The sequence below is a fragment of the Kitasatospora sp. NPDC093102 genome, from assembly GCF_040683915.1.
Lineage (GTDB): Bacteria > Actinomycetota > Actinomycetes > Streptomycetales > Streptomycetaceae > Kitasatospora.
On sequence record NZ_JBFBFA010000039.1, the window covers coordinates 1 to 57671 of the forward strand.

Annotated in this window: 46 protein-coding genes and 1 rRNA gene (1 of these 47 running past the window's edge); 35 read left to right on the plus strand and 12 right to left on the minus strand. The window is 73.8% G+C overall.

All coding sequences use genetic code 11. The features are described from left to right. The 9 genes from rrf to AB0O11_RS31415 form a co-directional block, all read left to right on the plus strand. Window positions 1–86: ribosomal RNA gene (gene rrf / locus AB0O11_RS31375) — 5S ribosomal RNA — on the plus strand; the annotation flags it as partial. 199 nt (window positions 87–285) lie between these two features. Then, window positions 286–1695, plus strand: a complete 1410-nt coding sequence (locus AB0O11_RS31380) for a histidine kinase (protein WP_363393767.1) — start codon at window positions 286–288, stop codon at window positions 1693–1695. Continuing rightward, window positions 1647–2312: a response regulator transcription factor gene (locus AB0O11_RS31385; RefSeq protein ID WP_363393769.1), complete on the plus strand. Its 666-nt coding sequence runs from the start codon at window positions 1647–1649 to the stop codon at window positions 2310–2312. Before AB0O11_RS31380 ends, AB0O11_RS31385 begins: the two co-directional genes overlap by 49 nt. 221 nt (window positions 2313–2533) lie before the next feature. Continuing rightward, on the plus strand, window positions 2534–4087 hold the full coding sequence (locus AB0O11_RS31390) for a DUF2637 domain-containing protein (protein WP_363393771.1): 1554 nt from the start codon (window positions 2534–2536) through the stop codon (window positions 4085–4087). A gap of 110 nt (window positions 4088–4197) precedes the next feature. Beyond that, the gene (locus AB0O11_RS31395) at window positions 4198–5487 is read left to right on the plus strand and encodes an aldolase (RefSeq protein WP_363393773.1); all 1290 of its coding nucleotides are present in this window, start codon (window positions 4198–4200) and stop codon (window positions 5485–5487) included. Between the two features lie 169 nt (window positions 5488–5656). Continuing rightward, on the plus strand, window positions 5657–6313 hold the full coding sequence (locus tag AB0O11_RS31400; protein ID WP_363393775.1) for a YigZ family protein: 657 nt from the start codon (window positions 5657–5659) through the stop codon (window positions 6311–6313). Between the two features lie 425 nt (window positions 6314–6738). Next, entirely contained in the window at window positions 6739–8523 is a 1785-nt protein-coding gene (locus tag AB0O11_RS31405) for a hypothetical protein (RefSeq protein ID WP_363393777.1), read from the plus strand. A gap of 114 nt (window positions 8524–8637) precedes the next feature. Beyond that, entirely contained in the window at window positions 8638–10413 is a 1776-nt protein-coding gene (locus tag AB0O11_RS31410) for a restriction endonuclease (protein WP_363393779.1), read from the plus strand. Window positions 10414–10700: 287 nt separating this feature from the next. Further along, the gene (locus AB0O11_RS31415; protein ID WP_363393781.1) at window positions 10701–11462 is read left to right on the plus strand and encodes a ZIP family metal transporter; all 762 of its coding nucleotides are present in this window, start codon (window positions 10701–10703) and stop codon (window positions 11460–11462) included. A 101-nt stretch (window positions 11463–11563) separates the two neighbouring features. Here AB0O11_RS31415 and AB0O11_RS31420 read toward each other — a convergent pair whose 3' ends face one another. Continuing rightward, complete coding sequence (locus AB0O11_RS31420) at window positions 11564–12469, minus strand: LysR family transcriptional regulator (protein WP_363393783.1); 906 nt, start codon at window positions 12467–12469, stop codon at window positions 11564–11566. Between the two features lie 151 nt (window positions 12470–12620). Here AB0O11_RS31420 and AB0O11_RS31425 point away from each other — a divergent pair, with 151 nt between their 5' ends. Then, window positions 12621–13562, plus strand: a complete 942-nt coding sequence (locus tag AB0O11_RS31425) for an EamA family transporter (RefSeq protein WP_363393859.1) — start codon at window positions 12621–12623, stop codon at window positions 13560–13562. Here the strand turns inward: AB0O11_RS31425 and AB0O11_RS31430 are convergent. After that, window positions 13477–13998, minus strand: a complete 522-nt coding sequence (locus AB0O11_RS31430) for a MarR family transcriptional regulator (RefSeq protein WP_363393785.1) — start codon at window positions 13996–13998, stop codon at window positions 13477–13479. The genes AB0O11_RS31425 and AB0O11_RS31430 overlap by 86 nt on opposite strands. 166 nt (window positions 13999–14164) lie before the next feature. Here AB0O11_RS31430 and AB0O11_RS31435 point away from each other — a divergent pair, with 166 nt between their 5' ends. Beyond that, window positions 14165–14497 carry a DUF2218 domain-containing protein gene (locus AB0O11_RS31435; protein WP_224283994.1) on the plus strand — a complete coding sequence of 111 codons (333 nt, stop codon included), beginning with the start codon at window positions 14165–14167 and terminating at the stop codon, window positions 14495–14497. Here the strand turns inward: AB0O11_RS31435 and AB0O11_RS31440 are convergent. Together AB0O11_RS31440 and gabT are read right to left on the minus strand one after the other, a co-directional pair. Next, window positions 14470–15120, minus strand: a complete 651-nt coding sequence (locus tag AB0O11_RS31440) for a phosphatase PAP2 family protein (protein ID WP_363393787.1) — start codon at window positions 15118–15120, stop codon at window positions 14470–14472. The genes AB0O11_RS31435 and AB0O11_RS31440 overlap by 28 nt on opposite strands. 492 nt (window positions 15121–15612) lie before the next feature. Then, window positions 15613–16953: a 4-aminobutyrate--2-oxoglutarate transaminase gene (gene gabT, locus AB0O11_RS31445; protein ID WP_363393789.1), complete on the minus strand. Its 1341-nt coding sequence runs from the start codon at window positions 16951–16953 to the stop codon at window positions 15613–15615. Between the two features lie 242 nt (window positions 16954–17195). Here gabT and AB0O11_RS31450 point away from each other — a divergent pair, with 242 nt between their 5' ends. The 3 genes from AB0O11_RS31450 (at window position 17196) to AB0O11_RS31460 (ending at window position 22714) form a co-directional block, all read left to right on the plus strand. Next, window positions 17196–19286 carry an ATP-binding protein gene (locus AB0O11_RS31450; protein WP_363393791.1) on the plus strand — a complete coding sequence of 697 codons (2091 nt, stop codon included), beginning with the start codon at window positions 17196–17198 and terminating at the stop codon, window positions 19284–19286. Window positions 19287–19439: 153 nt separating this feature from the next. Then, window positions 19440–21008: a PucR family transcriptional regulator gene (locus tag AB0O11_RS31455; protein ID WP_224282949.1), complete on the plus strand. Its 1569-nt coding sequence runs from the start codon at window positions 19440–19442 to the stop codon at window positions 21006–21008. A gap of 263 nt (window positions 21009–21271) precedes the next feature. Continuing rightward, window positions 21272–22714 carry an aldehyde dehydrogenase family protein gene (locus tag AB0O11_RS31460; RefSeq protein WP_224282950.1) on the plus strand — a complete coding sequence of 481 codons (1443 nt, stop codon included), beginning with the start codon at window positions 21272–21274 and terminating at the stop codon, window positions 22712–22714. An 88-nt stretch (window positions 22715–22802) separates the two neighbouring features. Here AB0O11_RS31460 and AB0O11_RS31465 read toward each other — a convergent pair whose 3' ends face one another. After that, entirely contained in the window at window positions 22803–23471 is a 669-nt protein-coding gene (locus tag AB0O11_RS31465; RefSeq protein WP_363393793.1) for an NAD(P)H-binding protein, read from the minus strand. 83 nt (window positions 23472–23554) lie between these two features. Here AB0O11_RS31465 and dxr point away from each other — a divergent pair, with 83 nt between their 5' ends. From dxr to AB0O11_RS31490, 5 genes are all read left to right on the plus strand, one after another. Continuing rightward, window positions 23555–24784: a 1-deoxy-D-xylulose-5-phosphate reductoisomerase gene (gene dxr / locus AB0O11_RS31470; RefSeq protein ID WP_363393795.1), complete on the plus strand. Its 1230-nt coding sequence runs from the start codon at window positions 23555–23557 to the stop codon at window positions 24782–24784. Between the two features lie 115 nt (window positions 24785–24899). Beyond that, window positions 24900–26204 (plus strand): site-2 protease family protein, encoded by a 1305-nt coding sequence (locus tag AB0O11_RS31475; protein ID WP_363393797.1) that lies wholly within the window; start codon window positions 24900–24902, stop codon window positions 26202–26204. A gap of 144 nt (window positions 26205–26348) precedes the next feature. Then, window positions 26349–27509 carry a flavodoxin-dependent (E)-4-hydroxy-3-methylbut-2-enyl-diphosphate synthase gene (gene ispG, locus AB0O11_RS31480; RefSeq protein ID WP_363393799.1) on the plus strand — a complete coding sequence of 387 codons (1161 nt, stop codon included), beginning with the start codon at window positions 26349–26351 and terminating at the stop codon, window positions 27507–27509. Window positions 27510–27678: 169 nt separating this feature from the next. Next, complete coding sequence (locus tag AB0O11_RS31485; protein ID WP_363393861.1) at window positions 27679–28554, plus strand: GNAT family N-acetyltransferase; 876 nt, start codon at window positions 27679–27681, stop codon at window positions 28552–28554. A gap of 78 nt (window positions 28555–28632) precedes the next feature. After that, window positions 28633–29181 carry a GNAT family N-acetyltransferase gene (locus AB0O11_RS31490; protein WP_363393801.1) on the plus strand — a complete coding sequence of 183 codons (549 nt, stop codon included), beginning with the start codon at window positions 28633–28635 and terminating at the stop codon, window positions 29179–29181. Between the two features lie 25 nt (window positions 29182–29206). Here AB0O11_RS31490 and AB0O11_RS31495 read toward each other — a convergent pair whose 3' ends face one another. Together AB0O11_RS31495 and AB0O11_RS31500 are read right to left on the minus strand one after the other, a co-directional pair. Beyond that, window positions 29207–30157 (minus strand): aminoglycoside phosphotransferase family protein, encoded by a 951-nt coding sequence (locus AB0O11_RS31495; protein WP_363393803.1) that lies wholly within the window; start codon window positions 30155–30157, stop codon window positions 29207–29209. Window positions 30158–30272: 115 nt separating this feature from the next. Beyond that, window positions 30273–31199, minus strand: a complete 927-nt coding sequence (locus AB0O11_RS31500; protein WP_363393863.1) for a ferritin-like domain-containing protein — start codon at window positions 31197–31199, stop codon at window positions 30273–30275. Window positions 31200–31481: 282 nt separating this feature from the next. Here AB0O11_RS31500 and rimP point away from each other — a divergent pair, with 282 nt between their 5' ends. The 10 genes from rimP (at window position 31482) to AB0O11_RS31550 (ending at window position 44785) form a co-directional block, all read left to right on the plus strand. Next, window positions 31482–32021 (plus strand): ribosome maturation factor RimP, encoded by a 540-nt coding sequence (rimP, locus tag AB0O11_RS31505; protein WP_363393805.1) that lies wholly within the window; start codon window positions 31482–31484, stop codon window positions 32019–32021. A 55-nt stretch (window positions 32022–32076) separates the two neighbouring features. Further along, entirely contained in the window at window positions 32077–33078 is a 1002-nt protein-coding gene (gene nusA, locus AB0O11_RS31510; protein ID WP_363393807.1) for a transcription termination factor NusA, read from the plus strand. Between the two features lie 76 nt (window positions 33079–33154). Further along, a complete protein-coding gene (locus tag AB0O11_RS31515; protein WP_363393809.1) occupies window positions 33155–33448 on the plus strand; it encodes a YlxR family protein in 294 nt (97 codons plus the stop codon). A gap of 229 nt (window positions 33449–33677) precedes the next feature. Then, entirely contained in the window at window positions 33678–36800 is a 3123-nt protein-coding gene (gene infB / locus AB0O11_RS31520) for a translation initiation factor IF-2 (RefSeq protein WP_363393811.1), read from the plus strand. Between the two features lie 152 nt (window positions 36801–36952). Next, window positions 36953–37249: a DUF503 domain-containing protein gene (locus AB0O11_RS31525; RefSeq protein WP_224284125.1), complete on the plus strand. Its 297-nt coding sequence runs from the start codon at window positions 36953–36955 to the stop codon at window positions 37247–37249. A 153-nt stretch (window positions 37250–37402) separates the two neighbouring features. Continuing rightward, window positions 37403–37843: a 30S ribosome-binding factor RbfA gene (gene rbfA, locus AB0O11_RS31530; protein WP_363393814.1), complete on the plus strand. Its 441-nt coding sequence runs from the start codon at window positions 37403–37405 to the stop codon at window positions 37841–37843. 2 nt (window positions 37844–37845) lie between these two features. After that, window positions 37846–38949 carry a DHH family phosphoesterase gene (locus AB0O11_RS31535; protein WP_363393816.1) on the plus strand — a complete coding sequence of 368 codons (1104 nt, stop codon included), beginning with the start codon at window positions 37846–37848 and terminating at the stop codon, window positions 38947–38949. 35 nt (window positions 38950–38984) lie between these two features. Then, a complete protein-coding gene (gene truB, locus AB0O11_RS31540) occupies window positions 38985–39914 on the plus strand; it encodes a tRNA pseudouridine(55) synthase TruB (RefSeq protein ID WP_363393818.1) in 930 nt (309 codons plus the stop codon). A 192-nt stretch (window positions 39915–40106) separates the two neighbouring features. Next, window positions 40107–43742 (plus strand): serine protease, encoded by a 3636-nt coding sequence (locus tag AB0O11_RS31545; RefSeq protein WP_363393820.1) that lies wholly within the window; start codon window positions 40107–40109, stop codon window positions 43740–43742. A gap of 65 nt (window positions 43743–43807) precedes the next feature. Further along, window positions 43808–44785: a bifunctional riboflavin kinase/FAD synthetase gene (locus tag AB0O11_RS31550; protein ID WP_363393822.1), complete on the plus strand. Its 978-nt coding sequence runs from the start codon at window positions 43808–43810 to the stop codon at window positions 44783–44785. A gap of 51 nt (window positions 44786–44836) precedes the next feature. On the opposite strand, the gene AB0O11_RS31555 is transcribed toward AB0O11_RS31550, so the two are convergent. The 3 genes from AB0O11_RS31555 to eccE form a co-directional block, all read right to left on the minus strand. Next, window positions 44837–46957: a MinD/ParA family protein gene (locus AB0O11_RS31555; RefSeq protein ID WP_363393824.1), complete on the minus strand. Its 2121-nt coding sequence runs from the start codon at window positions 46955–46957 to the stop codon at window positions 44837–44839. A gap of 131 nt (window positions 46958–47088) precedes the next feature. After that, window positions 47089–47856, minus strand: coding sequence for a hypothetical protein (locus AB0O11_RS31560; RefSeq protein WP_363393826.1), 768 nt, complete (start codon window positions 47854–47856; stop codon window positions 47089–47091). Continuing rightward, the gene (eccE, locus tag AB0O11_RS31565; protein WP_363393828.1) at window positions 47856–49172 is read right to left on the minus strand and encodes a type VII secretion protein EccE; all 1317 of its coding nucleotides are present in this window, start codon (window positions 49170–49172) and stop codon (window positions 47856–47858) included. Before eccE ends, AB0O11_RS31560 begins: the two co-directional genes overlap by 1 nt. Before the next feature lie 303 nt (window positions 49173–49475). Between eccE and AB0O11_RS31570 the strand changes: the two genes are divergently transcribed. The 6 genes from AB0O11_RS31570 (at window position 49476) to AB0O11_RS31595 (ending at window position 55392) form a co-directional block, all read left to right on the plus strand. Next, window positions 49476–51161: a type VII secretion protein EccB gene (locus AB0O11_RS31570; protein WP_363393830.1), complete on the plus strand. Its 1686-nt coding sequence runs from the start codon at window positions 49476–49478 to the stop codon at window positions 51159–51161. Window positions 51162–51343: 182 nt separating this feature from the next. Further along, window positions 51344–51649, plus strand: a complete 306-nt coding sequence (locus AB0O11_RS31575; protein WP_363393832.1) for a WXG100 family type VII secretion target — start codon at window positions 51344–51346, stop codon at window positions 51647–51649. Between the two features lie 120 nt (window positions 51650–51769). Continuing rightward, the gene (locus AB0O11_RS31580; protein WP_224277457.1) at window positions 51770–52060 is read left to right on the plus strand and encodes a WXG100 family type VII secretion target; all 291 of its coding nucleotides are present in this window, start codon (window positions 51770–51772) and stop codon (window positions 52058–52060) included. A 98-nt stretch (window positions 52061–52158) separates the two neighbouring features. Then, window positions 52159–53433, plus strand: coding sequence for a type VII secretion-associated serine protease mycosin (gene mycP / locus AB0O11_RS31585; protein WP_363393834.1), 1275 nt, complete (start codon window positions 52159–52161; stop codon window positions 53431–53433). Between the two features lie 111 nt (window positions 53434–53544). Continuing rightward, window positions 53545–54084 (plus strand): SigE family RNA polymerase sigma factor, encoded by a 540-nt coding sequence (locus AB0O11_RS31590; protein ID WP_363393836.1) that lies wholly within the window; start codon window positions 53545–53547, stop codon window positions 54082–54084. 66 nt (window positions 54085–54150) lie between these two features. Next, window positions 54151–55392 carry a hypothetical protein gene (locus AB0O11_RS31595; RefSeq protein WP_363393838.1) on the plus strand — a complete coding sequence of 414 codons (1242 nt, stop codon included), beginning with the start codon at window positions 54151–54153 and terminating at the stop codon, window positions 55390–55392. A gap of 69 nt (window positions 55393–55461) precedes the next feature. Here AB0O11_RS31595 and AB0O11_RS31600 read toward each other — a convergent pair whose 3' ends face one another. Next, window positions 55462–56865, minus strand: a complete 1404-nt coding sequence (locus AB0O11_RS31600; RefSeq protein ID WP_363393840.1) for an APC family permease — start codon at window positions 56863–56865, stop codon at window positions 55462–55464. 469 nt (window positions 56866–57334) lie between these two features. Continuing rightward, window positions 57335–57671: the 3' end of a type VII secretion protein EccCa gene (gene eccCa / locus AB0O11_RS31605; protein WP_363393842.1), read on the minus strand. 3608 nt of this gene lie beyond the right edge of the window; 337 of the gene's 3945 nt are visible here — the last part of the coding sequence; its start codon lies off the right edge, out of view; the stop codon is at window positions 57335–57337.

Sequence of the window (57671 nt, forward strand, 5' to 3'; positions counted from 1 at the left end):
GTTACATTCCGAACCCGGAAGCTAAGCCTTACAGCGCCGATGGTACTGCAGGGGGGACCCTGTGGGAGAGTAGGACGCCGCCGAACAATTATTCTGAAGAACCCCTGATCCATTCGGATCGGGGGTTCTTCGCATTTCCGGATCATCTCACCGGGCGGTGTCGCTTTGTCCACCAGCAGGTGGTCCTAGGTCTACCCCGGAATTGGGGTGCCATGGCCAGTGCCGGTGGCGGGTGGTTCGTGAACACTGATGGAGGACGATCGGTACCGGCATCAGGAGCTTCCCGTGACAACAGTGAGTCGTACGAGCGGCACGTCCGTACGTGCGCAGGCCCGGGCTGCCTTCGCGGCCGGCGGTGAGGGCCTGACACGACTGGTCCTGGTGCTGCTGGCCGCAGTGCCGGGGTTCGTCCTGCCGGTGGCGGCAGCTGTTCTCTCCGGGGTGATCGCGGCACAGATCCTCCAGAACTACTCTCCGGGGATCCTCGCTGCGCTCCTGGTGGCGGTGTCCGCCGGTTCCTTCGTGGCCGCCTTCCTCGTTCACAGCGTCGCCGACCGCACCCGCGGTCAGCTGGAGCGCTGGTTCGGCATACGGCTGCCGGCCACCTACGAGCCTCGTCCGGAGCTGGAGTTGGACGGTCGCGGGCACTGGTGGACGGGTTACACCTACCACCGCTCGCGGACGGTGGCGAAGTACGCGCAGGTGCTCCACTGGGGCCTGCGGGACCGGACCACCCGTGCCGAGCTGCTCTGGATGGTGGTGAACCCGTTCCTCGCGGTGGCCCTGGTCGGCCCGGTGGCCGTGCTGCTCGGGCTGGGAGCCGCCTACATCCTGTCGGGGCCGGTTCCCGCGTCCGGCTTCGGTCCGCTGAGTGGCCGGATGGCGTCCATCCTGCTGAGCATCGTGCTCGGGGCCGCGATGATCGTCGTCGGGATACTCGTGGCGCCGTTCGCGGTGCGGCTGTACGCGGAGGCGGCCCGCCGGGTGCTGGACCAGGACGGCCGGGCGACGCACGCCCAGCTGACCAGGCGGGTAGCCGAGTTGACCGAGACACGGGCGGACGCGGTGGGCAACCAGGCGGCCGAGCTGCGGCGGATCGAGCGGGACCTGCACGACGGCGCCCAGGCACGACTGGTCGCGATCGGGATGACGCTGGGCACCATCGAGCACCTGATGGACACCGACCAGGAGGCCGCGCGCGAGCTCCTTGCCGAGGCCCGACAGTCCTCGGCCCGGGCGCTCCAGGAGCTGCGGGACCTGGTGCGCGGAATCCACCCGCCGGTGCTCGCCGAGCGTGGGCTGGGCGACGCCGTCCGGGCCTTGGCGCTGGACAGCGCGCTGTCGACCGAGGTGTGCGTGAGCCTGCCGGACCGGCCGCCGGCCCCGGTGGAGGCCGCCGTGTACTTCAGCATCTGCGAGTTGCTGGCCAACGCGGCCAAGCACTCGGGGGCGGACCAGGTATGGGTGGACATCCTCTACCGGGCCGGCTTCCTGCGGGTCACGGTGACGGACGACGGCGTGGGGGTGGCGGACCCCGCACGGGGGACCGGACTGCGCGGGATCGAGAAGCGATTGGGTACCTTCGACGGTGTCCTCTCCATCGACAGCACGTCGGGCGGACCCACCACCATCACCTTGGAGCTGCCGTGCGAGTTGTCCTCGCCGAGGATCTCTACCTCCTTCGCGAAGGCCTGATCCGGCTGTTGGAAGCGCACGGCTTCACCATCGCGGCGGCGGTGGAGACCGGTCCCGAGCTGTTGGAGGCGCTGCTGACCCACCGCCCGGACGTGGCCGTGGTCGACGTCCGGCTGCCCCCGACACTCACCGACGAGGGCTTGCAGGCCGCGCTCAAGGCACGGCGGGAGATCCAGGGCCTGCCGGTGCTGGTGCTGTCGCAGCACGTCCAGCAGCTCTACGCACGGGAGTTGCTGGCCGACGGCACCGGGGGGATCGGCTACCTGCTGAAGGACCGGGTGTTCAACGCCGGGCAGTTCATCGACGCGGTCCGCCGGGTGGCGGCAGGCGGCACGGCGATGGACCCGGACGTGATCGCCAAGCTGATGCAGACCACCTCGCGCCGGCCCGGTCCGCTGCTGCGGCTGTCCCCGCGCGAACGCGAGGTGCTGGAACTGATGGCCGAGGGCTGTTCCAACTCGGCGATCGCCGCCCGCCTCTTGGTGAGCGACGGTGCGGTGGCCAAGCACATCGCCAACATCTTCAGCAAGCTCGAACTCGCCCCCGACGAGGACGCCAACCGCCGGGTGCTGGCCGTACTGGCCTACCTCAACGGCACGGCGGGGCAGACCCGCTGACGATCCGGTCCGGCCTCCGGCGCAGCTCCGCACGGTGCCGGGGCCGGTGTCGGGCAGCTCACCGTGACACTCCAGGCTGTGGGAACGCTTAAACACGTGTACGAGTAAACTCCGGTGGGCCGAGCCCGGAGGTTGCCCAGCCGTCCGGCGGCCCGACCAGCGGGACCCGGCAGCCGTGGCAGCGTACGGCAGCAGCCGACATCCAGGGGTTGATAGACGTAATGGCACGCCCAACGCTCACCAAGGCCCATCGGGGCCTGCTCGGCCTGGTCGCGGCCGGTGCCTGCATCATCTCGGGCATCGGCTTCGCGGGCTCGTACAACGCGGTGCGCGAGCTGGCCGAGGAGAAGGGCTTCGGCGCCTTCTCCTATGCTTTCCCGATCGGCGTGGACGCCGGCATCGTCGTGCTCCTCGCGCTCGACCTGGTGCTGACCTGGCTGCGAATACCCTTCCCGATGCTGCGGCAGACCGCATGGCTGCTGACCGTCGCCACCATCGCCTTCAACGCGGCAGCCTCCTGGGGCGACCCGCTGGGCATGGGGATGCACGCCGTCATCCCGGTGCTCTTCGTGGTCGTGGTCGAGGCCTCGCGGCACGCGGTCGGCCGGATCGCCGCGATCACGGCGGACCGCCACATGGAGTCGGTCCGGGTGATGCGCTGGATCCTCTCGCCGGTGCCGACCTTCCGGCTCTGGCGGCGGATGAAGCTCTGGGAGCTCCGCTCCTACGACGAGGTCATCCGACTCGAGCAGAACCGCCTGGTCTACCGGGCGCAGCTGCGCTTCCGCTACGGCCGTGGCTGGCGCCGCTCGGCGCCGATCCAGGCGCTGCTGCCGCTCAAGCTCGCCAAGTTCGGCGTGCCGCTGGACCCGGCGCTGCTCGACCGGCTGGATGACGAGGGCCGTGAGGTCGAGGCCGAGAAGACGCTGACGGAGCAGGAGGTGCAGGGGATCGGCGCCCAGGAGAACCGTGCCGCCGCGGCCATCGCCCCGGCCGTTGAGGCCCACTCCCCGCAGCCCGAGCAGCTCCAGCAGGTACCGCAGCTCCAGCAGGTACCGCAGCCCCAGCAGGTGCCGCAGCCGCAACAGGCACCGCAGGTACAGCAGACCCAGCCCGAACAGGCTCAGCCCGAACAGGCTCCGGCGCAGGTGCCCGCGGCCGTCGCCCCGATGTCCGCCGAGGTCGCCGCACCGATGCTCGCGAAGCTGGCCGCCGTCAGGCTGCGGGCCGCCCAGGAACCGGACGAGGCGGCCGACGCAGTCCCGCAGCCGCGTGGCGAGGAGCTGAACGTCTGGACCGAGCGCCCGGTCCGCACCACCGGCCACCCGGCCGACGCCGCCCCCGGCGGCCGGGTGCCCGGGCAGGCCTCGCCCTGGTTCAAGCCCCCGCGCCCGGTTGCCGAGGAGCCCGTCCCCGTCGCCGCGCCCGCGGCCGGTCCGCAGGCCCAGCAGGCGACCGGGCCTCAGTACCAGCCCGAGCAGCCCGAGCAGCCCGCCGAGCCCGAGCAGTCGGTCCCGGCCGAGCAGCCCGTGCACGCCGAGCAGCCCGGGTTCCCTCCGGCGCCCGCTCGCCTCGACCCGGACGTCGCCTACGAGGCGCTCGTCTCGTACATGGACGTCCACGGCCACCAGCCCGATCCCCAGCGCCTCGCCGACTGGCTGACCAGGGAGTTCGGTGTCACCGGCAAGGGCCCGGACGGTTCGGTCCACCCCAAGGAGGTCGCCGAGCTCTTTCCGGAGCTGCGCGACCGCTACGTCGCCGCCGGGAGGGACTGACCGCAGCCGCCGCCGTCCAGGGCTCGGTCGGCCATTGACGCCCGATCCCGTCGGAGCTACCTTCGCCTCAACAAATTGTTGAAGCGCTGGTTCGGCATGGAGGAGTGCGGATGACGCGGGTCGGGGTCGACGGAAGCGGGCCGACGGACGGGCCCTCCTTCTCCACCGCGGCCCGCGCCGCCGTGGAGGCGCTGCTCGCCCCGGTGGACGCCGATCTGGCGCGCCGTTACCCGGGGGAGCCCGGGACCAGGCAGCCGGTGCACACCGTCTACGTCCCGGCCGACGCCTTCGGCGCCGACACCGTGCGGGAGTGGGGCCGCCAGGCCCTGGAGGCCTTCGACCGCCATGCCGCCACCCCCGCCGAGCTGGCCCGCGCCCTCGGTGTGGCCGACGACGAGCTGCTCGCAGACGTGCACGCCCGGGTCCGGGCCAAGCTGGAGCGCGAGCCGGTCGAGGACCTGCGGATCGACTTCGAGGACGGCTACGGCCCCCGCCCCGACGCCGAGGAGGACGCGGCCGCCGTCCGCGCCGCCGAACTGGTCGCCGCGGCGGTGGCCGAGGGCTGCGCCCCGCCGTACCTCGGCATCCGGATCACGTGCATGGAGGCCTCTGTCCGGGCCCGCGGCATCCGCACCCTGGAGCTCTTCCTGGCCACCCTGCTGGCGAACGGCGGGCTGCCGGACGGCCTGCTCCTGACGCTGCCCAAGGTGACCTACGCCGAGCAGGTCACCGCGTTGGTCCGGCTGCTGGAGGACTTCGAGCGCCGGGCCGGACTGCCCGCCGGCCGGATCGGCTTCGAGATCCAGATCGAGACCACCCAGGCGATCCTCGGTCCGGACGGCAGGGCCACCGTCGCCCGGATGATCGAGGCCGCCGAGGGACGCGCCACCGGCCTGCACTACGGGACCTTCGACTACAGCGCCGCCTGCGGTGTCAGCGCGGCCCACCAGAGCATGGACCACCCGGTCGCCGACCACGCCAAGGCGGTCATGCAGGTGGCGGCCGCCGGTACCGGGGTACGGCTCTCCGACGGCTCGACCAACGTCGTCCCGACCGGCTCCACCGAGCAGGTGCACGCCGCCTGGAAGCTCCACCACGGCCTGGTCCGCCGCTCGCTGGCCCGCGCCTACTACCAGGGCTGGGACATGCACCCGGCGCACCTGCCGACCCGCTACGCCGCCGTCTACTCCTTCTACCGCGAGGGCCTGGCGGCCTCCGCCGCCCGGCTGGCCGCGTACGTCGCCAGAACGGGCGGCGACGTGATGGACGAGCCGGCCACCGCCCGGGCGCTGAGCGGCTACCTGCTGCGGGGACTGGACTGCGGCGCCGTCGACCTCGCCGAGGTCAGCGCGCTGACCGGCCTGGACCGTGAGCGGCTGAACGCCCTGGCCGGCCGCTGACCCACCGCCGGCCGGCCGTCGAACCGGCTGCCGAACCCGGTGGCTGAACCGGCTGTCGAACCGGCGGCTGATCCCTCCCGCCGCGCGCCAACTAGGCTGGCGGTGCCGCCCCGGTGCCCCGGGGGCGTGCGCTGTCAGCCTTCGTCGTCCTCGGGAGGACCCCCGCACCATGTCCGCCACGCCGGAGCCCACCGCCAGGCCGTACCTCACCATCCGGCGGGCCGGCAGCCACGAGATCGAGATCAAGAAGTCCCGGTTCATCTGCCACCTCGCCCGGGTCGCCGACGAGGAGGAGGCGCAGGCCTTCATCGCCGGCATCCGCAAGCAGTACTGGGACGCCCGGCACAACTGCACCGCCTTCGTAGTCGGAGACGAGCAGCGCCGTGAGCGCTCCAGCGACGACGGCGAACCCGGTGGCACGGCCGGGGTGCCGATGCTGGAGGTGCTGCGCCGGCGCGGGCTGACCGACACCGTCGCCGTGGTCACCCGGTACTTCGGCGGGATCAAGCTCGGTGCGGGCGGCCTGGTGCGGGCGTACGGGAACGCGGTGTCGGAGGCCGTGGACGAGATCGGCCTGCTGGAGCGCCGGCCGGTCGCGCTGCTCGCGGTGACGGTGGACCACGTCCGGGCGGGGCGGGTGGAGAACGACCTGCGGGCGGCCGGGTACGCGGTGACCGACCTGGCCTACGGGGCGGCCGGGGTGCGGATCGAGGTGGGCGTGCCGGAGCCGGACGCGGCGGACTTCCACACCTGGCTGGCCGAGGCGACCGGCGGTACCGCGGTGGCGGCCCCGGCCGGCCGCACCTACGTCGAGGTGCCGGTCTGACCACGGGGGCAGGCGGCACCTCGTGGGTCCCGCGGGTCGGAGGAACGGCCGGACGGCCCGTGACCGGCCGCTTCCCGTGACCCAGGAACTGCGCCACGCGGAAGGCCGCTTGAGCATATTCACCCGAACGTAGTGTCGTAGCCCGGAGTTGGAACTTCCGCTCCGGGCCGTGGCGTTTCCTGGGCAAGGCTCCGGCAGAACCGGACGAAACCATCGATGGAGGACACAGGACCCCACCCCCGCACCACGGAGGTATGCGCATGACCTCAGACCGTTCGACCTCGAATCCCCAGCCCGCGACGAACCCGACCTCGAACCGCCTGACCACCCACCACCCGATCGCGAACCGTTCCGCCCCGAACCGCGTCCGTCCGCACACCGGTGCCGACCTACCGGCTCCCCGCGGTCCCGCGACGCCCTACCGGATGACGGTCACCACGGCCCGCACGCACGCCGAGGCCGTCGCCCTGGCCGACGAGCAGCTGGCCTCCTGGCTGAAGCAGGAGGGCTTCGAGGAGCCCCCTCCGGACTCCCGCACCCCCGTCGGGCAGAGCGCCGAACCGGCTCCCACCGCCGAGCGCCTCCGACTGGGCGAGCGCGTCCTGCTCGACCGCGACCAGGGCCCGCTGCGCGGCGGACCGGGCACCGGCCGCTACGACCGCCGCCGCCTGCGCACCCCGGCCCCGCACGGCACCCAGCAGCTCACCCTCACCGTGGCCACCGCTTCGGACGGCCCCACCTGGGTCCGGCTGGAGGCTGAGACCCACAGCACCGGCAGCGGCGTGCGCACCCCGTGCCGGGTACCGGTGCCCGAACTCGCCCGCTCGCTCCTCCCGCTGCTCGACGCCACCGACGGCCCGGCGGCCGTCCACTCCGCACCCCGGGTGATCACGGCCGACGAGGTCGACACCCTGATCGACGAGCTGTGCGACCCCGAACGCAGGCTGCCCACCGTGGTGGCCAGCGTCCCGGTGAACCTCCCGGTCGACCGCTGGGTGCAGGACGTGGTGGCCCCGCTCTGCCAGCAGCTGCCCGGCCTCGCCACCGCCTACGTGCTGGACCCCGGAGCCCGCACCGGGTTCAACGTCGCGCTGGAGTACCACACCGTCTACGGCGGAGCGGTGCGCACCTACCTGCCCGAGGTCGACCCGGCCTCCCGGCAGGACAGCGCCCGGCATCCGGTGCTCGCCCGGGGCCGAATAGAGCAGGACCTGCGCCGCGCCGCCGGACTGCTCGCCCGCGAGCCGCGCCGCCTGGCCGCGGACCAGCCGCTGCCACCGCCGCTGGCGGCCGTCCCGGTGCTGCGCGTCCCGCCGCCCCTGCTCCGCCAGACGGTGCAGCAGGCCACCGAGCAGGCGACTGAGCACGTCGTCGAGCGGGCGGCTGAGCGCGTCGTCGAGCAGGCCGCCGAACGGACCATCGGCCGGGCTGCCCCGTACCAGGGCGCCGACCTGGCCGCGCTCGCCCGGGAGGAGCAGCAGGACCGCGCGGAACAGCAGGCCAGGGCCGACGAGCTGGAACGGGTCCGGCACACCCTGCGGCTGGAGCGCCGTGAACACCGCGAGCGGGGCCAGGGCCGGGAGGGCCGCGACGGCCGGGACATCCGGGAGGGCCGTCTCCGCTCAGGCGCCCGCGCCCTGACCGGACGTCACTGCGTCACACCGGGCAGCGGCCCGGCCGTCGGCCCGCACTCCGTCGCCCAGCCCCCCGGTCGCCGTGGCACGCCCGAGACCTTCACCGAACTCATGGCCAGACTGGGCGAGTTCCCGCTGGTGACCTTCACCGGTGACCAGAAGAACGCGCTCGCCCTGGACGAGCTCCAGTGCGCCGGCGCCGGCTGGGCCCGGCTCGCCTGGGACGGACTGACCGCCCTTCAGGAGTACGCCGAGGCAGCCGTGCGTGGTGCGGCCGGCGGGGACTTCAAGCAGTGGTGCGAGCGCACCCCTGAGGGCTGCCGACGCTTTCCGCCCCGCAAGGCGGTCCGAGGGGAGTCCCGGACGGTGTTCAGCCACACCAAGTGGAAGCGCGAGCGGATGCTGCCGGTGCCGGAATGCGTCGACTCCTCCCGGCGCGCGTTCATGGGCGCGCACCTGCGGATCGGTGGTGGTCGCACCGCGCCCCGGCTGCACTACCTGGACGACTGCTCCGGCAGTGGCCGGATCTACGTCGGCTACATCGGTCTGCACCTGACCAACACTCGGACCAACTGAGCGGCTTGGCTGACCGCTGGGCCCGTTCGGGGGACAATGTCCGGCAGGGGCGGGCCCGCGGGTTCGCCGGTCGCCCCGGGCAGGCGCCGGACGAGCATGGGGGAACGACGACCGATGCAGTACTCAGCAGACGGCCAGTCCGACGGAACCGCCACCGTCCAGTTCCCCCGACCGGGCTTCCTCGCCTCGGTCTTCCGCGACCTCGGCGCCGAGGACGAGCAGGATCCGGACGCCGCCGTCACCGGCCGCTCCAGCGGCGGCAAGGCCGGTGACGGCCCGTCCGGCAGCGACCGGTCCGACGACGTTCCGACCGGTAACGACCCGTCCGACCCGGGCCCCGACGGCGCCGGGCCCGCCCGCCGCGAGGCCGCCGGCCCCGGGCCCGCCGACCGGGGAGCCGGTCACCCCGGCCCCGGTGGGGCCGACCCGGACGAGGCCGTGGCGGCGCACGCCCGGGCCGCCGCCCTGACCCACCACCGCACGCTCGCCGTGCAGTCCGAGCACGACCGGCTGGCCGACCTGCTGCGACGGGCCGCGCTGCCCGTCTCGGCCATGGACTTCGAGAGCCAGCTGCGGCACTACCAGCCCCGCCCCTACCCGGCCGACGGCCCCGGTGCCGCCGACGAGCCCGAGCCCCGCTGGGAGGATTTCGCGCCCGCCGAGCCGCCCGCGGCCGACCCGGAGAGCGCCCCGTCCCGCCGGCTGCTCGACTCCGGCTACCAGCGCGAGCTGGCCCAGGCCCGGCTCACCCACCAGCGCGCCCTGCGCGAGTGGCGCACCCGCCGGGCCGGGGCCGGCAGCCCGGCCGTCGACGAGTCCCGGCGCGCCCACGAGGCGGCCGAGGAGGCCAGGGCCCGCGCCGTGCGCGAGTACAACGAGAGCCTGGAAGAGTGCCGGCGGGCCTACCGGCTGGCCGAGCCGGCCGCCGTGGAGTCGCTGCTGGAACGGGCGCTGGCCGCCGCCGAGACCGCCACCCAGGACCTGCCCGCCCCCTGCCGGGCGGTCTTCCGCCCGCTCACCCGCACCGCCGTGCTGGACCTCGACCTGCCGCCGCTCGAACTGGTGCCCTCGCTCACCGGCTACCGGCTCGCCCCGGACGGCGACATCCTCCCGGTGCCGCGCCCGCCCGCGGACCGGGCCACCGATTACCTGCGGCTGGTCGCCCGGCTCGCCCTGCGCGCCCTCCAGGCCGCCGACGCCGTCGACACCGACGAGATACTCGCCGGCGTCGTCCTCAACGGCTGGCTGCGCGATCCCGCCACGGCCGAGCCGCTCTGCCTGGTCAGCGTGGACGCCGACCGCGACGCCCTGGCCCGCACCCGCTTGCTGCCGCCGGGCACCCCGTACGAGGAGCGCGACGACGAGGGCGTCTACGCCGACGCCGAGCAGGACGAGGCCCTGGTGCGGCTGCGCCAGCTCGGTGCCGCCGTCACCCCGGACCCGTACGACCGGGTCGGTGTCCAGCCGGCCGCCCAGGCCGGGGCCACCGTGCCGGCCGCCTCCGACCTGTCCGCCAACGAGTTCGCCCAGCTGGTGCGGGACCTGCTGACCCGGGGCGGGATCGCGCAGTGGAGCGTCCGGCTGCGCGGCCCGGCCGGACTGGTCGCCACCGGTGACGGCGCACCCGGTACCGCGCTGCCCGGCCGCTGGGTGGTCTGGGCCTCCCGGGACACCGGGCCGATCGGCGCCGAGCAGATCGAGACCCTGGCCGAGGCGGTCGGGGAGGAGTCCGCCGAGCGCGGCCTGCGGCTGACCACCGGCCGGTTCACCGAGGAGGTGCTGGACCTCACCGCGGAGGAGAGCCATCGGCACATCCACCTGATCGACGGCGACGGCGTCCGCGAACTCGCCCACACCCACCTGGGCCTGCCGCTCGCCACCGGCGGCTGACCGCCCTCGACCCGGCAGACCGCGCCGGCCGCCCGCCCCGGTGGGCAGCCTCACCCCGACGGCCCGTCCGGAGGGCGCCCCTGCACCCCCGGGCCGAGGCTGGGGGAACGGCTCCCCGGCCGGGCCCCCGGCACCCCGGGTGATCACCGCCGAGCGGGCGTCCGGTACGGTCGGCGGTCGGCCCGGCCACGGGCGGATCCCAGGGGGAGAGGAATGCGCAGAGCGCTCGGCGGACCATCCGGCGTAGGCCCCGGCCACCCGGCCGGACCCGGGACGGAGCCGGCCCGATGACCGCGGTCCTGGTCGCCGCCGCGGCGTTCCTGATGACCCTGGTCGGCGGTTTCGTCGCCCAGCGCACCCGCGACCGCCGCCACCTGGTGCTGGGCTTCGCCGCCGGACTGATGCTCGGCGTGGTCGCCTTCGACCTGCTGCCCGAGGCGATCCACCAGGCGCCGGGCGAGGTGCACGGCGTGCCGCAGGCGCTGCTGATGTTCGCGGCCGGCTTCCTCACCATCCACGTGGTCGAGCGCGCGGTCGCCATCCACCGCGGCCACGAGGGCGAATATGCCGCGCACTCCCACGGCCACCACGGGCACGCCCACTCCGCCGGGCGTCAGGGCATCGGGCTGACCGCCGCGCTGGCCCTGGTCGGGCACAGCGTGATGGACGGCTTTGCGATCGGCGCCGCCTTCCAGGCGGGCACCACGGTCGGCACGGTGGTGGCCATCGCGGTGGTCGCGCACGACTTCGCCGACGGCTTCAACACGTACACGATCACCCGGCTGTACGGGAACGACCGGCGGCGGGCGGTGGCCCTGCTCGCCGCGGACGCGCTGGCCCCGGTGTCCGGCGCGGCGATCACCCTGGCGTTCACCATCCCGGGGCACCTGCTCGGCCTCTACCTGGGCTTCTTCTCCGGCTTCCTGCTCTACCTGGCGACCTCCGACATCCTCCCCGAGGCGCACAGCCCGCACCCTTCGCGCAGCACCCTGCTCTGCACTGTGGCAGGGGTCGGCTTCATGTGGCTGGTGATCGGCTTCGCCGGCTGAGGCCCGAACAGGTCCGGGGCCGGCCCGTCAGCCGTCGATCCGGACGCCGCGGTCCGCGAGGGGGCGGAGGCCGTGGCCCTCAGGACCGGCGGGCGAGGCCCTCAGACCGGAAGCCGCCCCCAGCACTCCCGCATCGAGGCCAGCGCCTCGGTGATGGCCGGCCGCCGGGAGGCCTGCGAGCGCCAGAGCGCGAACACCCGGCGGCTCGGCTCCGGCGTCACCCGGCGGACCGCCACCCCGGGCGGCAGCGGGCCCCGCCCGAGCCTCGGAACCAGACCCATCCCCAGACCGGCCGCGACCAGCGCGATCTGCGTCTCGAACTCCCCGACCTGGTAGCGCACGTCCGGCTCCTCACCGGCCTCGCGCAGGGTGCGGACCAGCCAGTCATGACAGATGTTGCCGGGCGGCACGCTGATCCAGCGCTGCCCGCACAGCCGCTCCACCGGCACGGGGTCGAGCGCGGCCAGCCCGTCGTCGGCGGGCAGCAGCAGGTCCACCGGGTCCGTCCCGAGGTCCATCCGGGAGACCCCCTCCTGCACCGGCAGCGGCACGGTCGGCCAGTCCTGCACCAGCGCCAGGTCCACCTCGCCCCGGGCCACCAGCTCGGCCGCGGGGTACGGGTCGCGCTCCAGCAGCCGGACGTCAAGTTCCGGGCAGCGCCGCCGGAGGTCGGCCAGCGCCCCGGGCATCAGTCCGCGGGCACCGGACGGGAACGCGGCCACCAGCAACCGTCCGACGGCCTGACCGCGCTGCTCCTCCAGCCGCACCTCGGCCCGCTCCACCAGCCCCAGTACGGTCTGCGCGGTGACGGCCAGCTCGCGGGCCGCGTCGGTCAGCACCACGCCCCGGCCCTGCCGCTCCAGCAGCACCGTCCGGGTCTCCCGCTCCAGCTTGGCGATCTGCTGCGAGACCGCGGAGGGCGTGAAGCCGAGCGCGGACGCCGCTCCGCCGACCGAGCCGTGCACCGCCACCGCGTGCAGCGCCCGCAGGCGCCCCAGATCCATCATGCAGCGATCCTAAAGCGTCTCCTTCAGTATTCATCGCTGGTGCTACACGGTCCGGCGCCATCATGCTCGACCCATGACCGCGACAACCGCCGCCGCCCCGAGCGGCCAGAACAGCACGGGCAGCACGAGTGGCAACGGCGGCCGGGGCGGCATGAGCCCGCGCCACATCGCCCTGGCCGTCCTGGTGGCCGCCATCTGGGGCCTCAACTTCGTCCTGATCCACGTCGGCCTCGACAGCTTCCCGCCGCTGCTCTTCTGCGCCCTGCGGTTCGCCGTCGTCGCGGTGCCGGCGATCTTCTTCGTCGGTCCGCCCAGGGTGGCCTGGCGCTGGGTGGTGGCGGTCGGCGTGGTCCTCGGGGTGGTCAAGTTCGGGCTGCTCTTCCTCGGCATGCACGCCGGGATGCCGGCCGGGCTCTCCTCCCTGGTACTCCAGGGGCAGGCCGGTTTCACCGCGCTGTTCGCCGCCGTGCTGCTGCGCGAACGCCCCGGTGGGCTGCGGATGGCGGGCCTGGCGGTCGCCTTCGCCGGCATCGCGCTGGCCGCCTGGGACCAGGGCGTCGGCGGACCGCTCGGGGCCTTCGCCCTGGTGGTCCTGGCCGCCGTCGCCTGGGGTCTGGCCAACGTGCTGACCCGCAGGGCCGCGCCGCCGGACGCGCTGCGCTGGATGGTCTGGGTCAGCGCCGTCCCGCCGCTGCCGCTGCTGGGCCTGTCCCTGCTGGTCGAGGGACCGGAGGCGGACCTGCGCGCACTGCGCGACGTCACCCCGGCCGGACTGGGGGCGATCGGCTACGTCGGGCTGGTCTCCACCCTGCTCGGCTTCGTTGCCTGGAGCTTCCTGCTGCGCAGCTACGACGCGACCGCTGTCGCGCCCTACTCGCTGCTCGTGCCGGTGTTCGGGATGTCCTCGGCCTGGCTGCTGCTCGGCGAGCGGATCAGCCCGACGGCCGCCGCGGCCGCGCTGCTGGTGATCGCCGGGATCGGGATCACCGCGCTGCGCCCGGGGGCCGTCAGCGGTGCGGCGGCCCGGCTGAGAGGAAGCGGGCCTCGGCCGAGCGCAGCACCCGCAGCAGCACCTCCTCGTCGGCGGGGCTGACCTCGCCGAAGTACTCCTGGGCCACCTCGTCCCGGACCTGCCCGATCCGTTCCACCGCCGCCCGCCCGGCCTCGGTCAGCAGGATCCGCACCGCCCGCCGGTCGGCCGGGTCGGGACTGCGCTCGACCAGGCCGGCCTCCTCCAGCGCGTCGACCACGGTGGTCGCCGAGCGCGGGGCGATGTGCAGCTTGTCGGCGAGGTCGCTCAGCCGCATCGCGCGGTCCGGCGTCTCGCAGCCGGGCACGTGGGCGAGCATGCGCAGCGCCCGGGCCTGGCCGGGGGTGATGCCGTACGGCTCCAGCCGCCAGCCGGTCTGACGCCGGATCCGCTTGATCGCCCTGGTCATCGCGTCGGCCAGTTCGGCGGCGGTGCCCGGGGTGCCGGGCCCGGGGCCAGGGGAGGGGGCCGCCGGTTCGTCGGTCGGCGTGGTGGTCATCGGCGGTCTCCTCGGCTGGCGTCCGCCCCAGGGTAGCCGTCGGTCCGGGGCCCGCGGCCGACGGCGGAGGGCGATCGCGGAAATATGTTGAGCCTAGCTCAGTATCTGGGCTAGCGTTGCTCCAAGTGAGGGGACCCTAAGTTCCCTCCCAGACCTTGGAGGGCCCATGCCCCGCTCCGAAGCCCGCGTCGCCACCGACCGCCCGGGCCGTTACGCCAAGCAGCTCGCCGCCCACATGGGGCGCAAGATCGAGGCCGTCTACTCCGAGGAGACCGGCCGCGGCACGATGGTCTTCGGTGCCGGCACCGCCACCCTGGAGGCTCAGCCGGACGCGCTGCTGCTCACCGTCGAGGGCGAGCGCGAGAACCTGCCCGGCCTGGAGGACGTCGTCGGCCGCCACCTGGTCCGCTTCGGCGCCCGCGACGAACTCGTCATCGAGTGGCACCGGGACAACGGCGAGGCCGGCCTGGTTCACCGCAACGAGGACCCCGAGGCCTGACGCCTGCCGGCACCCGGCCGGGGCAGCCACCGGGCGAGCGGCCACAGCACCAGGACGGCCAGGCACCAGCTCGCCACCACGTCCAGCAGCCAGTGGAAGTCGCTCCACACCAGCCCCGCGCCCACCCCGAGCGACAGAAGCACCGCACCCGCCGCCAGCCCCCGGACGGCGTGCGGCCCCGCCACCCGGGCGAGCAGCAGCGCCGCCACCCCGTACGAGATCGTCGCGGTCGCAGTGTGCCCGGACGGGTACCAGCCCCACTGGCCCGCCGTCAGCGGCTCCCCGAGCGGACCCGGCCGGGCGAAGGCCGACTTCGCCGGAACCACCAGCAGCGGGATCAGCCCCGCCGTCAGCGCCGCCACCGGCAGCGGCAGCCACCAGCGCCCGGCCCCGGCCCGGCGCCCCCGCCAGGCGGCCAGTGCGCCGGCCGCCAGCAGCACCGGGACTGCCGGGACGCCGCTGCCCAGGTCGGACAGGAGGTGGCCGAACCGGTCGAGCAGCACGCTCGGGAAGTCCTGGTGGGCGGTGCGGACGGCCTGGCGGACCGAACGGTCCACGCCCAGCAGCGGCCCGTCCGCCGCGACCTGCCAGGACACCACCAGCAGCAGCACCGCCGCCACCACCGGTACGACGACCGACCGCGCCGCCCGGCCCAGGGCAGCGGACAGCCGCCCCGGAGCAGGGGGGAGAGCTCCGGGGCGGCTCTGATGATCGCCGTTCCGTGCGCCCCGGGGGGTGTGGGTCGAACGGTCGGTCGATCGGCCTTCGGCGTGCGCCGGCCCTCCCGGGCCGGCCCGGTCGTCCTCACGCGGCACCCGCGGGAACGACCCCGGAGGGGGCTCCGCGGACGGCCGCGCCAAGGGCTGAGGCTCGCTGTCCATCTGCGATGACACTACGTCAACAGCCCTTCCGCGCCGAGCGCCTTCAGCGATTCCGCACATCATCTTCACCCTGCGCGGGGCAACCTCCGGGGCGCCCCGTCGATCATGCCCGGACCGCCCGCACGGCGCGCCCGCAAACCGAACGGCCCGTGCGGACCAGAGGTCCCCACGGGCCGTTCAGCGCTGTCCGGACAACCCTCCGGAGGGGGTTCACGACCTGACGGGCGACACCGCTCAGAGGGCGGCGAACGCGCCCTCCAGGATGTCCAGGCCCTCGTTCAGCAGGTGCTCCGGCATGACCAGCGGCGGCAGGAAGCGCAGCACGTTGCCGTAGGTGCCGGCGGTCAGCACGACCAGGCCCTCGGCGTGGCAGGCCTTGGCGATGGCCGCGGTGACCTCCGCGTTCGGCTCCTTGCTGCCCGGCTTCACCAGCTCGACGGCGATCATCGCGCCGCGGCCGCGGACCTCACCGATGATCTCGTACTTCTCCTGCATGGCCCGCAGGCGGCCCAGCATGATCTCGCCGATCCGCTGCGCCTTGCCGTTGAGGTCCTGCTCCTTCATGGTCTCGATGGCGCCCAGCGCGGCGGCACAGGCCACCGGGTTGCCACCGTAGGTGCCGCCCAGGCCACCGGTCTGCGCGGCGTCCATGATCTCGGCGCGGCCGGTCAGCGCGGACAGCGGCAGACCGCCGGCGATGCCCTTGGCGGTGGTGATTAGGTCCGGGACGATGCCCTCGTCCTCGCAGGCGAACCACTGGCCGGTGCGGCAGAAACCGGTCTGGATCTCGTCCGCGACGAACACGATGCCGTTCGCCTTCGCGAACTCCACGATCGCCGGCAGGAAGCCCTTGGCCGGCTCGATGAAGCCGCCCTCGCCCTGGATCGGCTCGATGATGATCGCGGCGACGTTCTCGGCGCCGATCTGCTTGTTGATGGTGTCGATCACCTGGGCGGCGGCCTCGGTGGCGGCGTTCTCCGCACCGGTCAGCCAGCGGTACGGGTAGGCGACCGGCACCCGGTAGACCTCGGGGGCGAACGGACCGAAGCCCTGCTTGTACGGCATGTTCTTCGCCGTCAGCGCCAGGGTCAGGTTGGTGCGGCCGTGGTAGCCATGGTCGAACACCACGATGGCCTGGCGCTTGGTGTAGGCGCGGGCGATCTTCACCGCGTTCTCGACGGCCTCGGAGCCCGAGTTGAACAGCGCGGTGCGCTTCTCGTGGTCACCCGGGGTCAGCTCGTTCAGCTGCTCGGCGACGGCCACGTAACCCTCGTACGGGGTCACCATGAAACAGGTGTGCGTGAAGCTGGCCAGCTGCTCGGTCGTCCGGGCCACCACGGCCTCGGCGCTGTTGCCGACGTTGGTCACGGCGATGCCGGAGCCGAAGTCGATCAGCGAGTTGCCGTCCACGTCCTCCAGCACGCCACCGTTGGCACGGGACACGTACACCGGCAGGGTGGTGCCGACGCCGGCCGCCACCGCACCCAGCTTGCGGGCGTGCAGCTCCTGCGACTTCGGACCGGGGATCGCGGTGACCAGGCGGCGCTCCTGCGGGAGCGGCGTTGCGGCGCTCATGGGGTTTCTCCAGACTTCTCGGCTCGGTGCTTCGCAGGCTACGGCCGCCCTCCCCGCCCGGGCACGCGCCACTCGGTAGCAGTGCGCCGTCCGACTTGTCCGGCACGGCCAGCGCGGGTGGCGCGACTACCCGCAGGCCACGCTCCACTACCCTGAGCGCGGGCGTGTCGCCGGTACGGCGGCATGGGTATGGCGGCACCGACGGGCGGTCGGGCCGGGCGGGCGAGGGAGCGGGGCCGTACATGGCACAGGGCGGGGCACACCACCACGGCGAGCGCACCACCACCAGACCCCCGACCACCGTGCCACACCCGCGGCCCGGCGCGGGCGCCGCCTCCTTCGACCTCGCGGCCTGGGCCTGCGCCCCGCGCCCCGACGCAGACCCGGGCGTCTACCGGCTCGGCTACCGCCGCCTCGACCCGGAGCGGGCGGAGGCGGCCAAGGTCGCGGCCTGGCCGCTACTGCTGCGGGCGGGGCTCAATGCGGTGGTGGCATGGTTCGCATATCTGTACGGCACTCAGCTGCTGATGTACGTCCTGGTGTGGTTCGGCGGGCAGACGGGCATCGGCCCGCTTGCTTCGCCCTCCGAGTCCGAGGCCATGTTCACGCTCCTGGTGGCCAACATCCTGGTGATCGCCGTGGTCATCAAGTTCTTCGGCCGGATGGGCCGCTGGCCCGAGGTGTGGCGCCGGTACGTGGCGCCGCTGCTGTCGCGCACGGTGACGCAGGAGCAGCCCGCCGAGGAGGATGCCCCGGGGGTGGCCGAGGCCGCGCGGGGGCAGGACCCGTGGGACGGGCTGCGCCAGGGCGGCGCTGCCGAGGCGGCCGCCCGGCTGGACAGCGAGGCCGTGGGGGACGTCGACTACGTGCGGATCCGGCGCGCCTGGGAGTCCGCCCAGGCGGACCCGGTGTTCGTGCCCGCCTTCACCGAGCAGGTGGCCACCCGCGGCGCGGCGGCCTTCGCACACCCGTCCGAAGCGCGCGAGCTGCCCGGCCGCGCAGAGCGGCACGATCTGCTGCTCGGTCAGGTCCGGCTGGGTACCGCGCAGGACGTCCCGAAGAACCCGCTGGGCCACCGGGCGGCCGGTTTCGCGCTGGACCCGGCGGTGCTGGGCACCTCGCTGCTGGCGGTGGGTCCGGCCGGGACGGGGAAGACGGCGCGGCTGGCCCGGCCGGTGGCCGAGACGCTGTGCCTGCAGGCGCTGTCCGGCACCGCCTGTGCGGTGGTGGTCGGGGCGGCAGACGCCGATCTCGGCCCGGACTCCTGGTACGACGTGGTGATCGCGCCGGGTGACCCGTCCTCGCTGTACGGGCTGGACCTCTACGGCGCCGCGCGGGACCCCGACGAGGCGGCCGCCCGCCTGGCCGAGGCGCTGCTGCCGGACGAGCTGACCGCCCGCGCGGAGCACGCCCGTACCGCGTTGCAGCAGGTGGTGGGTCCGTTCCATGCGGCGTACGGCCGCTACCCGGGGGTGCGGGAGCTGCGGGCGCTGCTGGCCGGTGAGCCGGACGTGCTGGCGGCCCTGGTGAAGGCACTCGGCGTGGCCGGCCGGCTGGCCGTGTACGAGCGGGACCTGGAGTACCGGGAGCGGCAGCGCGACCGGGCGGACGATCCCGGGGCGCTGCTGGCGGACCGGCTGGCGCTGCTGGAGCGGCCCGCCTTCGAGGGGGCCTTCGCGACCGACGGCACCGGCCGGCCCCCGTTCGCGATGCGGGTGCTGGACCACCCGCTGCGGGTGCGGGTGAAGCTGCCCGAGCGGAGCCACCCGGAGGCGGCGCGGATGCTGTCCCGGCTGGTGGTGGGGCAGTTCGTGCAGGCGGCCGGGGTCCGCGAGGACCGCTCGCTGTTCGCCGGCCTGGTGGTGGACGACGCCTCGGCGGCGCTGGACGCCACCGCGGTGCGTGGCCTGCAGCGGATGCGCGGGGCGAACGCGGGTGCGGTGCTGTTGCTGCGGACGCTGGTGGACCTGCCGGAGGCGCTGCGGGCGCCGCTGTTCGGCGCGGTCGGCTGCCGGATGGCGTTCCCGGGGATCGCGCCGTGGGACGGGAAGCTGTTCTCGGAAGCCTGGGGCACGCACCTGGTGCAGGAGACCGCGGTCACCCACACCCCCGACACCTCCGGTGGCGTGATCCGGCGGGCCGGGCGGATCGGGCGGAAGGCGTTGTCGGGGACGACGGCGCAGACGGAGTCGGTGACGACGCGGGACGTGGAGCGGCTGCGGTGGTCGCCGTCGGATCTGGCGCATGCGTTGCCGGCCGGGCACGCGGTGGTGTCGTTGACGGCGGTGTCGGGGGAGCAGGTGCCGCCGCTGCTGGTGGATCTGCGGGGGTGACGGCGGGGCGCCGGGGAAGTCGCCTCCGAGGTGGATTCGGCAGTGCGGGTTGTCCGGAGCGTCCATAATGAAGGGGAGAGACCCTCACCAGTCCCACGTCCCTCTCCTCGCCCGGCCGCAACGGCGCGGTCAGGTCGATCCCTCGAAGGTGCCATGCCCCCCACACTCGCCTCCGTCGTCCGCAACACGTCGCTCCATCTGACGGTCCTTGCCGGTGCGGATCACCTGGAGCGGCCGGTCCGCTGGGTGCACACCAGCGAGCTGGACGACCCGACGCCGTTCCTGGAGGGTGGCGAGCTGCTGCTCACCACCGGTATCAAGCTGGGCCGCACGGCGGCGCAGCTGCAGGCGTACGTGCACCGGCTGGCCGACGCGGGGGTGGTCGGTCTGGGGCTCGGGGTGGGGCTGTCCCACACCGAGGTGCCGCAGCCGCTGGTGGACGCGGCGGCGCAGCGCGGGCTGCCGCTGCTGCGGGTGCCGGAGCCGACGCCGTTCATCGCGATCAGCAAGGTGGTGTCGGCGGCGCTGGCCGCGGAGCAGTACGAGGCGGTGACGACCAGCTTCGAGGCGCAGGAGGAGCTGACCCGGGCGGCGCTCGGCAAGGACGGGACGACGGCGGTGGTGCGCCGGCTGGCGGCCCGGTTGGGGGGCTGGGCGGCGCTGTACGACGGGTCGGGCGCGCTGTCGGTGGTGGCTCCGGACTGGGCGGCGCGCCGGGCGGGGCGGCTGGCCGCGGAGGTGGACCGGCTGCGTCGGCGGCCGGCGCCGTCGAGTGCGGCGTTGCAGGGGCGCGCGCCGGGGATAGACACGGCGGACGAGGACTACGTGGTGGTCCAGTCGCTGGGGGCGGACCGGCGGGCCCGGGGTTTCCTGGCGGTCGGGACCGAGGACCGGATCACGCCGACCGAGCGGTACGTGCTGAACGCGGCGGTGGCGCTGCTGACCCTCACGCTGGAGCGTTCGAGGGAGCTGCGGCAGGCCGAGGAGCGGATGGGCGCGGCGCTGCTGCGGATGGTGCTGGCCGGTGAGGTGGCGACGGCCCGCCAGGTGGCGGCGGGGCTGTTCGGGGGGCTGCCGGAGGGGACGATACGGGTTCTGGTGGCCGGGGCCGGGCCGGCCAACGCGGATGCCGCGGAGGCGCTCGGGGAGCTGGGGGACCGGGCCGAGCAGGCGGGCGCCCGGGTGGGCGAGAAGCTGCTGGTGGCGCGGGAGGACGGTGTGCACGGGCCGCGGCTGATGGTGCTGGCGCTGGACAACGGCGCGGTGCACCGGGCCTGCCTGGGCGCGGTGGAGGAGCACGAGGGCCTGTCCCTGGGCGTCTCGGCGCCGGCCGCGCTGGAGGAGGCCGGGACGGCGCACGCGCAGGCCGAGCGGGCGCTGGCGGTGGCGCTGCGCGGTGGCCGCCGGTCGGTGGACCACGAGGAGGTCGGCGCGGGTTCGCTGTTGCCGCTGCTCGGCGAGGACGCGGTGACGGCCTTCGCGGAGGGGCTGCTGCGGCCGCTGCGGGAGCACGACCGGACGGCCCGCGGGGACCTGGTGGCCTCGCTGCGGGCGTGGCTGTCCCGGCACGGCCAGTGGGACGCGGCGGCGGCCGACCTGGGCGTGCACCGGCACACGCTGCGCTACCGGATGCGCCGGGTCGAGGAGCTGCTGGGCCGCTCGCTGGACGACACGGACGTGCGGATGGAGCTGTGGCTGGCGCTCCGCTCCGGCGAGGAGTGAGGCGCCGGCAGGACGCAGGTGGCCCGGCAGCACGGGAGCTCCCGGCGGCATGCGGGAGGGCCCGGCAACGTGCGGGAGGGCCCGGCGGCACGCAAGCGCGCCCCGGAGGACACGAGCCACCTCCGGGTAGGACGCGGTGGAGTGGCCCCGGGGGCGAACGCTCCTAGTCGGCCAATCCGGTCGGCGCGCCGCCCCGCCTACCCTCAAATCCGGGTCCCACGTCCGTGGGCCGTAGGACAGACGAGGAGAGGGCCGGTACCACGGTGACCACCACGTACGATTTCTGGCTCGCCGGCCGCCGGGCGAGCGGCGACGCCGACTTCGAGGTGCACAACAGCTGGGACGGCCGTCTGGTCGGCAAGGTGAGCATCCCGACCGAGGCCCAGGTCGAGGAGGCGCTGGACGCCGCCGTCGCCGCGCTTCCGGTGTTCGCCGCCACCCCGGCGCACCAGCGTGCCGCCGCCCTGGACCACGTGGCCAAGCGGCTGACCGAGCGCACCGAGGAGCTCGCCCAGCTGGTCAGCGCCGAGAACGGCAAGCCGATCAAGTGGGCCCGCGGCGAGATCGGCCGCGCGGTGTCGGTCTTCCGCTGGGCCGCCGAGGAGGCGCGCCGCACCAACGGCGAGACCATGCGGCTGGACACCGACCCGGGCGGCGTGGGCCGCTTCGCGGTGGTGCGCCGCTTCCCGCGCGGCGTGGTCCTCGGGATCGCCCCGTTCAACTTCCCGCTGAACCTGGTCGCCCACAAGATCGCCCCGGCGATCGCGGTCGGCGCCCCGATCATCCTGAAGCCCGCTCCGGCGACCCCGCTGTCGGCGATGGTGCTGGGCGAGATCCTGGCCGAGACCGACCTGCCGGTCGGTTCCTGGTCGATCCTGACCGTGCCGAACGACCGGATGCCGGCCCTGGTGCAGGACGAGCGCCTGCCGGTGATCTCCTTCACCGGTTCGGACAAGGTCGGCTACCAGATCATGGACTCGGTGCCGCGCAAGCACTGCACCCTGGAGCTCGGCGGCAACGCCGCGGCCGTGGTGCTCGCCGACTGGTCCTCGGAGGCCGACCTGGACTGGGCGGCCACCCGGATCGCGATGTTCGCCAACTACCAGGGCGGCCAGTCCTGCATCTCGGTGCAGCGGGTGATCGCCGACGCCTCGGTGTACGACGCGCTGGCGGAGAAGGTCGTCGCCAAGGTCAAGGCGCAGGTCACCGGTGACCCGAGCGACGACGCGACCGACGTCGGCCCGCTGATCGACGAGAACGCCGCGAAGCGCGTCGAGTCCTGGGTCGAGGACGCGGTCGCCAAGGGCGCCAAGGTGCTCACCGGTGGCACCCGCGAGGGCGCGACCTACGCCCCGACCGTGCTGGCCGACCTGCCCGGGGACGCCATCCTGGCCAAGGCCGAGGTGTTCGGTCCGGTGCTGTCGCTGCACAAGGTGGACGGCGTGGACGAGGCCTTCGCGGCCGTCAACGACTCGGCGTTCGGGCTCCAGGCCGGCGTGTTCACCCACGACCTCCAGACCGCCTTCCGCGCCCACCGGGAGCTGGAGGTCGGCGGTGTGATCATCGGCGACGCGCCGTCCTACCGCGCCGACCAGATGCCGTACGGCGGCGTCAAGGACTCCGGTGTCGGCCGTGAGGGCGTCAAGTACGCGATGGACGACTACACCGTCGAGAAGGTCATGGTCCTGACCGGCCTCGACCTCTGAGCGATGCCGTAGCGGTGCCGTGGCACCAGGCAGCAGGAGGGCCCGGTTCGCCGAACCGGGCCCTCCTCGCGTCCGCGCCCGCGCGGGCTCAGCCGTCGTGCCGGGCGGCCGCGGCCACCGCCTCCTCGACGGTGGCGTTCCCGGCGACCAGCTCCAGGGTCAGTCCGGCGGTGCCGGGTTCGTGCAGCAGGGCGGCCAGGACGGCGGCCACGTCGGCCCGGTCCACCGCGCCGCGGTCGACCGAGGGGGCCAGCCGGACCAGGCCGGTGCCGGGGCCGTCGGTGAGCCGCCCGGGGCGCAGCACCGTCCAGTCCAGCCCGGTGCGGGCCCGGACGGCGTCGTCGGCGGCGCCCTTGGCCCGCAGGTAGGTCTCGAAGACCTCGTCGGCGGGGTAGTGCGCCCCGGCGTCGGCGGCCATCGCCGAGACCATCAGGTACCGGCGGACCCCGGCGAGCTCGGCGGCGTCGGCGAGCAGCACCGCGGCGTCCCGGTCGACGGTGTTCTTGCGGGCGGCGCCGCTGCCCGGTCCGGCGCCGGCGGCGAAGACCACCGCGTCGGCACCGGTCAGCAGTCCGGCGAGCTGCGGGGCGGTGGCGGCCTCCAGGTCGAGCAGCAGCGGCTCGGCGCCGGCGTCGACGAGGTCCTGGGCCTGCTCGGGGCGGCGGATGATCCCGGCGGGGCGCTCGCCGTGGGCGGCGAGCAGCCGTTCCAGCCGGAGCGCGATCTGTCCGTGGCCCCCGGCGATGACGGTACGCATGGTTCCGACGGTAGCCCGGGACGGGCGGGGCGGCCCGGGGGGAAGGTACCGGGGCGGTGCCGCGGACAGGACACAATGGGCGCATGACTTCGCTCGCTCACCCACAGCTGCGCTTCACACCCACCGTGGCGGACCCCTCCGGCCCCCGGGAGCTGGTGATCCTGGGGTCCACCGGCTCGATCGGCACCCAGGCCGTCGACGTCGTGCTCCGCAACCCGGACCGCTTCCGGGTGGTGGCCCTGTCGGCGGCCGGCGGCCGGGTGGAGCTGCTCGCCGAGCAGGCGGTGCGGCTGGGCGTGCACACCGTGGCGGTGGCCGATCCGGCGGCCGAGCCGGCGCTGCGCGAGGCGCTGGCCGCGAAGGCGGCGGGCCGTCCGCTGCCGACCGTGCTGGTGGGTCCGGACGCGGCGACCGAGCTGGCCGCCCTGGAGTGCCACTCGGTGCTGAACGGCATCACCGGTTCGATCGGCCTGCGGCCGACGCTGGCCGCGTTGGAGGCGGGCCGGGTGCTGGTGCTGGCCAACAAGGAGTCGCTGATTGTCGGCGGTCCGCTGGTGAAGGCGGTGGCGAAGCCGGGTCAGATCGTGCCGGTGGACTCCGAGCACGCCGCGCTGTTCCAGGCGCTGGCGGGCGGTACCCGGGCCGAGGTGCGCAAGCTGGTGGTCACCGCCAGTGGTGGCCCGTTCCGCAACCGCACCCGGGAGCAGCTGGCCGGGGTGACCCCGCAGGACGCGCTGGCGCACCCGACCTGGGCGATGGGCCCGGTCGTCACGATCAACTCGGCGACCCTGGTGAACAAGGGCCTGGAGGTGATCGAGGCGCACCTGCTGTACGACGTGCCGTTCGACCGGATCGAGGTCGTGGTCCATCCGCAGTCGGTGGTGCACTCGATGGTGGAGTTCACCGACGGTTCGACGCTGGCGCAGGCCAGCCCGCCGGACATGCGGATGCCGATCGCGCTGGGCCTGGGCTGGCCGGACCGGGTGCCGGACGCCGCCCCTGGCTGCGACTGGACCAAGGCGGCGACCTGGAAGTTCTTCCCGCTGGACGACGATGCCTTCCCGGCGGTGGAGCTGGCCCGCGAGGTGGGCACCCTGGGTGGTACGGCGCCGGCGGTGTTCAACGCGGCCAACGAGGAGTGCGTGGAGGCGTTCCTGAAGGGCCGCCTCGCCTTCACCGGAATCGTGGACACTGTTGCCAAGGTCGTGGCGGAGCACGGCACGCCCACGGCGGGAACTTCCCTGACGGTGGAGGACGTCCTGCACGCGGAGGACTGGGCGCGCGCCCGGGCCCGTGAGCTGGCGGCGGGCTGACGGCCCTGGCCCCGGTGCCGGAGGCACCGGGCGCGGGACGGACTCCGGTCCGGACTGCGACACGGATCGCGGTACGACGAGACGATGAGCGGAGCGGCATGACGGAGGGCCTGCGGTGGCAACGGTTTTGACGGTGGTCGGCATCCTGGTCTTCGTGATCGGGCTGCTCATCTCGATCGCCTGGCACGAGCTCGGCCACCTCTCCACGGCCAAGCTGTTCGGCATCCGGGTGCCGCAGTACATGGTCGGCTTCGGCCCGACCATCTGGTCGCGCCGGAAGGGCGAGACCGAGTACGGCATCAAGGCGATCCCGTTCGGCGGGTACATCCGGATGATCGGGATGTTCCCGCCGGGCGAGGACGGCCGGATCACCAAGCGCAGCAGCTCGCCCTGGCGGACCATGATCGAGGACGCCCGTGAGGCCTCCTACGAGGAGCTCCAGGAGGGCGACGAGCACCGGCTGTTCTACACCCGCAAGCCCTGGAAGCGGGTCATCGTCATGTTCGCCGGGCCGTTCATGAACCTGATCCTGGCGTTCGGGCTGTTCCTGACGGTCATGATGGGCTTCGGCGTCTCCATGGCGGTGCCGACCATCGACTCGGTCGCCCAGTGCGTGGTCAAGGCCGGCCAGCCCACCGACACCTGCCCCGCCGACGCGCCCAAGACCCCGGCCAACGCGGTGGGCCTGCGCCAGGGCGACAAGGTGCTCTCCTTCGACGGCGACCGGATCCGCGACTACGACCAGCTCCAGGCGGACATCCGGAAGTCGGCCGGCAAGCAGGTCGAGATCGTCGTGGACCGCGGCGGCCAGCAGCTCACCTTCAAGCCCACCATTGCCGTCAACGACGTGCAGAAGTACGACGGCAACGGCGTGCCGGTGAAGGGCCAGACCGTCCAGGCGGGGTTCCTCGGGTTCACCCCCAGTCGCGAGACCGTCCAGCTCGGCTTCGGGCAGTCCGTCGACCGGATGTACGACATGGCCGAGAACGGGGTGAAGTCGCTGGCCGCGCTGCCGGGCAAGATCCCCGGCCTGTGGAACGCCGTCGTGGGCGACGCCCCGCGCGACCCGGACTCGCCGATCGGCATGGTCGGCGCCGCCCGGGTCAGCGGTGAGGTGTTCTCCCTGCACGAGTCGGCCACCCAGCGGATCGTGATCTTCGTGAACCTGCTGGCCGGCATCAACCTGTCGCTCTTCCTGTTCAACATGCTGCCGCTGCTTCCGCTGGACGGCGGCCACATCGCGGGCGCGGTCTGGGAGTCGGTCCGCCGCCGCTTCGCACAACTGTTCCGGCGGCCCGACCCGGGCCCGTTCGACGTCGCCAACCTGATGCCGGTGGCGTACGTCGTGGCCAGCATCTTCATCGGTTTCACCCTGCTGGTGATGGTGGCCGACCTGGTGAACCCGGTGAAGATCGGCTAGGGCGTTCGGGTACGGCGGGTGTGCTGGGCGCTCTGGCCGTGCCGTACCGTGGAGGCCGGGTGCGCGATAGTCCGCGCGCCCGGCCCCGGTCGTCCCAGCGGCCGGGCGGTCGACCACACCTCAACCCCGGGGAACCCTGCGCACATGACCGCGATCTCGCTCGGTATTCCGTCCCTGCCGCTCAAGCCACTGGCCAAGCGCCGTTACTCCCGGCAGATCATGGTCGGCAACGTGCCGGTCGGCGGCGACGCCCCGGTCTCGGTGCAGTCGATGACCACCACCGTGACCTCGGACATCAACGCCACGCTCCAGCAGATCGCCCAGCTGACCGCGTCCGGCTGCCAGATCGTCCGGGTCGCCGTGCCCTCGCAGGACGACGCCGACGCCCTGCCGATCATCGCGAAGAAGTCGCAGATCCCGGTCATCGCGGACATCCACTTCCAGCCGAAGTACGTCTTCGCGGCGATCGACGCCGGCTGCGCGGCGGTGCGCGTGAACCCGGGCAACATCAAGGCCTTCGACGACAAGGTCGGCGAGATCGCCAAGGCCGCCAAGGGCGCGGGCGTGCCGATCCGGATCGGCGTCAACGCCGGCTCGCTGGACAAGCGACTGCTGGAGAAGTACGGCCGGGCCACCCCGGAGGCGCTGGTCGAGTCGGCGCTGTGGGAGTGCTCGCTGTTCGAGGAGCACGACTTCCGTGACATCAAGATCTCGGTCAAGCACAACGACCCGGTCGTGATGATCAACGCCTACCGCCAGCTCGCCGCCGCGTGCGACTACCCGCTGCACCTCGGCGTGACCGAGGCCGGGCCGGCCTTCCAGGGCACCATCAAGTCGGCGGTCGCCTTCGGCGCGCTGCTGGCCGAGGGCATCGGCGACACCATCAGGGTCTCGCTCTCCGCCCCGCCGGCCGAGGAGATCAAGGTCGGCAACCAGATCCTGGAGTCGCTCGGGCTGCGCGAGCGCGGCCTGGAGATCGTCTCCTGCCCGTCCTGCGGGCGCGCCCAGGTGGACGTCTACAAGCTCGCGGAGGAGGTCACCGCCGGGCTGGAGGGCATGGAGGTGCCGCTGCGAGTGGCCGTCATGGGCTGCGTCGTGAACGGTCCGGGCGAGGCCCGGGAGGCCGACCTCGGGGTCGCCTCCGGCAACGGCAAGGGGCAGATCTTCGTGAAGGGCGAGGTCATCAAGACCGTTCCGGAGTCGAAGATCGTCGAGACCCTGATCGAGGAGGCGCTGAAGCTCGCCGAGCAGATGCAGGCGGCGGGTGTCGAGTCGGGGACGCCGACCGTGGTCGCGGGGGAGTGACCCCGCACGGCTTGTCCTGACCGCGCGGGAGCGCCCGCGCGGTGTTTTCCGGAAAGCGGGGCCGTCCGTTCGCGGACGGCCCCGCGGCCGTAGCCGGGTGGGGCCACGGAGTAGGGTGCGGCCAGAGTCGTCTCAGTGAGGTGCTGTCTCGATGCTCGATCGAGGTGTGATGCTCCCGAGCTCCTTCCAGGCCGTCCGGGCCCTGGCCACCACCCGCGTGCTGGAGCCGCCGGACCTCCCGGACGCCCTGGAGATCCTCCACCGCGACCCGGTCGCCAACGCCTTCGTCGCGACCAGGGTCGAGGCCGTCGGGCTGGACCCGTGGCGGCTCGGCGGGGAGATGTGGGGCTGGTACGACGGTGACGGCGTGCTGGACGCGCTCTGCTACACCGGGGCGAACCTGGTCATGGTCAACGCCGGGTCCGAGGCGGTCGCGGCGTTCGCGGAGCGGGCCCGCCGGCAGGGGCGGCGCTGCTCCTCGATCGTCGGGCCGGCGGCGGCCACGGCGGCCTTCTGGGCGCTGCTGGAGCGCAGTTGGGGGCCGGCCCGGGAAGTGCGGGCGCACCAGCCGCTGTTGGCGACCTCGGTGCCGTCGGCGGAGATCGCGCCGGATCCGCTGGTGCGGAGGGTGCGGCGCAACGAGGTCGAGGACTTGATGCCGGCGTGCGTGGCGATGTTCACCGAGGAGGTGGGGGTGTCGCCGCTGGCGGGGGACGGAGGGCTCCTCTACCAGGCCCGGGTGGCCGAACTCGTCTCCACCGGGCGGTCGTTCGCACGATTCGGGGAGGACGGGCAGGTCATCTTCAAGGCGGAGATCGGGGCGGTGACGGAGGGGGCCTGTCAGATCCAGGGGGTCTGGGTCGCTCCGGAGCACCGGGGGCAGGGGCTCTCCGAGACGGGGATGGCGGCGGTCCTGGACGTCGCGTTGCGGGAGGTGGCGCCGGTGGTGTCGTTGTACGTCAACGACTTCAACCTGCGGGCCCGGGCCGCGTATCGGCGGGTGGGGTTCCGGGAGGTCGGGGCGTTCATGAGCGTGTTGTTCTGAGCGGGTCGAACGAGCTGTGCGAGGTGCGGTTGGGATCTTCGGCCGCGCTGCGGGGCCGCTGGTAGTAACGTCCGGAGCATGGATCAGCTGACCGGGGTGACGATCGAGGCCATCGACCTTGCGGCTTGGGCGCCGCAGGCGCTGGAGGTCCAGGCGGTGGCGTTCGGGCTGACGCCCGAGGAGGTCGCGGTCCGGCTGCACATCGTGGGGCGGCACGCCCGGCAGCCCGGGGTGATCGCGCTCGGGGCGATGAGCGGGGGCCGGTTGATCGGGTTCGGGTACGGGATGCCCAACCATCGGGAGCACTGGTGGAGCACCGTCATCGAGCCGTATCTGACCGCCCGCGGGTACGAGGACTGGCTGGACGGGGTCTTCGCCGTCACCGAGCTGCACGTGCTGCCGGAGTTCCAGGGACAGGGCGTCGGCTCGCGGATCATCCGGACGCTGTGCGAGCGGTCGGGGCTGGACCGGAGCATCCTCTCGGCGATCGACGCGGAGACGCCGGCGCGGCGGCTCTACCGGGCGTTGGGATACCGGGACCTGGCGCGGGCGGTGCGGTTTCCGGCGACGGACCGGCTGTACGCGGTGATGGGGGCGCGGTTGCCCTTGCGGGGGGCCGGGGCGTAGGAGCCGGGGCGCAAAGGCTCGCGGGTCAGAGGGAGTTGGCGAATTCGAGGTAGAGCTCGGCATCTTCGCGGCGGTCCGCGGTGAGGGCGCGGAGGGCGAGGTCGACGGCGCGGAAGAGGGTCCAGCCGCGGAGGCGGTCCTGGTCGACTTCGAGGGCTTCGGAGAGTCGGCCCAGCCGACGGCGGACGGCGGCGGGGGCGCCGGGGGCACCGAGCAGGGTGTCGGCGCGGTCCAGGGCGAGGCGGGCCAGGTCGTAGGCGCGTTCGCCGGCCAGTGGGCGCGGGGCGATGGCCAGCCAGGGGGCGCGGTCGGCGGCCAGGACGTTGCCGTGGTGGAAGTCGCCGTGCAGGAGGAAGGACTCGTCGGCGGAGTCGGCCAGGGTCCGGGCGGTGTCCAGGGCCTCGGCGATCAGGGGCTGGGCATCGGTGAGCGCCGTGTGGTGATCCGGGTGGCGGTCCGGGCGGGGGGCCGCCAGGGCGGCGGCGGTGGCGGTGGTCGCGGCCACCCGCTTCGGGATGGTGGGGAAGGGGTGTCCCTCGGGGAGTTCCGTCCAGAGGCGGTGCAGCAGGCTGGTGGCCTCCAGCATGGCCTTGGGTTCGGCGAGGGAGCGCAGCGGGATCTCGCCGTGGAGGCGTTCGAGCAGGAGGACGCCCTCGGCCGGGGCGGCGTCGAGCAGGAGGACGGCTCCGCGGCCGGCCCAGTGGGTGAGGGCGGTGTGCTCGTGGGCGGTCTCGGGGGTGGGCAGGCCCACCTTGAGGACGGCGGGGGAGAGGTCGTCGCGGTGGACGTACGCGACGAGGCTGAGACTGCCGCCGGGGTCGAGGATCCGTTCCAGGGTGAGGTTCCAGGCGGCGAGGTGGGCGGCGGCCCTGGCGGGGAGGGTGGCCAGCCATTGGCGGCCGACCTCGCCGTGGGTGGTGGTGACGGTGTTCGTCAGCCAGGTGGGGACGGTGATGGTGGGTTCGGCTCCCGACATGGGTCCATTGTCGGGGTTTGGGGGCCGGGGCGGGGCTTTCGGCGGGCGGGTGTCGGGGGCGGTTCCGTGCGGGCGCGCGGGCGTTCGCCCTGCGTGCCCGCCGAGGCCCCGGGGGTCAGCCGGGGATGCCCGGGAAGGGGGTGGCCGGGGCGCCCCAGTGGCGGGCACGCAGGGTGGTTTCGCGCAGGGCGGTGGCGGCGAGGGGGCGGTAGGGGGCGGGGACGTCGGCGACCAGGTCGGCGTAGACGGTGGTCAGGCGGGTCTCCAGGTGGACGGCGAGCTTGGTGGCGTCGGTGGGGGCGGTGACGGGGAAGGGGAGCCGGTAGCCGCCGGCGGCGGGGGTGGGGGCGGCGGTGAAGGCCGTGAGGAGGCGTTGCCAGGCGTCGCGTTGGGCCTGGTGGGCGGCATGGGTGGCGCGGGCGTCGGTGCGTTGGGGGTCGTCGGGGAGGTGGGCGCCGACCACGCCGTAGCCGTACACGGCGGCGTGTTCGGCGCTGAGGGCGGTCTGGAGGGTGGGGACGGCGGCGGTCCTGGTGGCGGGGGTGGCTTCGGCGCTGCCGTCGGGGGTCTTGACGGGGGTCCGGTCGCCGAGGGCCGCGGCGTGCAGGGCGTTGGAGGCGGAGATGGAGGCGAGCAGCCGGGCGAGGGGCGGGCTGACCTCGCCGAAGCCGTCGAGGTGGGACTCGGCGGTCCGGTGCTCCATGAGGGCCAGCTCGGCGAGGGTGGGGAGGGAGCGGTACGGGGTGCCGGTCGGGGAGGGGCTCGCGGTCGGCAGGCCCTGGACGAGGGCGGCGCGGTGCTGGACGGTGTCGTCGCGCAGGGGTTGGAGCAGGGCGGTCGGGGTGCCCGGGACGGTGAGCAGGTTCTCGTAGGCGCCGAGCAGGAGGTCGGTGTCGGCGATCGCACGGAGGCGGGCGGGGGTGTCCGGGTCGCGCGGTGGGGTGGGGTCGGCGGGGCGGTCGCCGCGGGGGTCGGCGGTGCAGGCGGTGAGGGTGGTGAGCAGTCCGAGGGCCAGGAAGGTCCGTCGGCTGGGCGGCTGCATCGCGGTCACTCCGGGCGGGTACGGGAGGACGGCCTCCCCGCCTGCCCTCGTTGGCGTGAATGATTACAGAATCCCCACGTTCCCGGGCCCGGTTCCGGGGTGCCGTGCCGGGTGTGAGCTTGCTCGCAGTGGGTGGCGTGCGCGTGGTCGACGGAGGTCCGGAATCGGTGGTTGGGGGCTTGACCGGATAGGCTTTGGGCCGAGCTGCCGTGCTCCGGTGTGGCACCGGGGGCGCGGGGCGACCTTCTGACAACAGCAGACGCGGCCGAGGAGTCCACCCGGATGAGCACCACCCACACCGACCGGCTGCGAGCGTTGCTGGAGCCGCTGGCCGAGCAGGCCGGACTGGATCTGGAGGAGGTCAGGGTCACCAGGGCGGGCAGCCGCCGGCAGGTGCAGATCGACGTCGACACCGATGGCGGCGTGGACATGGACACCATCGCCGAGTTCAGCCGGGTGGTCGGTGAGGCCCTGGACGAGTCGGACCTGATGGGGGACGAGGCGTACCTGCTGGAGGTCGGCTCGCCGGGTGCGGAGCGTCCGCTGGTCCTGCCCCGGCACTGGCAGCGCGCCGAGGGTCGGCTGGCCAAGATCCACCTGGTGGACGGCGGGGAGATCGTCGCCCGGGTGCTGGAGGCCGACGAGGACGGCGCACTGGTCGAGGTGCAGCCGGTGAAGGGGCGCGGCCGCCCGAAGGAGCGCCGTCTGGCGTACGCGGAGGTGGCCCGGGCTCGCGTCCAGGTCGAGTTCAACCGCAAGGACGACGACAAGCTCCTGGACGAGGCCGCGGACTTCGACGAGGGGGAGGACGGCGCCGAGTGACCCGCAGGTGCCGTACGACCATGACGAACGTGACGAAAGACGAGGAGGCGTAGCCGTGGACATCGACATGAGTGCCCTGCGCACGCTGGTCAACGAGAAGAACATCCCCTTCGACCTTCTGGTCGAGTCCATCGAGTCCGCTCTCCTCACCGCGTACCACCGCACCGAGGGCTCGCGCCGCCGGGCCCGGGTGCACCTGGACCGCAAGAGCGGCCACGTCACCGTGTGGGCCATGGAGGACCCGGCGGAGCTGGAGGAGGGCGTCGAGCCGAAGGAGTTCGACGACACCCCGAGCGGCTTCGGCCGGATCGCGTCCAGCATCGGCATCCAGGTGATGATGCAGCGCCTGCGCGACGCCGCCGACGACCAGACCTTCGGCGAGTACGCGGGCAAGGAGGGCGACATCGTCACCGGTGTCGTCCAGCAGGGCAACGACCCGAAGAACGTGCTGGTCGACATCGGCAAGCTGGAGGCCATCCTGCCGCCGCAGGAGCAGGTCCCGGGCGAGGACTACCGGCACGGCACCCGGCTGAAGTGCTACGTGGTGGCCGTGCGCCGGGGTGTGCGCGGAGCTTCGGTGACGCTGTCGCGCACCCACCCGAGCCTGGTGAAGAAGCTCTTCGCGCTGGAGGTCCCGGAGATCGCGGACGGCAGCGTGGAGATCGCGGCGATCGCCCGTGAGGCCGGCCACCGGACCAAGATCGCGGTCTGGTCGCGTCGCCAGGGCCTGAACGCCAAGGGCGCCTGCATCGGCCCGATGGGCTCCCGGGTGCGCGCGGTGATGGGCGAGCTGCACGGCGAGAAGATCGACATCGTCGACTGGTCGGAGGACCCCCGGGAGATGGTGGCCGCCGCCCTGTCGCCCGCGCGGGTGACCAGCGTGGAGATCGTGGACGCCGCCCAGCGCTCCGCCCGGGTGATCGTGCCGGACTACCAGCTGTCGCTGGCGATCGGCAAGGAGGGGCAGAACGCCCGCCTGGCCGCGCGCCTGACCGGCTGGCGGATCGACATCCGGCCGGACACCGAGGGCCAGGCCGAGGAATCCCAGGCCCAGTAGTCAGTGTTGTCGTGGCCGTCCCCGTCGGCCCTCCGGGATCGGCGGGGCGGCGCCATGTCGCTTCGGAGGGGTAGACTTGCCTTCGTCTGGCCGGACGCATGTCCGAGCACGCCCGGAACGCACCTGCGTGGGCTGCCGCAAGCGCGCGGCCAAGCACCAGCTGTTGCGTGTCACGGCGGTCGAGGGCGAGTGCGTCCCTGATCCCCGTGGCGCACTTCCGGGCCGGGGTGCTCACGTGCATCCCGATCCGGCCTGCCTCGACCTCGCGGTCCGCCGTCGGGCGTTCCCCCGGGCCTTCCGGCTCCAGGGCGCGCTCGACACGGAGCGGCTCCGCGAGTTCATCGGGGAGCGGGTGGGCGGGGCCTCCTAGGCGGGCCGCCTCCCGCAACGGCCGCCGCTCGCGCGGCGGAGAACCACCGCAACAAGCACAGCGCGCGGGCAGCCGCGCGCCGTGCCACCAGTCAGGTACCTCGCGATGTGGAAGTAGGTCGAGATTGCGATGAGCACTCGATGAGTACGCGATGAGTACGCGATGGGTACGCCCATGAAGTAGCGACAGTCCGGCGGACGAGACCCCCGGACTCATAGACAGGAGTGAAGTGGCTAAGGTCCGGGTTTATGAACTCGCCAAGGAGCTTGGCTTGGAGAGCAAGGCCGTCATGGCCAAGCTCACCGAGCTCGGTGAGTTCGTCCGTTCGGCGTCCTCGACGATCGAGGCGCCGGTCGTGCGAAAGCTGACTGACGCGCTTGGTGTGGCCCCCACCGGTGGTGGTTCCGCTGCCAAGCCGGGCCCGCGGAAGACCGCGGCGCCCTCCCCCGCCGCCGGCTCGGGTGCCCCGAAGCCGGGGGCTCCGACTCCGGGTCCGCGCCCCGGCGCGACCCCTGGTCCCCGTCCGACCCCGGCTGCCGCCGCGCCTTCCGCGCCGGCCGCCCCCGCCGCCGGCTCGGGTGCCCCGAAGCCGGGCGCGCCGGCCCCGGGCCCGCGCCCGGCCGCGCGTCCCGCCGCTCCGGCGGCCCCGGCCGCGCCCGCGGCCGAGTTCTCCTCGCCGGCTCCGGCCGGTGACGCCCCGCGTCCGTCCACCCAGGCTCCGCGCCCGGCTGGCCAGGCTTCCGGCGGCGCCCGTCCGGGTCCGCGTCCGGCCGGCCCGCGTCCGGGCAACAACCCGTTCACCTCGGGTAGCGCCACCGGCATGGGCCGCCCCGGCGACCGCCGTCAGGGCGGTCAGGGCGGTGCTCCGCGTCCGGGTGGCGCCCAGGGCGGCGACCGTCCGCGTCCGGGTGGCGACCGTCCGCGTCCCGCCGGTGCTCCGGGTGCCGGTGGCGCCCCGCGTCCGGGTGGCGACCGTCCGCGTCCCGCCGGTGCTCCGGGTGCCGGTGGCGCCCCGCGTCCCGGTGGCGCTCCGCGTCCGGGTGCTCCGGGTGCCGGTGCCCCCCGTCCGGGTGGTGCCCCGCGTCCCGACGGCATGCCGCGTCCGGCCTCGCCGCGTCCCGGTGGCCCGACCCCGTCCGGCATGCCGCGCCCGAACCCGGGCATGATGCCGCAGCGTCCGGCCGGCCCGCGTCCGGGTCCGGGTGGCCGTGGTCCGGGTGGCCCCGGTGGCCGTCCGGGTGCTCCGGGCGGTGCCCGTCCCGGCTTCCAGGGCCGTCCGGCCGGTCCGGGCTCGCGTCCGGCCGGTGGCGGTGGCTTCGGCGGCCCGCGTCCCGGTGGCGGTGCCCCGGGTGGTGGCGGCGGCTTCGGCCCGCGTCCCGGTGGTTTCGGTGGTCGTCCCGGCGGCCCGGGTGCCCGTGGTGGCACGCAGGGCGCCTTCGGTCGTGGTCCGGGCGGTCGCCCGGCGCGCGGCCGCAAGTCGAAGCGGGCGAAGCGCCAGGAGTACGAGGCCATGCAGGCCCCGTCCGTCGGCGGTGTGATGCTGCCTCGCGGCAACGGCCAGACCGTTCGCCTGTCGAGCGGCGCCTCGCTGATGGACTTCGCGGAGAAGATCAACGCCAACCCGGCCGCGCTCGTCTCCGTCATGTTCAACCTCGGTGAGATGGTCACCGCGACCCAGTCGGTCTCCGACGCGACCCTCGAGCTGCTGGCCGGCGAGATGGGCTTCCAGCTGGAGATCGTCAGCCGGGACGACGAGGACCGCGAGCTGCTGGAGTCGTTCGACATCGACTTCGGTGCCGACGAGGGTGACGAGGACCAGCTGGCCCCGCGCCCGCCGGTCGTCACCGTCATGGGTCACGTCGACCACGGTAAGACCCGCCTGCTGGACGCCATCCGCAAGTCCAACGTGGTGGCCGGCGAGGCCGGTGGCATCACCCAGCACATCGGTGCCTACCAGGTGGCCACGATGGTGAACGGCGAAGAGCGCCCGATCACCTTCCTGGACACCCCGGGTCACGAGGCGTTCTCCGCCATGCGTGCCCGTGGTGCCAAGTCCACCGACATCGCGATCCTGGTGGTCGCGGCCAACGACGGTGTCATGCCGCAGACGGTCGAGGCGCTCAACCACGCCAAGGCCGCGGGCGTGCCGATCGTGGTCGCCGTCAACAAGATCGACGTCGAGGGCGCCGACCCGACCAAGGTCCGCGGTCAGCTGACCGAGTTCGGCCTGGTGGCCGAGGAGTACGGCGGCGACACCATGTTCGTCGACATCTCCGCGCGCCAGGGCCTGCACATCGACCAGCTGCTGGAGGCCGTGGTCCTGACCGCGGACGCCTCGCTGGACCTGCGGGCCAACCCCGAGCAGGACGCGCAGGGTATTGCGATCGAGGCCCACCTGGACAAGGGCCGCGGCGCCATGGCGACCGTGCTGGTCCAGCGCGGTACGCTCCGCGTCGGCGACTCGATCGTCGTGGGCGACGCCTACGGCCGCGTCCGCGCGATGCTGGACGAGAACGGCAACAACCTCACCGAGGCCGGCCCGTCCCGTCCGGTGCTGCTGCTCGGTCTGACCTCGGTGCCCCGCGCCGGCGACAGCTTCATCGTCGTCGACGAGGACCGCACCGCCCGCCAGATCGCCGAGAAGCGCTCGGCCCGCGACCGCAACGCCGCCTTCGCGCAGCGTCGGGTCCGGGTGTCCCTGGAGGACCTGGACAAGGCCATCGCCGCCGGCTCCATCGAGCAGCTCAACCTCATCATCAAGGGTGACGTCTCCGGTTCGGTCGAGGCCCTTGAGGACGCCCTGGTCAAGCTGGACGTGGGCGAGGAGGTCGAGCTCCGGGTCCTGCACCGCGGTGTGGGTGCCATCACCGAGTCCGACGTGGACCTGGCGATGGGCTCGGACGCCATCATCATCGGCTTCAACGTGCGCGCCGAAGGCCGTGCGCGCACCGCGGCCGACAAGGAAGGCGTGGACGTCCGGTACTACTCGGTCATCTACCAGGCGATCGAGGAGATCGAGAACGCCCTCAAGGGCATGCTCAAGCCGGAGTACGAGGAGGTGCGCCTCGGCGCCGCGGAGATCCGCGAGGTCTTCCGCTCCTCCAAGTTCGGCAACATCGCCGGTGTCCTGGTCCGCGACGGCATCATCCGCCGCAACGCCAAGGCCCGCCTGCTGCGCGACGGCAAGGTCGTGGCGGAGAGCCTCACCATTGAGGGCCTGCGCCGCTTCAAGGACGACGCGACCGAGGTCCGCGAGGGCTTCGAGGCCGGTGTCACCCTGGGGTCGTTCAACGACATCAAGGTCGACGACATCATCGAGACCTACGAGATGCGCGAGAAGCCGCGCGCCTAGTCGGTGTCAGCCGGGGCCGGTCGACGGATGGTATTTCCGTCGACCGGCCCCGGTCTCGCTGTGTAGGGTCCGGGAGTAGTCCAGACGTAGCGGCGTCAGCCCGGTTCCGGGCTGCCCCCCGAGGCCTTCCAGGTCGGCGAGACCTGTCATACATGTTCGTGGGAACACTCACCTTCGACCTGCTGCTGGGCGACGTCCACTCGCTCAAGGAGAAGCGTTCGATCGTGCGGCCCATCGTGGCCGAACTGCAGCGCAAGTACAGCGTGTGCGCTGCCGAGACCGGGAACCAGGACCTGCACCGCCGGGCCGAGATCGGCCTCGCGGTGGTGTCCGGCGATGCCGGGTACGTGACCGAGGTCCTGGACAGCTGTGAGCGGTTGGTCGCCGGCCGCCCCGAGGTGCAGCTCCTCTCCGCGAGGAGGCGCTACCACAACGACGACGACGAATGAGGACTGTGGAGCCGGCCGACGGAAGTCGCCGTTCTCACACGGATCAGGACCGAGAGCGCCCGCAAGGCCGGGCGCGGGCCGGTACTTTGGGGCGTGGGCCCCGACGGGTGCGCAGCTCGCCCGGGTACCGGGCCCACTGCACGAGGAGGCAACGTGACCGACACCGCAAGGGCGCGCAAGCTCGCCGACCGCATCCAGGTGGTCGTCGCCCAGACCCTGGAGCGGCGGGTCAAGGACCCCCGACTGGGGTTCGTGACCATCACCGACACCCGGGTGACCGGAGACCTGCGCGAGGCCACCGTCTTCTACACCGTCTTCGGTGACGAGACCGAGCGCGAGGCCACCGCGGCCGCGCTGGAGAGCGCCAAGGGCGTGATCCGCTCCGAGGTCGGCAAGATCGGCGTGCGCTTCACCCCGACGCTGACCTTCGTCGCGGACGCGCTGCCGGACAACGCCCGGAACATCGACGACCTGCTCGACCGGGCCCGCACCTCGGACGCCGCTGTGCGCACCCAGGCCGCGGGGGCGAGCTACGCCGGCGACGCGGACCCGTACCGGGTTCCGGCGTCCGAGCGTGACGACGAGGACGAGTAGTCATGGCGGGTGAGCCGGCGCGGGCCGCCTCGCGAGCCGGATCGACCACGGGGGCGTCCTCCACCAGCACGGTGGAGGGTGCCCTCGCGGCGCTCCCGGGCCCGCGCACCGAGGAGAGCGGGTTCGAGCTGCTCTGGCAGCAGGTGGTGGCGGAGATCGGGCGGGCCCGTTCGATCGACCTGATCTGCCACATCTGCCCGGACGGTGACGCGCTGGGCTCCTCGCTGGCTGCCGCGCTGGCGTTGCGCGTGCTCGGCAAGCAGGTGCGGGTCTCCTTCGGCGACGATCCGCAGATCGTGCCCGAGTCGCTGTCGTTCCTGCCCGGCCAGGAGTTGATCGTGCCGGCCGCCGAGGTGCCGGACGTGCCCGAACTGGTGCTCTGCTTCGACGTGGCGGCGGAGAGCCGGCTCGGCCTGCTGCACGACAAGGCCTTTGCCGCGCCCGTCCTGGTGGTGTTCGACCACCACGCCTCCAACCCGGGCTTCGGCACTCACCAGTTGATCGACCCGACCGCGCCGGCCACCGCCGTGCTGGTCGAAGAACTGCTGCGCCGGCTCGGCGTCGAGCTGGACCAGGAGTTGGCCACCTGCCTCTACACCGGTGTCGCCACCGACACCGGCTCGTTCAAGTACCGGGCCACCACGCCCGCCACCCACGAGCTGGCCGCCCGGCTGTTGGCCACCGGGATCCGGCACGACCTGATCTCCCGGCAGTTGTGGGACACCTCGTCGTTCGGCTACCTCAAGGTGCTCGCGGGCGCGCTCGACCGGGCCGTCTACGAGCCGGAGGCGGCCGGTGGGCTGGGCCTGGTGTGGACCTGGGTGCCGTACCAGGACCTCGCGCTGTTCAGCGTCACGGTGGAGGAGATCGAAGGGCTGATCGACATCCTGCGCCGCCCGGCCGAGGCCGAGGTGGCGCTGGTGCTCAAGCAGGACCCGGACGGCACGCTGCGCGGCTCCTCGCGCTCCAAGGGCGCGGTGGACGTCGCCGCGGCCTGCACCGAACTGGGCGGCGGGGGGCACGTCTTCGCGGCCGGCTTCAGCGCCCGGGAGGACGTGGCCGCGGTGGTCGAGCGGTTCCGGGGCGCCCTGCGACCGGTACGTTGATCGTCTCTCCTGACGTTATTTAGAGAAAGAACCCGATGAAGCGCAAAGGCACCGGCCCGGACGGCCTGGTGATCGTCGACAAGCCCGAGGGCATCACCTCGCACGGGGTCGTCGCCAAGCTCCGGTGGCTGGCCGGGACCAGGAAGGTCGGGCACGCCGGCACCCTGGACCCGATGGCCACCGGCGTGCTGGTGATCGGCGTCGAGCGGGCCACCCGGCTGCTCGGCCACCTGATGCTCACCGCCAAGACCTACGAGGCGACGATCCGGCTCGGCCAGACCACGATCACCGACGACCGCGAGGGCGAGGTCACCTCCTCGGCCCCGGCCGACGCCGTCACCCGGGAGGCGATCGACGCCGGGATCGCGGCGCTCACCGGCGAGATCATGCAGGTGCCGTCCAAGGTCAGCGCGATCAAGATCGACGGCAAGCGCTCGTACGCGCGGGTGCGCGAGGGCGAGGACTTCGAGCTCGCGGCCCGGCCGACTACGATCCACTCCTTCACCGTGCACGAGCAGCGCGCGGCGGTCGCCGAGGACGGCACGCCGGTGACCGACCTGGACGTCACCGTCGAGTGCTCCTCCGGCACCTACATCCGGGCACTGGCCCGGGACCTGGGCGCCGGGCTGGGCGTCGGCGGGCACCTGACCGCGCTGCGGCGCACCAAGGTCGGGCCGTACGGGGTGGAGTCGGCGCGCACCCTGGAGCAGCTGGAGGCCGAGGTCACCGGCGAGTCCGCCAAGGGGCTGGAGGTGCTGCCGATCGCGGCGGCCGCGGCGGCCGCCTTCCCGCGCTGGGACCTGGACGAGGCCTCGGCGCAGAAGCTGTCCCACGGCGCCCGGCTGAAGGCGCCCGGGATGGGGGTGGACGGGCCGATCGCGGTGTTCGGGCCGGACGGGCGCTTCCTCGCGCTGGTCGAGGAGAAGAGCGGGCAGGCGAAGCCGGTCGCGGTCTTCGTCGGCTGACGGCCCCGCCGCTGTTCGGAGCCCCCGTCGGGATTCATCCCGACGGGGGCTCTCCCGTTTCCGGAGCACCTTCACCCGCACGAGGGAGCGCGCGGAGTGAACGCCCGTGGTGAGCGGCGCGGGCGCGGTCGGGTCGCCGCCCCGGCGGGCAGGCTCCCGACGGCGGGAGAGCGAGGGCCGAGGGGGTACGACATGCCGGGGTTTCCGGAGGGCGATCCAGGGCGGTACCTGCTGCGGATCCGCGACCTCAACGGGCGGCTGCACGGCTTGGGGTTCGTCGCCGACCGACAGGGGGGCGTGCTGACGGCGCACGAGAGCGTGGCCGGACTGGACCGGATCGTCCTGCACACCCCCGGCGGGCAGACCAGGGTGCTCGGCCCGGACGCCGTGCTGCCGCTGCCCGAGCACGGGCTCGCGCTGCTGCGCACCGAGGCGGTCGGCGGGCTGCCGGTGCCGCCGCTGCCGCTGAGCACCGTCGTGGCCGGCCACGAGGTGCTGCTGCCCGGGCTGGCGGGGGAGGACGAACGGGTCGTCGCCCTGCGCTGCGGGCTGCTCGCCGTCACCGGCGCCGTGTACGGCGGGCACCGGCTCGGCGGGGTGGTGCTGCTGGACGTGCCGGTGGTCGGCGGGGTCGCGGTGCCGGCCGGCTCGCCGGTGCTGGACGCGCGCAGCGGGGCGGTGGTCGCGCTGGCCGCGCCCGCCGTGCGCGGGCCCCGGCACGGTGGGGCGCTGCCGGCAGTGGTCGTGGGGGCGGGCTCCTCGGGCGGGACGGAGGCCGCGCAGGCGCTGGCCGGGCTGTTGGCGAGCAACGCGGCGGCGGTGCCCGGCTACGGCCCGGCGCTCAACCTGGCCGGGGTGCTGCGGCTGACCGCCACCCAGGTCACGGCCGCCGGCGCCGGGCCGGCCCGGGTGGCCCACCTGGCCGCGGACCGGGTGGACCGGCCGGACGGCCTCGCCGGGGACGAGCCGGCCGCGACCGTCACCGTGCTGGTCGGCGCCCCCGGCAGCGGGCGCACCACCGAACTGGCCGCACTGGCCACCCGCCGCTGCGACGGAGCCCGCCCGCTGCCCACCCTCTGGCTGCGCGGCGCCGACCTGCACGCCGGGGACCGGTCGCTCGCCGAGCCGGTGCAGCGGGCGCTGGCCGCCGCGGCGGCCGGGCTCGGCACCCCGGCGCCCGCTCCGGAGCCGGTGGCGGCACTGTGCGCGGCGGCCGACCGGCCGCTGCTGGTGGTCCTGGACGGCCCCGAGGAGGCCCCGCTGCCGGTGGACGCGCGCTGGCTGCGCGGCGCCGGCGAGTGGCTGACCGGCTGCGGGGCCCGGCTGGTGACCGCCTGCGGGGAGGAACTGTGGGAACGGCTCGCGGCCGAGACCTGGGGGAGCGGCACAGCCGGCCCCCGTCGGACGGCGGAGCCGGACCCGGACGGCGACCTGGGCAGTGCCCCCACCGTACGGATGGACGGCTGCGGCCCGGGCGCGCCGAGCCTGGCCGGGCAACGGCTCGGCCCGCTGCCCCCCGAGGCGGCCGAGCGGGTGCGCCGCCGGTACGGGCTGCCGCCGGGCCACCCGGCCGCCACCGAGGACGCGCGGCACCCACTGGCCGTCCGGCTGGCCGGGGAGCTGTGGGCCCAGGGGCTGCACGACGGGCCGGCGCGCCGGGGCGAGCTGTTCGGCGCCTTCCTGGACCTGCGCTGCCTGCGGGTGGCCCAGCGGCTGGCGGAGGACGGCAGGCCGCGCCGCCCCGGCGCCCACCGCCGGGGCGCGGTGCGGCCCGGCGGACCGGGGCACCGGCGGATGCGCCGGCTCGCGGCGGCGGTGGCCGGGCGGGTGCACGAGGCGGCCCGGCGGATGCTCGGCGGCCGGCCGGGCGGCGGGCTGGACCGGGCCGTCTTCGAGGAGCTGTTCCCGGTCGAGGGCGGCTGGGCCGCGGCGGTGCTCGCCGAGGGCCTGTTCGTCCCGGCCGGGCCCGGATTCCGCTTCGCGCACGGGGAGTTCGCGGACTGGCTGCAGGGCCGGCACCTGGACCTGGACGCGGCGCTGCGGCTGCTGCTCGGCGAGGCCGAGGACACCCCGCCGTGGCCCGCCGACGAGGTGGAGGGGCCCGGCGGCCTTCCGGCGGAGGAGACGGCCGCCGGGGCGAACACCGTCCCCCGGCACCGGATCGGCCCGGTCGCCGCCGCCCTGCGCCGGGTGGCCGAGACCTGGGGCGCCGGTGCCCTGGACCCGTGGCTGCACCGGATCTGGCGCGCCCTGGACCTGCGCCCGCCGGGCAGCGAACCCGCCTGGTGGGCGGCCCGGCTCCTTGCCGTGGGCCTGGCCGCCAGCCCGGACCCGGCCGAACACCGGGCCCTGCTCGACCAGTTGGCGGCCCGGATCGCCGAACGGGCGGGCGCGGCAGGCGCGGCGGCGCTCCCGGTGGCCGGGCTCGGCCGCTTCGGCCCGGCCTTCTGGACCGGCCTCGGCCTGCCCGTCGAGGCCGAACTCGCCCTGCTGCGCCACCTGGTGGCCGCCGACGGCCCCGGGCAGCGGTTCCTCGCCGTGGTCGCCGAACGGCTGCGCGCCGACCCGGTCGCGGTGTTCCCGCTGCTCTGCGCCTGGTTCGAGGACCCGCGCGGCCTGCCGGGCCGCCCCGGCGTCGCCGAGCTCGCCCACGACCTGCTGCACGCCCACCGCCGGCTCGCCCTGGACGAGCTGGCCGACGCGCTGGCCGACGCCGCACACCCGCGGGCGGACGCGCTGCTCACCGTGCTCGCCGCCGAGGAGCCGTCCGCGCTCTGCCGGGCGGTGGACCGCTGGAGCCACGACCGGCGGCCCGAGCGGCACGTCGCGGCCGCCGTGCACGCCCTGCGGACCGCCCCGTACGCCTCCGGTGCCGGGGTCGAGCTGCTGCGGTACACCGCGCTGACGCTGCTCGCCCGCGAGGACGAGCCCGGCCTGCACGGGGCCGCGCTGGCGTTGCTGGTCGGCGATCCGGCGACCCGGGCCGAGTACCTGGCGGCCGCGCTCGCCCGGTTCCGGGCGGGCGGCGACGCCTTCCTCACGCCGCGGGCGCTCGCCCCGGCCCTGGAGAGCCACCCGGAGCCCGTTCTGGCCGCACTCGCCGACCGGTCGACGGGCCCCGGCGCGGCCCCCGCCGAGACGCTGCGGGTGCTCGCTGACGCCACCGCCCCGGCGGCCGTCCGGCGGGGCGCCGAACTGGCCGCCTGGCTGCTGTGCGCGGACCCGGTGCCGGCCGGTCCGGTCGCCGTCGACTACCTCGGCCGCCGGTTGGGGCGCGCCGTCGCCGTCGGCCCGGCCGACCGGCTGGAGCTGCGGGTGCTGCTCGGCGCCGCGCTGGCCGCCCGCAGCGCGGCGGTCCGGCGGCCGTTCGCCGAGGTGCTGTCCGTCCCGGTGACCGACCCGGCTGCGGACGCGCTGCGCTGCGAGCTGCTGGACACCCTGCTCGCCACCGAGACCGACCCGACGGTGCTGGCCGCCGCCGTGGAGCGGCTCGCCGAGCACTGCGCGGCCGAGAACCCCGCCCGGGCCCGGGCGGTGCTGGCCCGGGCCACCCCGGGGCTGCCGGATGCGGACGAACTCCTGGTGCGCTGCGCCGGGCGGTCGGCGGCCTTCGCCCGGCTGCTCGCCCGGTGGCCGTCCGGTGCCGCGCCGACCGCCCCGGACGGCCCCCGGCTGGCCCGGATGCGGGCCCTGGCGGCGGCCGGACGGGACCCGCAGTACGCCGCCGCCGAGGCCGAGCGAGCGGTGCCCGGGCGGGCGCCGGGGCCCTCGGCGGGCTCAACCCGTATTCCGGTGCCTGAGCCGGGGCAGGCGCATGGCACGCTATAGGGGTTCGGGTTTTGAGCGTTTGAGCGTACAGAGGGTACGCACCGTACGGAACAAGGAGCGGTCAGGTGCAGCGCTGGCGTGGCCTGGAGGAGATCCCCGGTGACTGGGGACGCAGCGTCGTCACCATCGGCTCGTTCGACGGGGTGCACCGCGGGCATCAGCTGATCATCGGGCGGGCGGTCGAGCGGGCCCGCGAACTCGGCCTCCCCTCGGTCGTGGTGACCTTCGACCCGCACCCGCGCGAGGTCATCCGCCCGGGCAGCCACCCGCCGCTTCTCGCACCGCACCCGCGCCGTGCCGAGCTGATCGCGGAGCTGGGCGTGGACGCGGTGCTGGTGCTTCCGTTCACCACGGAGTTCTCCCAGGAGTCGCCGGAGACCTTCGTCCGCCAGGTGCTGGTGGACGCGCTGCGCGCGCGGGTCGTCATCGAGGGCCCCAACTTCCGGTTCGGGCACCGGGCAGCAGGGGATGTCGCTCTGCTCGGCGAGCTGGGCCGGGCGGACGACTTCGAGGTCGAGGTCGTCGACCTCCAGGTGTGCGGCACGGCCGGGGACGGCGAGCCGTTCTCCTCCAGCCTGACCCGCCGGCTGGTCCAGACCGGGGACATGGCCGGTGCCAACGAGGTGCTGGGCCGCCCGCACCGGGTCGAGGGCGTGGTGGTGCGCGGTGCGCAGCGCGGCCGTGAGCTGGGTTACCCGACCGCCAACGTCGAGACCGTGCCGCACAGCGCGATCCCGGCCGACGGCGTGTACGCGGGCTGGCTGACCGTCGTACGGCATGGGCCCCTCCTGCCCGAGAGCGGGCAAGGAGGGAGGATGCCGGCGGCGATCTCGGTCGGCACCAACCCGACCTTCGACGGCACCACCCGCACCGTGGAGGCCTACGCCATCGACCGGGTCGGCCTGGACCTGTACGGGCTGCACGTGGCCGTGGACTTCCTGGCCTACCTGCGCGGGATGGAGAAGTTCGACTCCATCGACGCGCTGCTGGACCGGATGGCCGACGACGTCAAGCGGGCCCGCGAGCTGACCGACGGCGTCTGAGCGCCGAGACGACGGAAGGGGCCCACCGACCGGTGGGCCCCTTCCGCTGTCTCACTGCTGGGGCGCCTGCGGCGGGTAGCCGTAGCCGGGCCCCGGCTGCTGCGGCCAGGGTGCCCCGGGCGCGGGCTGCTGCGGGTAGCCGTACCCGGGCGGGGGCGGCGGCGCCTGGCCGGGCTGCGGGGCCCACGGTGCCCCGGGGGCGGGCTGGCCGGCCTGCTGCGGGTAGGGCTGCTGCTGCGGATCGGCGTACGGCTGCGGCTGGCCGCCCGGCTGCGGGTAGCCGGCCTGCGCCTGCTGCTGCCAGCCGGCCTGCTGGGCGGCGGCCTGCTGGGCCCGGATGATGTCCTCGCCGACCAGGGTGGCCAGCTCGAAGTAGGCCTCCCGGACCTTGGGCCGCATCATGTCGAGGTTGACCTCGGCGCCGGCCGCCAGGCTCTCGTCGAACGGCACCACGATCACGCCGCGGCAGCGGGTCTGGAAGTGCGCGACGATGTCCTCGACCTTGATCATCTTGCTGGTCTCGCGCACCCCGGAGACCACCGTGATGCTGCGCTGCACCAGGTCCGCGTAGCCGTGCGCGGAGAGCCAGTCCAGGGTGGTCGAGGCACTGGAGGCGCCGTCAACGCTGGGGGTGGAGACGATGATCAGCTGGTCGGCCAGGTCCAGCACCCCGCGCATCGCGCTGTACAGCAGGCCGGTGCCGGAGTCGGTCAGGATGATCGGGTACTGGCGGCCCAGCACGTCGATCACCTGGCGGTAGTCCGAGTCGTTGAAGGTGGTCGAGACCGCCGGGTCGACGTCGTTCGCCAGGATCTCCAGGCCCGAGTTCAGGTCCTGCGAGGTGAACTGACGGATGTCCATGTAGCTGCGCAGGTGCGGGATGGCCGTCACCAGGTCGCGGATGGTCGCGCCGGTCTGGCGCTTGACCCGGCGGCCCAGGGTGCCGGCGTCCGGGTTGGCGTCGATCGCGATCACCTTGTCCTGGCGCTCGCTGGCCAGGGTCGCGCCGAGCGCGGTGGTGGTCGTGGTCTTGCCGACGCCGCCCTTGAGGCTGATCACGGCGATCCGGTAGCAGCTCAGCACCGGGGTGCGGATGACCTCCAGCTTGCGGGCCTTCTCGGCCGCCGCGGCCTTGCCGCCGAACTGGAACCGCGGCTGCTGGCGCTGCTGCTTGGGCTGGCTGCGCAGCAGCCGGTCCGAGGACAGCTCGACGGCGGCGGTGTAGCCGAGCGGCGCGCCGTGCGCGGTCTGCTGCGGGGCGGCGGCCTGCTGGAACGCGCTGGGCTGCGGGGCCTGCGGCTGTTGCTGCCACGGCTGTCCGGGCTGCCCCGGCTGCGGCTGTCCGGGGTGGGGCTGTCCGGGGTGGGGCTGCCCCGGCTGCGGCTGTCCGGGTTGCGGTTGGCCGGGGTAGGGCTGCGGCTGGGCCGGCTGCTGGTACGCGGCGGGCTGCGGCCAGCCGCCCTGGCGCGGGTCCACCGGGCCGGGCTGGGGCGCCGGGCCGGTCTGCGGCGGGGCGGCGGCCTGCTGGGCCTGCTGGGCCGCCCACGCGGCCTGCGGGTCCCAGGCCGCCTGCGGGCCCTGCGCGTCCTGGGGGTGCTGTGGCGGGGCCTGCTGGACCGGCGGCTGCGCGAAGTTCTGCGGCTGCACGGGCAGTACGGGCTGTCCCGGCTGCCCGGTCGCGGCGGGCGCCGGCGCCGGGTACGGCTGCGGTGCGGGCTGCTGCGCCGCGGCCTCCGGCGTCGGCCAGGCCGGGGCACCGGCCTGCGGCTGCTCGGCGACCACCGGAGCCACCGGGGCGGCTGCCGGGAACGGGACGTGCTGCGCCTCGGCCTGCACCGGCGGGACCGGCGCGGCGGGCGCGGGTGCGGGCGCCCGGACGGCGGCCGCCGGGGCCGCGGCCTGGCCGGGCGCCGGAGCCGGCTGCTGGGCCGGAGCATGCTGGACCTGCGCCGGAGCGGCGGCGGACTCCGGGGCATCGGCCGCGGCCGGCGCGGGCGTCGGCGCGCCGGGCGCCGCAGCCGCGGTCGGCACTGGAGCGGCCGGAGTCGGAGCCGCCGCGGGCTCGGTCTGCACGTACCAGGACGGGGGAGTGTAGTCAGGTGCGTCCGACCAGTCGTCGTCGTCCTCCGCCGCGTTGTCGCCGACGTAGACGCCGTCCCGATCGCTGCTCACTCTGGCTCCCTCGTGTTCGCCGCCGCTTGTTCAGCGGTGCCGTTGCCGCATCAAAGACTAGGCCGTGCGGCAACCCCCGTTGAAGGCGGCTTCGGTTCCCCGCCGGCCCGCCCGGCACGGCGAGCGGCTGCTCAGTCCATCCGGCGCGGCCCGCCGAGCACCTGCTGTTCGGCCTGCCCGGCCACGGCCCGTACGTACTGGCGCCGCATCCGGGTCGCCCACAGGGTCAGGTCGTCGCCGAGGGTGGGCAGCGCGGCCACGTCCTCCTGCGGCAGCGACAGCACCCGGCCGGTCAGTTCCGCCTCCTGCGGCGAGATCCGCTGCACGCCGACCAGGTCGGCCGCGTTCAGCACCCGGGAGGCGTTCGGGCCCAGGTAGGGCAGCAGGGTCAGGGTGGTCTGCCAGGGCGCGGCGGAGAGCCGACTGCGCGGCGGGCGGGCGCCGAGGTCGCGCACCACCAGCACCGGCGAGGCCACCGAGGCGCCCTGCGGGCCGAGCCGACCGACCTGATGGATCGTCACGCACGGCTGGCCGCCGCCGGCCGCCTGGGCCATCGGGCCCCACAGCTGTCCGCGGGCGGTCTCCACCGCGACCCGGGCACCGATCGCGGCCGCCCGCAGCGCGATGACCTGCGCCGTCCACATGCCGCCGACGAGCACCAGGTCGTACGAGGTCGGGCGGAACAGGCCGAGCACCGCGGGAAGTCCCTGCGGGTCGACGCCGATCACCACGCCGTCGTCGCCGACCGGGAAGGCCAGCGCCGCGAGGTCGGCCGGCTCCAGCACGTGCTTCTCCCGGCGCGGACCGCGCAGCCCGAAGCCGGGCAGGATCCGCGGCCGGGCCCGGCGCTGCTCGGCGCCGGGCTGCGGACCGGCGGTGGGATAGGTCTGGTACGCCATCAGGAAGCCCCTCCGAGCGGCAGGGTGGCGAGCATGCCGGGGGCCTGCTCCAGGTCGAGCCGGACGAGGCCGAGCCCGGTGCTCTGGGCCCGAGTCTCCACCTGGCGGCCGATCTGGCCGACCTCGCTCTCGTTGCGACCGGTCACCCGCAGGTGCCCGCTGACCGTCACCGAGCCGCCGGTGCCGTGCCCGGCGGTCAGGCTGAAGGTGCTGGCGAGGGCCGGGGAGCCGGTGATCAAGTTGACCAGGTCCGGCGCGGCGATCCGGCCGGGGGCGCCGTCGGGGCGGCTCAGCTGCGGCCAGCGGGAGATCCAGTACGTGGTGTGCCAGCGGTCGTCGATCCGCCAGAACCGGTTGCCCTCCTGGGTGCGGCGGGTGGTGCCGCCGCCGCTGCCGGTGCCCTGCCGGCCGGCCACCGCGATCGGGTTGGCGCAGGTGGAGATGGCCAGCGCGGCGATCAGCTCGCGCTCGTCCAGCACGGTCGCGTTGAAGCCGGCGCTGTTGAGCCGGCCGGCCAGCTGGTCGGTGACCCGCTGCAGCGCCTTGCGGGCGCCCTCCTCGCCGCCGCCACGGGCCCGGACGGCGGTCGCCGCGCGCTCCGGGTCGAGCTTGAGCGCGATCCAGGTCAGCCGCAGCCCGGGGGTGGAGGTGCCGTCCGGCAGCTCGCGGTAGGCGCGGGCGGCCAGCGACTGCTCGGGCAGGTGCGGGGCCGGGGCGGGCTGGGTGTGCTGGACCAACTGCACCGACTCCAGGGTGATGTCGTCCACCGTGAGAGCCGAGCAGATCACGTCCAGCGGCAGCGGCAGCGCGGTGCGCACCGGGCGCAGCGGCTGGTCCTTGGCCTGGACGAGCAGCACCGAGCTGAGGAAGGTCCCGTCGCCGACCATGCCGGTCTCCCGGCGGACCGGGCGGCCGCCGAACTCGGCCTCGGTGGCGTGGGTGCAGGTGCGAAGCCCCGGTTCGAGCTCCAGTGCCGGCGCCAGCGCCGGGTCGGTGCCGGCCGGCGGCAGCAGCGTCCTGGCCTGCTTGCGGCGGGACTTGAGTGCGGCGCGGACCCGCAGCAGTTCCGGGACGGTGCGGCCGCGCACCGGGACGAGCGCGAGCACGAGCAGGACCAGCGCGACCGCGCCGAAGCCGGCCGCGACCGGGCGGCTGATCGTCCAGCCGACCGCGACCAGGGCCGCCGCGACCTCGACCAGGACGAGCTGCTGGAGCTTCAAGCGCCCGCCGAGCAGCCCCGGTCGGGGGTTGACCCGGACCTGGACGGCCCCGCCGCCCCCGCTGCCGGCCGGTTGCGGCCGGGCGGCCCCGGCCACGGTCCCGGATCCGGATCCGGTCTCGGTCGTCGGTGCGCTGTGCTGCGCCCGGCCGGCCCGGCGCGACCTCCCACCGCCCGCGCTGCGGCGGCGTCCTGGAGCGGTCTGGCTTGGCATCCCCCGGTGGCCCTCTCTGATCCGTTGTCGCGGCCCGGCTGGCTGTGTCGCGGACCGTACCCGTACCGTACTCACCGTCTGCTGCCGCATCGTAGAGGGTTCGCGCCGGTTCGTGCCCGGCGGGTGACCACGGGGCAGGTCGGTCTGAAAACGCCCGACGACGTCTGACTAGGGGGACGACGAGGTATGGCATCGCGCCGGGACGAGCTGAACGCGTACACCTTCGCCCGCAAACGCACGGTGGGCGCCTTCCTGCTGCCCGCCGGTGGCGGCAGCGACGAGGACGCGCCGCGTCCGGTGAAGGCGGTGCTGCCGAGTGTGCTGGCCGGGGTGGTGATCGTCGCCGGGTTCGGGCTCTGGGGGGTCTTCAAGCCGAGCGCGCCGGTGAAGTGGGACGACGGCAAGAACATCATCCAGGGCAAGCAGTCGACGACCCGGTACGTGGTGCTCACCGACCCGGACAACAAGACCAAGCGGCTGCACCAGGTGCTCAACATGTCCTCGGCGCGGCTGGTGCTGCCCGCGGGCGCCAAGGTCGTGGTGGTGGACGACGGGGTGCTCGACCGGTACCCCAACCACGGGCCGACGATCGGCATCCCTTACGCGCCGGACAAGTTGCCGACCACGGACAACGCGAGCAAGGCGATGAAGTGGGCGGTGTGCGACCGCCCTGGCTCGGACGACAAGCAGGAGACCGTCAACCAGGCCGTGTTCGTGGCGGCCGGCGCGGACGCGGCGGCGCTGGCGGCCAAGGACCGGATGCTCGGCCCGGACCAGCTGATGCTGGTGCAGCAGGCCGACGAGCAGCAGGTGTCGGCCGCGTCGGCGCCGGGCCAGCCGGCCGCCGCGGGTGCTGCGGTGTACCTGGTCGACGCGCAGGGCCGCAAGCACCCGATCGGCTCCCCGCAGTCGGACGACAAGGAGCGCAAGGCGCTGATCACCGCGGTGTTCGGGCCGAACGCGGTGCCGCAGCGGGTCAAGCGGGACTGGCTGGACACCCTGGTGGACGCCACCCCGATCACCTTCCCGCAGATCGAGGGGGTCGCCGACAGCCAGGGCGCCAACTCCAAGGTGGAGCTGAGCAACCAGGCCGACCGCCGGGTCGGCCGGCTGGTGCACTACCAGGACCGTCACTACGTGGTCGGCAAGGAGCAGCTCTACCTGGTCACCCCGTTCCAGGCGGACCTGATCCGGCAGAACCCGGCGTACCAGATGCTCTACAAGTACGACCAGGACAAGAAGCCGCGCAGCGACGAGATGATCCCGGCCGACAACTCCCAGTGGGGCGGCGACTCCCGGCTGAAGGACACCGCGCCGGACTGGCCGCTGAAGACCGGTGCGCCGGTGAACAACTGGCAGGACCGCCAGGACGCCCGGATGGTCGTGTGCAGCACCTACGACGGCGTCGCCGAGGACGGCAGCACGGCCAAGCGCAGCGTCTGGGCCGGGACTTCGTATCCCGCGCCGTACAACAACGGCGCCGGGGCCGCCTATGTGACCCCCGGTCACGGGCTGTTCTACCGCTCGCTGGACAACTCGGCCGCCGGCTCCGGAACCGACTTCCTGATCACCGAGACCGGGTTGCGCTACTCCGTCCCGTCCAACGGTGACGGCGGCCGGCTTCCCACCGCCTCGCCGCAGCCCGGTCAGACCGGTACCCCGAAGCCGCCGGCGCCGCAGCCCAGTGCCACGCCGGTCCCCGGGGCGCCGTCCCAGGAGCCAGGCCAGCAGCAGGAGGAACCCGGCGGCAACCAGGCCCGGTTGGGCTACCAGGGGGTCAAGCCGCTGCCGGTACCGAAGGAGTGGTCGAACCTGGTTCCGGCCGGCCCGCCGCTCACCGCGAAGAGCGCCGCCCAGCCGCAGAACGCCTGACCGGCCAAGCGCGGTAACCGAATTGGCCTCAGTGTCATGGTCTGGTAACTACTCAGTGCTCGGTGTTGGGTGAGCTGCGTGTGCCGACTACAGTGCTGCTGGACATCACACCGGTGATGCGACGGTCGGCCCGTGCGGGCCCTCCGTACACGCAAATGTTGTCTCATGGGGGACGGTGGAGCATGGCTCAGGGTCAGTTCACGATGACCGCGCAGGAGATGCTGGCGTTCGCCAAGCAGATCGAAGAGGCCATCGGCAAGATCGAGGCTGAGAAGACCAAGCTGATCGGCACGGTCTCCGGCATCACCAGTGGCTGGCAGGGCCAGGCCGCGAAGGCCTACACGGACCTGCAGGGCCGGGTCAACGAGGACATCGCGAAGCTCAAGGAATCGCTGAACGCGATCAAGCACGCGATCGAGCTGACGACCAAGCACTACGCGAGCACCGAAGAGGAGCAGAAGGCGATGTTCTCCTCGGTCCAGGGCTGATCACCGCACTCGCGCTGATCACCGCACCTGCGCCGACCGCCGTTCTGCCCCGATCCACCGCTCTGCGGGGCGCCCGCCACTGACCGCGTGGCGCTCCGCACCCTCGTCAAGGGAGACAACGTGTCCGACCACATTCTCGTCAACTTCCAGACCGTTCACCAGGCGGCCGAGGAGGTCAAGGCCTCGGCGAGTCGCATCGACCACCTGCTGAACGACCTCAAGGGCAACGTCACCCGCATCGCCTCCAGCTGGCAGGGTGCCGCCCAGCAGGGCTACCAGGCCCACCAGGCCCAGTGGGACGCCAAGGCCGCCGACCTCCAGCAGACCTGCGCGCAGATCGCGGGTTCGCTGGAGAAGGCCGCGCAGAGCTACAAGACGACCGAGGACGCCAACGCCAAGCTCTGGGGCTGACGTTCGGGTTCCGTAGGGAACGGCAGGGGGCGGGTACCCGGATTCCGGGCACCCGCCCCCGACGCGCGGGACGGGTGGACGACATGAGGGGTGGCAGGGTGTCCCGACACGGGTACCGGAGGGCGGCCGCGGCGCTCGCCGCGCTCGCGGTGCTGGGCGGCCCGCTCGCCGCCCCGGCGTACGCCGAGGGCGGGCCCGGGCTGGCCGCGGCCGGCGACTGTCCCAAGAACGCGCCCGACGTGCAGACCGTGCCGTGGTCGCTGCAGCGCCTGCTGCTGAACGAGCTGTGGCAGGACGGGAAGACCACCGGCGTGGGCGTGAAGGTCGCGGTCATCGACACCGGGGTCGACCAGATCAACCCGCAGTTGGCGGGCCAGGTCCCGGCCGACGCCACAGGTAAGCAGTGGGTCGACAAGGTTCAGGCGGGCCCCAACCTGCTGGTCAACCGGGAGACCAAGGAGCCGATCCAGGGAAAGTCCGTCGAGGACCCGGTCGGCCACGGCACCAAGGTGGCCGGCATCATCGCCGCCCGCGTCAGAAAGCAGACCGGTTTCGTCGGACTGGCCCCCGACGCCCAGATCCTCTCGATCCGGCAGAACGACAGCGACGGCAACGGCGACGTCTCCACCCTGGTCCAGGCGATCAGGCTGGCGGTGGACACGTCCGGCGTCAAGGTCATCAACATCTCCCAGGACGTGCGCGGCGCGGGCGACGCCCGCTTCGGCGGCTACGCGGAGCTGAAGGCCGCCGTCGAGTACGCCGAGGCACGCGGCGTCGTGGTGGTCGCCTCCACCGGGAACGACGGCAAGGAGGGCGACACCTACCCCGGCGCCTTCCCGACCGTGCTGGCCGTCGGCGCCTCCGACCGCAACAACGAGCGTGCGCCGTTCTCCCAGTACGGCAGCTTCGTGAAGGTCGCCGCGCCCGGTGTCGACATGCTGTCCACCGTGCCCGGGGGCGGCCAGTGCGTGGACAACGGCACCAGCTTCGCCGCCCCGTACGTCTCCGGGCTCGCCGCGCTGCTGGTCGGCGCCCACCCGAACTGGAAGCCGGCCCAGGTGCGGGCCTGGATCGAGCAGAGCGCGCAGCGCACCCAGCGCGAACCGGACAACTTCATCGGCTGGGGTGTGGTGGACCCGGTCAAGGCCGTCACCAAGGCCCCCGCCGACGCGCCCTGGGCACCCGCCCCGGACGCCCCGGTGCAGCTCGCCGCCGCGCCGATCGTGCCGCGCCCGGTGGGCCTCGGTGAGACCCAGGCCGACCGCGACGGCCGCACCGCGACGTACGTCCTCGGCATCGGTGCGCTGCTGGTCGCCCTGCTGATCGGCGGCGGCGTGGTGCTGCGCGACCACCGGCGCAGGTCCGCCGACTGACGCCCGGCGGAAGCCGGCTCGCCGAAATCCGGCCGCAACTCCTGTAACACCGCCGCGCGCCCACCGCATCGATGAAGTGTCAGGGAGGGCGGACCGCAGGGGGCAGGGCGCATGAGGTGGATCGGGGCGGGCCGGGAGGCCAAGGACGCGGAGTTCCTGGAACTCGTCTCCGGCCGGACCGGCCACCTGTACCGCTCGGCCTGCCTGCTCACCAGCGGCGACACCCACTACGCCGAGGACCTCGTCCAGGAGGCCCTCAGCCGGATGTACGTGCTGTGGCGGCGCAGTGCCTTCACCGGCCGCGGCCGGATCGACAACCCGGCGGCCTACACCCACACCGTGATGGTGCGCACCTTCCTCGCCCAGCAGCGCCGCCGCTCCAGCGGCGAGCGCCCCAGCGACACCCTGCCGGAGCCGGAGGGGCAGGACACCGACAGCACCCTGCGGCTGACCCTCCTCGACGCGCTCGGCCGGATGCCGCCCAAGGACCGCGCGGTCCTGGTGCTGCGCTACTGGGAGGACCGCAGCGTCGAGGAGACCGCCGAGGCCATGCGGGTCTCCTCCGGGGCCGTCCGTACCCGCACCACCAGGGCCCTGGCCCGGCTGCGCACCCTGCTCGGCGATTCGCTGACCGAGCTCGCCGGCCGCTGAGGCCGGCGACCGCCCGCCCGTACGGCACTTCTCGCAAACCGCGACGCAAGGAGACGGTGAACACCCATGTCCGAACCGGACAAGTTCGAGGACGATCTTCTCTATGCCCTCACCCGTACGGGCGAAGGCTTCCGCACCGAGCAGGCGGACCTGGTCGCGGGCGGCTACCGCCGCGGCCGCAGCCGCTGGCGCCGCCGCTCGACCGCCGCCGTGGTGGGCGGCGCGGCCGCGCTGGCCCTGGTGGGCACCGGCACGGTGTACCTGGGCTCGCTGGGCGGCAAGGACGCGGGCACGGTGAGCGCGGCCTCCGCCCCGGCCGCCACCGCCGGCAGCGCCGCCGCCGCGGCCACCCCGACCACGGCGAAGTCCTCCGCCCCGGCGGTGGTCTCCGGCGACGAGGTGCTGGCCACCTTCCAGGCGCTCCTGCCCAAGGGGGAGACCAGCGAGGCCAACGGCCGCGGGACCGACGACGAGTGGCTGGACGGCACCTTCGCCTCGGCGAGCGTGGTCTTCGACGACGGCCAGGGCAAGTCGCTGGTCCAGATCGGCATCCAGAAGCACCACCCCAAGCAGGCTCAGGTCCCCACCTGCCCGCCCGACTTCAAGCTCGCCCGGGTCGACTCCTGCGCCGACACCACCCTGCCGGACGGCTCCAAGCTCCTGCTGGAGCAGGGGTACGAGTACTCGGACGGCCGGGCCGACACCAAGGAGTGGCACGCCACCCTGACCGGCCCGGACGGCCGGAGCATCTCCCTGAGCGAGTGGAACGCGCCCAAGGAGAAGGGCGCGCCGGACAGCCGCCCCAACCCGCCGCTCACCCTGGACCAGCTGAAGGGGATCGTCACCGACAGGTCCTGGGACCGGGTCGTCGCGGCGGTCAAGTACGACGGCATCGACGAGGAGGCGGTCGACCCCGGCCTGTCGCTGCCCGACCGGGAGACCGTGCTGGCCGGCCTGCTGCCCCCGGGGGTGACCGTGACCGGCCGCTCCGGCACCGCGCTCGCGGCCACCTTCCAGCTGGCCCAGGGCCAGGCCGCCGGCTCGCTGATGCTGCGGGTGGAGAACTGGGCGCACAGCGGGAGCGTCCAGGGTGAGCGCGCCTTCAAGGACGCGAACACCCTCCCCGACGGGAGCAGGATCCTCGTCAACGGCGACCCGGACGGCAAGGAGAAGCCGCTGACGGTGAACGTCCTGCGTCCGGACGGCATGGAGGTGCTGGTGTACCAGATGCCGACCGGCAAGCCGCTGCTCACCGCGGACCAGGTGAAGGCGATCGCCACCAGCCCGGCCTGGAAGGTGTACAAGTAGGACGCGCACACGGCGGTGCCCCGGGCTGGGGGAGGCCCGGGGCACCGCCGTGTGGGGGAGGGGTGGGGGTCAGTCCTGCTGGTCCTCGGGGAGGCTGATCACCCAGCGGGTGTCCTGCCGGGGGCGCAGGTAGAACAGCCAGTAGAGGGTGGCGGCGGCGGTGATGCCGCCGGTCCACAGCAGGGGCTCGGTGTCCAGCTTGGTCATCACGTAGACCAGGACGGCGATCAGGACGGCCGGGACGGCCGGCCACAGCGGCATCCGCCAGGCGGCGGCGTGCTTGTGGTGGGCGCGGCGGGAGAGCAGCGCGGCGATCGCGACCAGCAGGTACATCCCGGTGACGGCGACGCCGGTGATGTTGCTCAGCAGCTCGCCCTTGACGAAGCAGAGCGCGGCGCCGGGCAGGCCGACCGCCAGGGTGGCGATCCACGGCGAGCCGAACCGGCCGAGGGTGCCGAAGGCCTTGTTGACCGGCTCCGGCCAGGCCTTGTCGCGGGCGGAGGCGAACAGCACCCGGGAGTTCTGGATGACCATGACGATGCCGGCGTTGATGATGGCCAGCGCGACGCAGAGGCTGATGAAGGTGCCGACCGCGGAGTTGCTCCAGGCGGTGACCATGCCGGAGATGTCGCCGGAGGACAGGGTCTGGAGGTCGGGGGCGCCCATGGTGATGGCGACGACCGGGACCAGGATGATGGCCGAGGAGATGCCGAGCGTCCACAGCACGGTGCGCGAGACGTTGCGGCGGGGGTTCTCCAGCTCCTCGGACAGGTAGACCGCGGTGGAGAAGCCCTGGGTGATGAACAGGGCGATGCCGAGCGCGCCGACGATGGCGCCCACGCTCACCGTGGTGGTGGCGCCGCCGTCCCCGGTGACCACGCCGTGCAGCAGGCTGGGGGCGTCGCTGTTGGTGTGGGCGAACCCGAGCACCGAGACCACGCCGGCCGCGATGACCTCCAGCACCAGGAAGATGCCGGTGATCCAGGCGTTGGCACGCAGGTCGAGCAGGCCGGCCAGGGTGGCGGCCAGCATCACGGCGGCGCCGGTCATGGCCTTGTCCAGGTGCAGGACGGGGGCGAGGTAGTCGGCGGTGCCGAGGGCGATGACCGAGGGGACGATCATCACCACGATCAGCGAGAGCACGAAGACCAGCCAGCCCATCAGCCGTCCGGCGAGGGTGCCGACCATCGCGTACTCGCCGCCGGCGCTGGGGATCAGGGTGCCGAGCTCGGAGTAGCAGAACGCGACCGCGACGCAGAGCACCGTGCCGATCGCGATGGCCAGTGCGGTGGCGCTGCCGATGCTGGAGAACAGCTCCGGCACGATCACGAAGAGCGTCGACGCGGGCGTGACGCAGGACAGCGTGAGCAGTGTGCCGCCCACGACGCCGATCGAGCGCTTGAGCTGCTGGGGCGCGGCCGCCTCGGCCGCCGTGGCGGCTACGGTCTGTGGCGGGCGAAGCGTGTCGGTCATGTGGCTTCCGATCGGCTTTGTGCGGTGCTGGAGTGGGAGCGGTATCGCCTCCGCTGGCTGGTTGCTCGGTGTCTGGATTCCAGTCGCTCCCGGGCCGCAATGGAACCTTGGGCGTATTGATCGAGTCAACGTGGGAACTGCTTCGGAATCCGTTGCGGCGAACGGCATAGACATGCGATCCCATGATCACGTTCGGTCATTGCGGGCTTTGTCCGACTTGTTACCTAAGCCGCATTGCGATTGAATCGAAGGTGAACAAAGGGGGATGGGTGTGATTCAAAGGTTGCACTCCAGGTGGACGGCGACACGCCCAGGTGTCTCCGAAGCGTCCGGCAACTCCCCGGCCGGGTACGGGAACCGCAGCCTCCGCTCCGAAAGAACTAGGTAACGTTTCGGAACCCGGGACGCCGAAGGGGTCGGACTCCGCGAGTCCGACCCCTTCGATCACCGTCCGTGACGACCGGCGCGGCTACGCCACCGGCAGCCAGCCCGTCTGGACCATCTGCCCGCTGGTCACACGGCGGGACACGTAGACCGCTCGGCCCGGCGGCAGCGCCTGCGGCTTGACCGTCCCGAGCAGCGCGCCCTCGTCCCGGTTCCCGGAGAGGATCACGCCCTGGCCGCCGAGCTCGCGCATCCGCTGCAGCACCGGCTCGTACAGCGAGCGGCCGGCGCCGCCCGCGCTGCGGGCCACGATCACCCGCAGGCCGATGTCGCGGGCGAACGGCAGGAACTCGGCCAGCGGAGCCAGCGGGTTGCCCGAGCTCGTCGAGACCAGCTCGTAGTCGTCGACGATCACGAACATG

Bases quoted from the DNA above. Each gene is read 5' to 3' on its own strand.
- AB0O11_RS31455 (WP_224282949.1), top strand. From the start codon at position 19,440: ATGCCCCCCACACTCGCCTCCGTCGTCCGCAACACGTCGCTCCATCTG.
- AB0O11_RS31405 (WP_363393777.1), top strand. From the start codon at position 6,739: ATGACGGTCACCACGGCCCGCACGCACGCCGAGGCCGTCGCCCTGGCC.
- rimP (WP_363393805.1), top strand. From the start codon at position 31,482: ATGAGCACCACCCACACCGACCGGCTGCGAGCGTTGCTGGAGCCGCTG.
- AB0O11_RS31590 (WP_363393836.1), top strand. From the start codon at position 53,545: ATGAGGTGGATCGGGGCGGGCCGGGAGGCCAAGGACGCGGAGTTCCTG.
- AB0O11_RS31465 (WP_363393793.1), bottom strand. From the start codon at position 23,471: ATGCGTACCGTCATCGCCGGGGGCCACGGACAGATCGCGCTCCGGCTG.
- ispG (WP_363393799.1), top strand. From the start codon at position 26,349: ATGACCGCGATCTCGCTCGGTATTCCGTCCCTGCCGCTCAAGCCACTG.
- AB0O11_RS31535 (WP_363393816.1), top strand. From the start codon at position 37,846: ATGGCGGGTGAGCCGGCGCGGGCCGCCTCGCGAGCCGGATCGACCACG.
- AB0O11_RS31395 (WP_363393773.1), top strand. From the start codon at position 4,198: ATGACGCGGGTCGGGGTCGACGGAAGCGGGCCGACGGACGGGCCCTCC.
- AB0O11_RS31400 (WP_363393775.1), top strand. From the start codon at position 5,657: ATGTCCGCCACGCCGGAGCCCACCGCCAGGCCGTACCTCACCATCCGG.
- dxr (WP_363393795.1), top strand. From the start codon at position 23,555: ATGACTTCGCTCGCTCACCCACAGCTGCGCTTCACACCCACCGTGGCG.
- AB0O11_RS31570 (WP_363393830.1), top strand. From the start codon at position 49,476: ATGGCATCGCGCCGGGACGAGCTGAACGCGTACACCTTCGCCCGCAAA.
- AB0O11_RS31600 (WP_363393840.1), bottom strand. From the start codon at position 56,865: ATGACCGACACGCTTCGCCCGCCACAGACCGTAGCCGCCACGGCGGCC.
- AB0O11_RS31450 (WP_363393791.1), top strand. From the start codon at position 17,196: ATGGCACAGGGCGGGGCACACCACCACGGCGAGCGCACCACCACCAGA.
- AB0O11_RS31495 (WP_363393803.1), bottom strand. From the start codon at position 30,157: ATGTCGGGAGCCGAACCCACCATCACCGTCCCCACCTGGCTGACGAAC.
- AB0O11_RS31390 (WP_363393771.1), top strand. From the start codon at position 2,534: ATGGCACGCCCAACGCTCACCAAGGCCCATCGGGGCCTGCTCGGCCTG.
- AB0O11_RS31425 (WP_363393859.1), top strand. From the start codon at position 12,621: ATGAGCCCGCGCCACATCGCCCTGGCCGTCCTGGTGGCCGCCATCTGG.
- AB0O11_RS31430 (WP_363393785.1), bottom strand. From the start codon at position 13,998: ATGACCACCACGCCGACCGACGAACCGGCGGCCCCCTCCCCTGGCCCC.
- AB0O11_RS31525 (WP_224284125.1), top strand. From the start codon at position 36,953: ATGTTCGTGGGAACACTCACCTTCGACCTGCTGCTGGGCGACGTCCAC.
- truB (WP_363393818.1), top strand. From the start codon at position 38,985: ATGAAGCGCAAAGGCACCGGCCCGGACGGCCTGGTGATCGTCGACAAG.
- gabT (WP_363393789.1), bottom strand. From the start codon at position 16,953: ATGAGCGCCGCAACGCCGCTCCCGCAGGAGCGCCGCCTGGTCACCGCG.
- AB0O11_RS31500 (WP_363393863.1), bottom strand. From the start codon at position 31,199: ATGCAGCCGCCCAGCCGACGGACCTTCCTGGCCCTCGGACTGCTCACC.
- AB0O11_RS31420 (WP_363393783.1), bottom strand. From the start codon at position 12,469: ATGATGGATCTGGGGCGCCTGCGGGCGCTGCACGCGGTGGCGGTGCAC.
- AB0O11_RS31560 (WP_363393826.1), bottom strand. From the start codon at position 47,856: ATGGCGTACCAGACCTATCCCACCGCCGGTCCGCAGCCCGGCGCCGAG.
- AB0O11_RS31595 (WP_363393838.1), top strand. From the start codon at position 54,151: ATGTCCGAACCGGACAAGTTCGAGGACGATCTTCTCTATGCCCTCACC.
- AB0O11_RS31410 (WP_363393779.1), top strand. From the start codon at position 8,638: ATGCAGTACTCAGCAGACGGCCAGTCCGACGGAACCGCCACCGTCCAG.
- AB0O11_RS31575 (WP_363393832.1), top strand. From the start codon at position 51,344: ATGGCTCAGGGTCAGTTCACGATGACCGCGCAGGAGATGCTGGCGTTC.
- AB0O11_RS31415 (WP_363393781.1), top strand. From the start codon at position 10,701: ATGACCGCGGTCCTGGTCGCCGCCGCGGCGTTCCTGATGACCCTGGTC.
- AB0O11_RS31545 (WP_363393820.1), top strand. From the start codon at position 40,107: ATGCCGGGGTTTCCGGAGGGCGATCCAGGGCGGTACCTGCTGCGGATC.
- AB0O11_RS31490 (WP_363393801.1), top strand. From the start codon at position 28,633: ATGGATCAGCTGACCGGGGTGACGATCGAGGCCATCGACCTTGCGGCT.
- AB0O11_RS31485 (WP_363393861.1), top strand. From the start codon at position 27,679: ATGCTCCCGAGCTCCTTCCAGGCCGTCCGGGCCCTGGCCACCACCCGC.
- AB0O11_RS31435 (WP_224283994.1), top strand. From the start codon at position 14,165: ATGCCCCGCTCCGAAGCCCGCGTCGCCACCGACCGCCCGGGCCGTTAC.